Source organism: Nocardioides immobilis (assembly GCF_003515065.1).
Classification (GTDB): Bacteria; Actinomycetota; Actinomycetes; order Propionibacteriales; family Nocardioidaceae; genus Nocardioides; species Nocardioides immobilis.
This window is the reverse complement of record NZ_QXGH01000040.1, coordinates 1-56,737: the sequence shown is the minus strand read 5'-3', so window position 1 is coordinate 56,737 and position 56,737 is coordinate 1. Positions and strand designations below refer to the sequence as shown.

Here is a 56,737-nt window from a genome sequence, read left to right as displayed (position 1 = left end):
CATCTTCGTCGCCAACAAGGCCGGGCCGGCCATCCTGGCCGGCAACTGCATCGTCTTGAAGGCGCCCGATGTGGCACCGCTCTCGACGTACAGGGTCGTCGAGCTAGCCCTCGAGGCTGGCATCCCGCCGGGCGTGATCAGCGTCGTGACCGGCCGGGGCCAGGTCGTGGGCCCCATGCTCACCGAGCATCCCGGCATCGGCATGGTGGCGTTCACCGGTGGTCTAGAGGCCGGACGAGCCGTCCTCAGGCAGTCAGCGCGCAACATCATCCCGGTGACTCTCGAGCTCGGCGGAAAGAGCCCCGCCATCCTGCTCGAGGACGCCGACCTCGACCTTGCGCTTCCATCAGTGCTGCACTCCAACTTTGTCAAGAGCGGACAGAGCTGCGTGGCCGGCTCGCGGATCTTCGTCCACTCGTCGAAGTACCAGCAGGTGTGCGACGAGCTCGCCGCTCGCGCTGCCCGAGTCAAGGTCGGCCTGCCTACGGACCCGACGTCTCAGATGGGCACCCTGGTCAGCCAGCACCACCGCGAGCACGTCGACAGGTTGGTCCGGTCGTCCGTGGCCCAAGGAGCAGCGCTCCTGACAGGCGGTGGTCCCCTGACGACCGGCGATCTTGCCGGGGGGGCCTTCTACTCCCCGACGGTCCTGGCCGACGTGACCGACGACAACCCGGCCGCAACGACCGAGGCTTTCGGGCCGATGGCGAGCGTGCTCTCCTACTCCGACGTCGAGGAGGTCCTGCACCGATCGAACACGTCGCCGTTCGGCCTGTCTGCTCAGGTCTGGGGTGACAGCGCGCACAAGATCCAATACCTCGTGCAGCACCTCGCCGTGGGCACGGTCTGGGTCAACGCGTATCGCAGCATCCATCCCACGGTGCCCTTCGGCGGCGTCAAGGAAAGCGGGTTCGGACGGGAGAACGGGTTCGACGCCGTGCGCTCCTACACGCGACCCAAGGCCGTCGTATGGGACCTCACCACGGCACGGGCGGTCCCCTACAACGAAGTCGAAGGGGACCTCCGACGAAGTCATGGATAATATGTGATACTTGCTTCCCGACTTCGATCCGACTAACGTGACTCACACAACACTCGACCGGGGCTCCACGTCGGCCGGTCGGCAATCACCAACGCGCGGTCCCGTCCGTGCATACTGGGAAAGGTTTCGCCATGGGCAAGATGTCGGGCAAGGTCGTACTCATCACGGGCGGCGCCCGCGGCCAGGGGCGTTCGCACGCCGTCCGGATGGCCGAGGAGGGCGCCGACGTCATCCTCACCGACATCTGTGAGGACTTCGAGCTCGTCGACTACGACGGAGCTACGCCGGAAGACATGGCCGAGACGGTGAAGCTCGTCGAGAAGACCGGTCAGCGGTGCCTGAGCTATCAGGCGGACGCCCGCGACGTCAACGAGATGCGGCGGGTGGTCGACGAGGCGGTCGCTGAGCTCGGACGCCTCGACACCGTCATCATCAACCACGGCATCTCCAGCCGGCACAGCGTCGAGTCCGAGGGGGCCGATGAGATCTGGGACCTGATCGTCGACGTCAACCTGTCGTCGGTGTTCAAGGTCGTCCGCGCCGTCGTTCCTCACATGAAGGAGAACGGCGGCTCGATTCTCGTGACCGCCTCGGCGGCCGCGCTCGTACCGCTGTACGGCAACACGGCGTACGCCGCCGCGAAGCACGGCCTCATCGGCCTGGTGAAGACACTGGCGGCCGAGCTGGCGGACTACTGGATCCGGGTCAACGCCGTCTGCCCCACTGCGGTGAACACGCCGCTGTTCATGAACGAGGCCCATATCCGTGCGTTCTGCGGCGACGACCCGTCGAAGACGTACGCCGACATGGAGTGGCCCTCCCAGACGCTCAACCTTCTGCCCGTTCCGTGGATCGAGCCCGACGCAGTGTCGTCCGCAATGCTCTATCTGGCTTCCGACGACGCCAGGTTCGTCACCGGTGTTGCGCTGCCGGTCGATGCCGGAATGACGTCTCAGCCGCCCGGTGTGACACCGTTTATCGGCAAGCGACTGTGGGAGCTGTCGCAGTGACAACCCGTCCCACCTGGGGTGTTTCGCGCGGACCGGCGGCGCCTGACCTCGTCGAAGACGTTCTCGAGCCTGACCTTCCCATCGTTGACGCTCACCACCACCTGTGGGATGCCGACGAAGCCATGATGCGCGAGGAGTACCTGCTGGACGATCTCGCAGCCGATCTGGCCAGCGGGCACAACATCGAGGCCACGATCTTCGTCGAGGCAGAGGCTCGGCACCGCACGGATGGCCCGCCCGAACTGGCAGCCGTCGGCGAGACGGAGTTCGTCCACGCAGTGGCGCTCGAGGCAAAGCAGCGCGGGATCCCGACCGAGGTCGCCGCGGGGATCGTCGCTCACGCGAGCCTGGATCTGGGTGCTGCGGTAGAGCCGGTGCTCGATGCGCACGACGAGGCTGCTCCCGGCCGCCTGCGCGGAATCCGGGATATGGCCGTTTTCGATCGCATGAATCCGGCATCGGACCCGCACCGCATGCTGCAGCCCGCCTTCCAGGAGGGACTCCGACGACTTGCGGCCCGCGACCTGACCTTCGACGTCTACGTCTGGCAGGTCCAGCTTCCCAGTGTCATCGAGATGGTGCGTGCCGTCCCGGAAACGACGTTCATCCTCAACCACCTGGGCGGCATCGTCGGCATCCATCCCTGGAAGGGGCAGCGTGAGGCGCTCTTCCCGCAATGGAAGCGAGATATGGCCACCTTGGCCCGCGAGCCCAACGTCTATCTCAAGCTCGGTGGGATGAACATGTTCATCCCGGCTTTCGACTGGCACAAGGGAGCACGGCGGCCCTCGTCCGAGACACTGGCCAACGCCACGGCCCAGTACTTCGACCACGGGATCGCGGTGTTCGGCCCCGATCGCTGCATGTTCGAGAGCAACTTCTCACCCGACAAGCTCTCCGGTTCGTACCGGACCCTGTGGAACTCTTTCAAGCTCCTCACCAAGGGGTACAGCGACGCGGAGCGGGCGGACATGTTCGCCGGCACTGCCCGCCGCGCCTACCGCATCTAGCCCGCTCCATCTCCCGCGGGGAATCCGTCCCGGGAAACGCCATCGAGAGGTACGGCCATGGAGAACGAGTCGCCCACGACTGAACCCACGGTCGTGCATTCCCTGGCGGACTTTGGCTATGGGACGACCTTGTCGACCATGCCAGAGTCGGTCGTCGGGGAGGCCAAGCGAGTCCTGTTGGACTCCATCGGCTGCGCTCTGGCGGGTCGCGACGAGCTCAAGGGAAAGGCTGGGCGTGATCTTGCTGCTCTGAGCCGTGCTGCCGGAGCCGGCGCGACGGTCATCGGCGAGGCGGAGCAGAGTTCGGTGATGGGCGCCGCGTTCGCCAATGCGGAACTGGTGAGTGCCCTGGACTTCGACGCAATCCTCGCGCCTGGTCACGTGGCGCCTGTCGTCATCCCGGTCGCCCTGGCGATGGGCGAGGTGGCGGGCTCGAGCGGGCGCGACGTCCTCACGGCGATTGCAGTCGGGCACGAGGTCTCCTGTCGCGTCGCCTTCGCGATGGACGGTCTGCGGGATGTGGTCGATGGCACCGTGGCACGGCGCCCGGTCGTCGGGTACAGCGCCATCGTGTTCGGCGCCACTGCGGCCAGCGCCAAGCTCATGGCGATGGACTCTGCAGATACGGCGGACTCGATCGCTATCGCCGCGTCCATAGCACCTGTGCACTCCCAGGGTCCGTGGGCCGCGCACGTGCCGGTACAGACCATCAAGTACATGGTCGCAGGCACGTACGCTCAGACCGCTCTTACGGCCGCATACCTGTCCCGCTCGGGGCATCGCGGCGACCTGCAGATCCTCGAGGACGCCGATGTCGGCTATCCCCGCTTCGTGGGATCGTCGCGCTGGGAGAAGGATGTCATCACTGCCGACCTCGGCGACTCGTGGCGGTTCCCGGACTTCCAGACGTACAAGCCATATCCCCATTGCCGCGTGCTTCACGGGCAGCTCGACATCCTGCTGGCCCTGATCAACGAGCACGACCTCAAGCCTGACGAGATCGCGGAGATTCGATCCTGGGGCGAGGAATGGCATCGACAGCCGATCTGGCTCAACACCAGGATCAACCACGTTATCGATGCCCAGAACAGCATGGCCCACGGCCTGGCCCTGGCGGCCCACCGCATCAAGCCCAGCAAGCAATGGCAGAGCCCCGACATCGTCTTCAGCGAGTCAGTTATGGGTCTGATGTCGCGCGTTGTCACGGCGGCGCATCCGGCGTACACCGGGCAGCTCGACTGCTACCCCAACGACCGACCAGCGCGCGTCGAGATCGACGCTCGTGGCACGACGTTTGTCGGGGAGGGCCGATACCCCAAGGGCACCCCGTCTCCTGATCCGTCGACCAAGATGACGACGGAGGAGTTGGTGGCCAAGTTCAGGACGAACGCCGACGGCATCCTGCCCGCGGTCGCGATCGACACAGTGATCGACACGGTGCTCGGTCTCGAGAGCGTCGACGACATCCGAGAGCTCACGCGGTTGTTGCGGCCGTAGGCGGCCCACGTGGGGGCCCGGTAAGCCGAAGTGAGTGGCCCGCGAGCGGACGCGGTCGGCGCGTCGACCCCGACGTGCCGCGGCCAGGCGCAGCTTCAGGCGATCTGGAGCTGGCCCTTCGACGGCTTTCCGAGTGGGACGCCAGCGACGGCGTAGACGTCGACAGGTCCGTCGAGAATGCCGTCGAAGAGATGGTGGAGACGCTTCAACGGCGACCCCGTCGCATGTGCGTCGAGATCAGCCTTTGAGCTCCACTGCTCGACCATGACGACGACCTCGTCGTTGACGTGGGCCGCATAGAGTTCGCACCCGGGCTCCTCATGCACCAAGGGACTGACCTCCTCGAACGCGTCGATCACGCGCTGCGTGAGACCGGCCCGGGGACGAATGACCGCCACGACCACAACAGACATGGTTCCTGCTTCCTCGATGTCGGCGGCACCGAAGGCGCCGGCATGGTCGTGTCGGTCGCTCCGCCCGAGCGACCGACACGAACCGCTGTCCTATGTCCGCCGTCTCCGCACTGCAGTCGAGAGGGAGACCGCGCCGATGAGGACCCCACCGTTGATCACATTGGTCCATGTCGAGGGCAGACCGCCCACGATCAAACCAATTCCGACCCACACCACGAAGACGCCGCCGATGATCGTGCCGCCCACCGTGAACCGGCCGTCGGAGAAGACGACGGTCGAGAGGAAGGCCGCCGCGAACGCGGGCAGAAGGAACGCCGATGCGACGTCAGGAGAGGCGGAACCCTGGCTCGCCGCGATGCTGATCCCCGCCAACGCGGCCAGGAACCCGCCGAGGACGAACGACTTCACGACCTGCCGCCGCACTCTGACGCCTGCCAGGGCTGCCGCAGATCGGTTCGAACCGATCGCCTGCAGCTGCCGACCGAAGGTCGTGTACTGCAAGAGAACCGCCATGGTCAACGCGACGAGCAACAGCATCAGCAGCATCCAGGAGACCTGCGCGACCCACGTCGACAGCAGGGTGACGAACTGGAGCACCAGAATGACACTCACAAACATGGCGCTCTTGGCCACGAGCCAACGCGTCTTGCTCCAGGCCGCCGGCCGGAACCGATCCACGACGAAGAAGGCTCCGACGACTGCCAGCACGATCATCACCCAGACGATCGCGACCGGAGGCTTGTTCACGAACGTGCCGAAGTTGCGAAACCACGTCGGCATGTCAGGGGTGCCAGGTGTTGCGCCGAGATAGGCGCCGTTCGAGTAGACCGCCGCGAGCCCTGTGCAGATCGCCCCCGTACCGAGTGTCGCGATGAAGGCATTCACATTCAGGTACTCAACGAGCACGCCGTTGATCAGGCCGACTCCGAGTCCAACGGCGACGGCGGCGCCCACTGCCACCGGGAAGGGAAGCTCGTTCTTGACCGTGAGGCCGACGACGGCAAACGTGGTCAGCGTCGCAACTCCCGAGACGGACAGATCGAACTTGCCCGGGATGAGTGTGACGATCACGGCAAGACCCAGCATCAGGACGGGCACGCTCTGGTGGACGTCGAGCATGCGTGCGCTCACGTTGAGGAACGTGTCCTGCAGCCACAGGCCGAAGCCGAGGAAGATGAGGAGGAAGACCAGGACGGTGATCGACTCTTCGAACATCTTGCGTCGGGCGATCGGGGACCGAAGCCTTTCAGCGATTCTGGCATCGTCGATGCCGCTGGGAGACCCGTCAGTCCCGGCGACAGCAGTCAGCCCGGCAGTCTTCGGGGGTTCCGTTGAGGTAGTTCTCGACATCAGACCATCAGCTCCAGCTCAGATGTGGACAGTTCAGATACGGGGCGCAGTTGTTGGAGACGACCGTCCGCCACCAGCGCCACTCGATCGCAGACGGAGAACAAGTCCTCCGCGTCGGAACTCGCGACGAGGACGGCGGCGCCGCCCCGGGCCAGCTCGCGGATGAGGCGGTAGATCTCCGAGCGCGTTCCGACGTCGACGCCGCGGGTGGGTTCGCAGAGCACGAACACATCCGGGTTCAGCAGCAGCGCGCGACCGAAGATGACCTTCTGCTTGTTGCCGCCCGACAAGATGTCGAAGGTCGTGTCGATCGATGCGGGTTTGATCGACAGCTCGGATGCGACTCGTGCGCAGTCCAGTTCTTCGCGACGCGGCTTGAGGACACGTGAGAGTCGACGCCACCGACCCAGCGCTGAGAGCGCCATGTTCTCTCGGATGCTCAGCTCGCCGAACCCGCCCTGACTCTCCCGATGCGGCGGCACCAGCGCTCTCGTGAGGCGCGGGCGTGACTCGACTACCTCACCCTTGTGGGGCTTGAGCGTGCCATTGACGAGGAGGGCGATGTCGTGGAGTCCCGATCCCGGGAGTCCGCTGATGCCGATGACCTCGCCGGCGTTCAAGGTGAGGTCGATAGGTCCGAGGTCCTCGAAGTGCACGCCGCGGAGCTCGAGGACCGGATCTCTGGTCTGATGGCTGGCGTCATCGAGGTTGTGCGGGTCGCTCTCGTGCTGCATCAGCATCTCGACCAATGCAGCACGATCGAGTCCGTGGGTCGGCGCATCGCGGACCATCTCGCCGTCCAGGATCACGAGGACTCGGCTCGTTGCTTCGAGGATCTCGGAGAGCTTGTGGGTCACCATGACGACGGTCGCTCCGGCGGCAGCCGCCGCCGCCAGGGAGAGGATGACCCCCTGCGCGTCCCTGGGCGGCAGGGTCGAGGTGGCTTCGTCGACGATGAGGATGCGCGCGCCTCGGTCCATTGCCCGGGCAACGGCGACCAGTGTCTTCTGGCCCGGAGTGAGGTCTGACAGAAGCGTGTCGACACTGAGGTCCAAGCCCACCAGGCCGAGGGCGCGAGCCGCCGAGGTCCGCTCGGCTCGCTTGTTCAGGATCGGTCCGAAGAGGCGTTGCGGCGGATTGCCCAGGGCGAAGTTCTCGGCGATCGTCAGCGCGTCGACCAGCCCTAGATCCTGATGGATGAAGGCGACGTCTTCAGTGTCGCCCAAGGACGTCAGCGTGCGGCCGCCGAGCCGGATCTGCCCGCTGGATGCCTGGTAGACCCCTGCAAGGATCTTGATCAGTGTCGACTTGCCTGCCCCGTTCGGACCCATCAGCCCGATGAACTCGCCGCTGCGGATGGTGAGGTTGATGCCTTTGAGCACCTCGTTGGAGCCAAAGGACTTTCTCAGTCCGTCGACCTCGAGGGTGTGTGAACCTGGGTCCTGCATCGTTTCCTCCACGTCCGACTCAAGGGGCCTCAGGGTGGGGAGTGCCGGCCAGTGCGTCGGCGCTCCCCACCTCAGGTACTACTGCTGCCAGAGCTCCGTGAGGTTCTCCCGATAGTTCGGAGGACCGGGGAAGTGGTCCGGCTCCTGGTCGAGGTACTGCTGCACGTTGGTGCTGTCGATGAGGGTGGACTGCATGTTGTCGTAGTCCTCCCACAGCGGGGCTCCGGCCTTGATCCGTCCGAGCAGGTCGACTGCTGCCCAGGCGTGGTAGTTGTAGGCCTCGGCGACAATGAAGTCCATCGGGGGATTGTTGCTCGCGAGCTCCTCGAGGCCGTTGGTGTAGCCGTCGTAGCCGCCGATCTTGATGTCCGTGCGGCCGGCGTTCTTCTCCGTCTTCGCCGCGGCGACTGCGAAACCGTCGTAATGACCCACCACGTAGTCGAGCGTGCCTTGGGGGTTTGAGGCGAGCAGCGCGCTGAACTGCGGCGGGCCCGGCTTGGCGATCTCAGGAGCCGAGAAGTCCTCCATCTCGATCTCGCAGTCGGGGCACTCCTGCTCGATGGTCTCCACAAGTCCCACCTGCCGGGTGGTCGCCGAGAGGAACGCCAAGTCCCTGAACCCATGGACCTTCGCGTCATCACCTGCTTCTGAAATCACCTTCCACGCGGCGGCGACGCCCTGGTCGTAGAAGTTCACCGTGACGTCGTAGACCTTGCCGGCCCACTCCGGGCCGGAGGCACACGTAGCACACAGGACGGCAATATCCGCGTCGAGAGCGCGGTTCACGGCGGCCTTGAGGGGGTTCACGTCGCTGCCGATGATGATGATGCCGTCGACACCGTCTGCCACCGCGCGGTCGATAGCGGCCGAGCCCACCTGGGGGCTGAACTGCTGGTCAACTGCGGGACCGGTCTCCCAGCCCATCGCCTCGAGTGCTGCGACTGCCTCGTCGCCTCCTTCCTTGCAGATGGGAGCGCCGCTGCCACACTGGATCACCACAGCCTTGCCCAGGACGACGTCGAAGGGCTCTGTGGGCCCGGGGTAGGTCGCCGGTCCCTGACGCAGCTCCTCGACTCTCTCCTGAGCGGTCTCCTGGAGTTCCGACACCTCCCCGGAGGATCCGCCTTCGCTGTCGTCGCCTGCAGTGCCCAGGCCGCAGCCGGCCAGGACCGCCGACAGCGCGGCGAACGAAGCCGCGGCTGCGGCAATCCTTCTATTTGTCATGATCGCGTCTCTCAGAGTAGGGCTAGGAGCGGATTCGCTCGCGAGCGAGTACATCATATATTCAGTATGAGATGTCCGTCACCCGTTGGCAAGGGTGCAACAGATGGAATTCGCCAGGAAGAGTTGAAGAATGAGTCCCGCCAGGCGGAGGGAGAAGCGCCGTGAACGGCTAGTCGATGTACTCCGGAGCGTGGGGCCACGCGTCCCAATGGGCTTGCTCGTGCTGGATCCAGACCTTCGCGTCCCATGCCTTGCTGATCATGCGGAGACGCCTGACCGATGCCGTGGCGGCGGCGGGGCTGTCGAACGCGGTCTGGATCACGCCCATCTCTAGCTCCAGGGGGAAATGGCAGACATCGCCCGACAGGATGATGTTCTGGCTGGGCAGCCGCACGAACAGCGCAAGTGATCCGGGGGTGTGCCCGGGGCAGGAAAGCAAAACCACGCTGCCGTCTCCGAACAGGTCGAAGTCGTGCGCGGTCTCGATCCAGTCATAGTGGCGAGTAGGAAGGATGTCCTCGACCCGGAAGAACCCGTGGGCAGGCTTGTCGTGAGCCTGCAGGGCGAACGCCATCTCCCCTGCACCCATGAGAAAGGTTGAGTCCTTGAACAAGTACATGCCGCCGGCATGGTCGAAGTGCAGGTGCGACTGGACCACGTACGTGACGTCACTCGGTGTGTAGCCGAGCCCTTCGAGCTGTCGATCGATGCCCAGCTCCCGGCTGCCCTCCATCGGAAGCACTTTGCCGATGTCCGAGTAGAACCCGCTCATGTCATCGAGGCTGCGAGGGTCGAAGCCGGTGTCGAAAAGCACCAGACCCCGATCGTGCTCGATCAAGAACGACGGGCACGGCTGGGTCACCGTCAGCTCCGTCGTCGCACCGATGAGGCCGAGATCGGTGTTGCCCTGGTGCTTGGGCTGCTGCGTGAAGGCAGCGCCCGGAAGTGCGGCCATTCGCTTGGCTGTGGCTCGGGGACTGAAGAGCACGACGCGCCTCAGCTTTCCAGCTCAGCAAGGCGCTGCCCGATAAAGGGAGAGATCCCGGGCGGCATCGTGGTCATCCCGGCGTCGACGGGGAGTGCGATCCCGGTGATGTACTTCGCCTCGTCGCTCGCGAGGAACAGCATCACGTTCGAGACAGCCTCGGGCTCGATCCACGGGACGGGGAGGAGGTTGAGGGACGTGGCCGTCCAACGCATGTCCTCTCGCGTGCCGTCGTCCTTGCCCGTGAAGGCCTTGATGATTCCGGGATTCAGGTACAGCGGAGTGTCGACGCCTGTCGGGCACACGGCATTGACGCGGATCCAATGCGGCGCGAGCTCAGCGGCCAAGGTCTTGGCCAGGCCCACCACGCCGTGCTTTGAGACGACGTAAGCGGCACGTCCGAACAGCGCGACAAGACCAGCCGCGGACGACGTGAGCGAGATGGATCCGCCGTTCTCAGTCATGTGAGGTACGACGGCGCGGACCGTCCGCCACACGGCGTTGATGTTGGTGTCCATCACGAGATCCCAGACGTCATCGTCCTGCTCTGGCCCAGTGGTCATGTGAGGAACGGAGATTCCGTGGTTCACGATGACTGCGTCCAGGTGCCCGAGCTCCGCCACGGCCTCGTTGACGGTCGTTCGCATCGCCTTGCCGTCCCGTGCGTCGACTTCGAACGACAGGCAGCGTCGACCCAGCTCCTCCACCTGCCGCTTGGTCTCCGCCAGCTCCTCAGGCGTGCCCATCGGATAGTCGACCAATGAGAGTTGCTGACAGATGTCGGTGATGATGACGTCGGCACCCTCTGCGGCAAAACGAAGCGCGTGGGAGCGGCCCTGCCCACGAGCGCCACCGGTGATGAGGACGACCTTGTTGTCCATCTTTCCCATGTCTGGCTCCTTGAGTGGCTTGTCGGCTACTGGGCGGTGTGCCCGGCGTCGATCGTGATTGAGGTCCCACTGACGTAGCGGGACTCGTCCGAGGCCAGCCACAGCACGGCGTTCGAGACGTCCACCGGGTCGATCCAACCGATGTCGAGCACGTGGGGCGCTTTGAAGCGCGGCATGAGGTTGTCGAGGGTGCGATCCTCGGGCGGCAGGTCGGGCGCGAAGCGGGCGAAGACCGACTCGTTCATGAGCATCGCGGTCTCGACGTTCGTCGGGTTGACCGTGTTGACGCGGATCATGTCGGCGCCGAGCTCGACCGCCAGAGTCTTTGCCAGGCCCACGACGCCATGCTTGGCGGCCACGTAGTGGCCGATGCCAGGCATGCCGAGCGTGGCGCAGGTCGAGCTGGTCAGCACGATTGAACCGCCGCCGGCAGCCCGGAGGTGGGGTATTGCTGCCTTCGCGGTGTGCCAGACGCCCTTCAGGTTGACGTCCATCAGGTCGTCCCACTGGACGTCCTCGAGCTCCTCGAGCAGGCCGAAGTTCAGGATGCCCGCATTGGCCGAGACGACATCCAGCCGACCCAGCCGGTCGACGCCCTCAGCAGTGGCTCGAGCGATGTCGTCGTAGTCACGGACGTCGGCTCGGAGACCGACCGCGCGCCGACCGAGAGCCTCCACGGCCTTGACGGTCTCTCCGAGCCCCTCCGCCGTGCCCTGTTCGTACGGGACCGACTCGATGTGCTCGCAGATGTCGATGGCGATGATGTCCGCGCCCTCTTCGGCGAGCCGGATGGCGTGGCTGCGCCCTTGCCCCTGAGCCGCTCCGGTGACGAGCGCCACCTTTCCAGCAACACGGCCGACCATGTCTCCTCCTGACGCAAGTGGGCACCTCAATGAGGTGAGTGTCATCACACATTATGCATGATGCATCTCATGGTCAAGGATTGACTAGCCGCGCATTTTAGGCAGGGACCCGGCGAGACTCTCCGAGATACCGATCGACTTGTACTCGACGTACCCGTCCAGGCCCTCCGTCGCGAACTCGCGCCCGATTCCGCTGTTCTTGAAGCCGCCCATGGGTGCCTCGTAGCCGGCCGCTGCGCCGTTGAGCTCGACAGTGCCGGTGCGGATCCGCTTGGCCAGGTCGAGGCCGTGCTCTTCGTCGCTCGTGAAGATGGACCCACTCAGGCCGTACACCGAGTTGTTCGCGATGGCGACCGCCTCGTCCTCGTCCTCGTAGGTCAGTACAGAAAGAACCGGTCCGAAGATCTCCTCCTGAGCGATACGCATGTCGGGATGAACGTCTGCGAAGACAGTCGGTTGCACGAACCATCCTCGGTCGAGGGCAGGCCGCCCTCCCCCGACGACAAGAGTCGCGCCCTGGGCAACCCCGGAGGCGATGTAACCCTCCACGATGTCGCGCTGTCGGGACGTGACGAGGGGGCCGATGTCCGTGCCTTCATCGAAGGGATCGCCGACAGTGAGACCGCCGACGACTGCGACCAGTCGTTCCAGCAGCTCGCTCTTACGTCGCGTGGACACCACGAGCCGTGTCTTGGCACTACACGCCTGCCCTGCGTTACGCAGAGAGGCGCCCTCGACAGCTCCGACGGCCAGGTCCATGTCCGCGTCGTCGAGGATGATGGAGGCCGACTTGCCGCCGAGCTCGAGCGTCACCCGACGCAGGTCTTGTCCGCACCGGGATGCGATCATCTGCCCGGCGGCCGTGGAGCCGGTGAACGTCACTTTGTCCACGCCGGCGTGGGAGACAAGGTACTCGCTGACGTCGCGGTCTGCTGGCACGATATTGAGGACGCCCTCGGGCAGGCCGGCCTCCTCCAGGATCTCGGCCATGAGGTAGGCGTCGAGCGGCGTCTCTGGTGACGGCTTCAGCACCATCGTGCATCCCGCGACCAACGCAGGGGCGAGCTTGAGCATCGTGAGCACCTGCGGCGCATTCCACGGTACGACGGCGGCCACCACACCGACGGGCTCCCGACGGACCAAGGCATTACCGGTGCTGGTCTGCCGCAGCTCGCTGAACGGATACGTCCCGGCAAGATCCGCATAGGTGTCGATGATCCGTTGCGGGTTGGTCGCTTGGAGCATGCGCGAGAGCCCGATCGGGCAACCCATCTCGTGGGTGATGAGATTCGCCATCACCTCCCGCCTGGCCTCGTAGCCGGCACTGAACCGGCGCAGCAAGGCGATCCGCTCCTCGACAGACGTTCGCGCCCACGGACCCTCCATTGCCGTCCGGGCCGCGTCGACCGCTTGGTCGACGTCGGCCCGGCCACCGCTGACCACCTCGGCGAACGCCTCTTCCGTCGAGGGCGAAACGACGTCGATGCGTCCCGACGACGAGGGCTCGACCCATCTTCCGCCGATGAAGAGGCGGTCAAACTTCCCAGTCCACACCATGGGGAGACTCCTGTGTCTAGTGGATGTTAGGGCAGCACTGAAGGGGTCTGGTCCGGCATCGCCAGCGCCCAGATCGAGCCGCTCGCCTTGCGTTGGTCCATGCCGACAGCGCTCTCGGTCGACAGCCGGAAGACCACCCTTCCCACTGATAGCCAGATTCGGTCGTGGTCGTCCGAGCCCTCCAGTCCCGGCTTCGGATAGCGGTGATGCATCTTCAAGCTCAGGACATTGCCCGGGTCGTCGATCTCTTGGACCACCCCGTTGACGAGGACGTACCCATGGATCGCCTCGTGGTCGAAGATCGAAACCGATGCGCGACCGTCTCGGCGGAGCCGGTGCGTGAGGCTTCGGTGGGGCGTGGTCGAGAAGTAGAGGTAGTTGCCGTCGTAGTAGTAGCCGAGCGGGATGACGAACGGTGACCCGTCCTTGCGGAGCGTCGCTACGGCGGCGAACCGACCGTCGGCGCGCAGGTACGCGTCGACTTCGTCCGACGTCATGGTCGTCTCACCCAGATCGGTCACGTGCGGTCTACCTAAAGCAGCCGGCCGGCGTCGATGACCATGGTCGTCCCGGTCACGTATCGTCCATCATCGGAGGCTAGGTAGAGCAGCGCACTCGTGACGTCTTCCGGCTCGACCCACGGCACGGGTATCACATGCATCTGACGGGCCGCGGATCCTTCGGCTTCGGCGTCCGCCTGCGTCGGGTTCTCGACGTCGGGAAAGAACAGCCTCCACGTCGAGTCGTTCTGGAACATCGGAGTTGCGACGTTCGTCGGACACAGCGCGTTGACCCGCACGCGCTGGTCCCCCAGCTCCAGCGCCAGGGACTTGGTCAGCCCCACGACGCCGAACTTGCTGGCGTTGTAGTGAGCGATCCCCGGCACAGCCCCCAGCCCACACGTCGATGCAGTGAAGATCACCGACCCTCCGCGCCCCTGCTCGAGGATGTGAGGAACCGTGGCCTTTGCCGTGTTGAAGACACCGGTCAGGTTGACGTCGATGAGCTCCGCCCACTGCTGGCCGGTGAGGTCCAGGACGTTGCCGTAGCTGCAAACTCCGGCGCCGGCCGAAACGATGTCCAACCCGCCGAGCTCCGAAACCGCGTCGCCCACGACCTGCGTCAGGTGCTCGAGGTCGCGGACATCGACCTTTGCGGACACGACGCGGCGACCCCTTCCCTCGACGCCACGGGCCGTCTCGAGGAGATCCGCCTCGCTCGACAGTGAGTAGGGAACTGTCGGCAGGTCCTCGCAGATGTCGAGCGCGATCACGTCCGCGCCCTCCTCGGCCAAACGCCACGCGTGGTTGCGGCCCTGGCCCCGCGCAGCACCCGTGACCAGTGCGATCTTGCCTTCAACCCGGCCCATACCCGTCCTCCAAGCTTGTCTACAGATAGTTCGAGCTCGCGTAGTCAGACGCTCGGACGGAGGCGAGCCATCAGGACGCTCACGTCGTCGATCTGTTCGAGGTTCATCACCCGATCGGCAACCCACCGGGCGTCCTCCGGGCTGATCACACCGGACGCGTTGTGGAAGAACTTCGCGCGGATCTCCTCGTCGGTCGTGTAGGTCGAGGGATCGGGCGAACGGCTGCCCTTCGGGTAGGCACGCTCACCGACGAAAGTCTCCCCCCGAGCAACGATCTCGACGCGGGTCGGACGAGCCACAGGATCGGCAGAGACCGCGGTCGCCCAGTCCGGATGCGACTTCCAGATGACCTTTCGCATCACGTCCAGGACGGAAGCGTCGAAGACTACGTCGGGGTCCTGCCAGTCCTTGCCGGGCGGCACGCGGTGAGCCGCGAGCGAAAGTCCGTGGGGGAAGCTGAACTGCGCATCGTAGGGACGGCGGATGTCGGTATTCATGAAGGTAGGGACGCCAGCCGCCCACTGCTCGCCGTACGCCGTCAACGACTCGATCTCGTCGGGCTTGATGTCGTTGGTCTCCACCAGGTCGAAGATGACGTCGAGGACCGCGTGCGTCACCCGACAGTGCGGGTAGGGCTTGAAGTACGACTCGGCCGGAAAGCGCCACTCCGAGCCCAGGGCGTCGGTGAGCCGGGAGGGCTCCCAGCGCCGCGTGCCGATGTATCGCGGATAGCCGTACTCCACGTCATCGAGAATCTGGTTGTCGCCGCGGTGACCCAGCTCGGCGAGGTACGCCGCAGTCAGCGAGTTGAAGACCAGCCCACCCGGCTGGAGGTTGTACTTGATAGTCGGGTTGGGCGAGTGCATCAGCCAGGCGCGGTGTGCGTTGACCGGCGACGTGCAGCCAGCGATGCCCAAGGCGTTCGCCACGACTTCCTTGCCGAGGCCCTTCATGATCGCCGCCGCGGCGGTGACCCCGAAGACGGTGCTTGCGTAACCGAGGACCGGGGACGTGTCCGCCTTGCCGTCCTTGATGTCCCGATTCTTGTCCATCGTCTTCGCGAACCTGAATGACATCTCGTGGCAGACCGCGATCGCGGTCATGACGTCGGTGCCTGGTCGGTTCAGCTTCTCCCCCAAGGCCAGCACCACAGGCACTACGTACGGCGCAACGTGGCCGGGCGCAGCGATCGGGTGCATGTCCAGCGTGGCCGACATCTCAGCGTTGGCGAACGCGGCGCCATGCACCGACGTTCTGTTCGCCTGCCCCATGATGGTCGCCTCGTCACTCGAACCACCCAGGAGTCGTCCGTACTCAATACCCATCCTCCCGGTGGGTATGTCGACGGCCGCCAGGACGCAGCCGATGGTGTCGAGGAGGATGCGCTTCGTCTCCTCAGACACCTCGGCGGGCAGCGGGGTCCGGGTGCTCGTGGCGGCGAAGGCGGCGAACTTCTCGATGTGAGTGGCGGACACAGGTCAAGCTCCTGCCGTGCTGGCACCAAGGCGCTCAGCACTAGTTGCGAGTTATATATGATACACGACATAGGCCGTACGGGGGCTATCCAAGCGATCCGAATATGGACAGACTTACGCGAGGCTGAACTCAGTGACTCTGCTCAGCGCCTCAACGGCACGATCGGGATCGGTGTAGGTCGGCACGCCGGCGTCGAGGAGGGCGGCCCGGGGCCGCCCACTGCCGCCGGTCCAAGCGACGATGAACGGCTTGTCGGTCGCCTGATATGCCTTGGCGAGCGTCGCGACGATCTCTCCCGAACCACGATCGGCGTTGCCCAACAGGACCAGCACCGAGTCCGTGTCGTCGTTCGCACTCACGTTGGCGAGCGTGCGCTCGAGGAGGGACAGGTCGTTGATCATGGCGCCCGTCATGTCGATGGGGTTCTTGGTTGAGCCGAAGTACGGCAATCCGCTGGCGAGAACCGCTCTGTCCGCCTCGCTCGACCACGTCTCGACGCGGAGCCCGAGGTCTGCGGCACGGTCCGCGGCCAGTGCTCCACCTCCGCCACTGAGCGTCACGATCGTGACCCGTCGTCCCGAAGCGCGCCGCCCGTCCATGAAGGCCAACGCCGCATCGGACCAAGCCTCCATGCTTGGCACGCGGACGGCTCCATGGGCTTCGAGCACCTCGTTGAACGCGGCGTCGTCGCCGGCGACACTGCCGGTGTGGGCAGCCACCGCCCGCGCTCCGGGCCCCGATCGACCCGACTTCAACAGCAGGAGAGGCTTGTCGTGCTCGCGCGCGGCAGCGGCCAGCGCAGCCAGAGCCTCCAGATCCTTGCACCCCTCGATGTGACCCATGAGGACATTGACATCGGGCGCGTCGACGAGGGCCGCGAGCACCTCGGTGACAGTGACGTCCACCTCGTTCCCTGTGTTGGCGAAGTACGTCACACCAAGTCCGAGGGAGTTCATGGTGCTGTAGGTGAACGTGCCCACCGCGCCGCTCTGGGAGACGAGGGCGATCGGCGACACGGGCCGGTGGGCGTCCTCGTCGAATGCCGTCGAGAACGTGGCGAAGGCCCTCTCGTTGACGGCGAACGTGCCGAGGCAGTTCGGGCCGACGACTCTCATGCCACTGCCACGAGCGATCTCAGCTATCTCGCGCTGCTGCGGAGCGCCGTCCTCACCGATCTCGCTGAAGCCCGACGCGAAGATGATGGCCGCACCGACCCCCGCCTCTGCGCACCCGCGGATCGCCTCGACGACCGCCGATGCCGGAACCACGACGATCGCCAGATCGACCGGTCCGGGAACCTCAGCCGCGGTGGCGTAGGCGGCTACGCCTTGGACCTCGCTGCGTCGTGGATTGACGGCGTGGATACACCCCTCGTAGCCGAACCGCTTCAAATAGTCGAGCGGACGTCCCGAGAGCTTTTCCGGGTCCGACGACGCCCCGTAGACGACGATGCTGCGGGGTCTGAACAAAAGGTCTGCGGCCGTACGAGTCACGCGGTCCGCTCCGTGCGGAAGGCGGGTGCGCGCCGCTCGCGGTGCGAGGCGACGCCTTCGACGACGTCCGGGCCTCCGAAGCCCAGGAACTCCATGCTCAAACCCGCCTCGAAGATTGCGCCCTGCTGGCGGTACCACTCGTTCAACGTCTGCTTGGTCCAACTGATGGCCTCTTGGGCGCCGGCACTGAGCTGGCCCGCGATCTCACGTGCCGTGTGCAGGAGGTCGTCCTTCTCCACCGACAACGAGACAAGGCCAGCCTTCTCGGCGTCCTCGCCAGAGATCTCCCTGCAGGTGAGCAAGAGGTACTTCGCCTTGGCCATGCCGCACAGCAAGGGCCACACCGCGGCGGCGTGGTCACCAGCGGCGACCCCTAGCCGCGTGTGCCCGTCGATGATGCGCGCGTCGTTGGCGGCGATCGAGATGTCAGCCATCAGCGCCACAACAAGTCCGGCACCGACAGCCGGGCCGTGGATCGCCGAGATGATGGGCTTGGAGCAATTGATGATGTTGTAAAACAGGTCGCGCGACTCCCGCATGACGCGCATGCGGACGTCGTAGTCCTCGATCTGCGCGTCGATCAGGGCGAAGTCGCCGCCCGCAGAGAACGCCTTGCCCGCTCCGCGGACGATGACCGATCGCACGTCCGGGTCACGGTCGACGACCGGCCACACCGCTGGGATCTCGGAGTGCATCTCCTCATCGACCGCGTTGAGGTTCGGGCCGTCGAAGACGATCTCGAGGACCCCCGGCTGGTTGCGCTCGAACCTCAGGCTCTTGAACTGCTGGTACGGATCGGTCATGAGAAGTCCTTTCGGTGGGTGAGGGTGGCTGCGGCGCCGTCGGGTGCTCGCCACGTTGCGAATACATCGCCGACCGAGGTCTGCTCGCGTGAGGGCACGCTGACCTCCCGGCCCGGGGTGCGGCTGAACCGTGGGGCCGCAGCCGGGTGGAGGACGCCCTCCAGCTCTTGGAACAGGCCACGTTCCTGGTTGTGCGGGTGAGAGGCGGCCTCCTCGAAGTCGAGGACGGGAGTCACACAGGCGTCAGTGCCTTCGTAGACGAGTGCCCACTCGTCGCGGCTCCGCGCCATGATCGCGGTCTGGATCAGCTCACGCAGGCGCGGCCAGTCGGACTGGTCGTTCTGGGCCGGCCAGTCAGATGTGTCGACGCCCAGAAGCTTGACGAACTCCTGGTAGAAGTCTGGCTCCAGGGCGCCGACCGCGAGGTGCTTGCCGTCCGAGCAGGTGTACGTGTCGTAGAAGGGTGCTCCGCCATCCAGGTAGTTGGTTCCAGGTTCGCCGTTGTAGACGCCAGCCGCGCGCAGTCCGTGCAACCGCGCAGACAGGGTGGCGACACCGTCGAGCATGGCGACATCCACGACTTGACCGTGTCCGGTGGTACGCGCCGACAGCAAAGCAGAGACGATCCCGAAGGCGGCGAACGTGCCGCCGCCGGCGTAGTCACCCAACAGGTTGATCGGGGGATGCGGCGACTCGCCCCGGCGACGCAACGCGTGAAGGACACCGGATTGCGCGACGTAATTGATGTCGTGACCGGCTTCGAGGGCTAGCGGCCCCGTCTGGCCATAGCCCGTAAGCCGCGCGTAGACGATCGCAGGATTCCGCTGAAGCAGCGGTTCGGGCCCCAGTCCGAGCCGTTCGGTGACCCCAGGGCGAAATCCCTCGATGAATGCGTCGGCCAGATCGACGAGTTCGAGGACCGTGGCACGGCCGTCGACGCTCTTCAGGTCGAGCGCGATCGTTTCTACGGAGCGGTTGACGATGTCATGCTCGGGACGCATCGCCTCGACCTGGCTCAAGGCCCGCGCGGGGCGGTTGGACGTACGCGTAACCCGCACGACGTGCGCGCCCATGTCGGCCAGCAGCATCGAGGCGAACGGAGTGGGACCCATGCCGGCGAGCACCAGCACCCGGACGCCGGCGAGTGGGCCTGTTGCGTGGCTCATGGCGTCCGCTCGAAGACGGCCGTCAGGCCCTGTCCGCCACCGATGCACATCGTTTCCAGCGCAAGACGTCCCTCTCGTCGGTCGAGCTCGCGCAGCATCGTGGTGAGAATCCGGACCCCGGTCGCACCCACGGGATGGCCAAGGGAGATCCCCGACCCGTTGACGTTTACCCGGTCGAAGTCCGACTCGCCCAGCCCCCAGACCGTCGTACAGGCCAGCGCTTGGGCGGCAAATGCTTCGTTCAGCTCGATGAGGTCCATGTCGGCAAGCGTCAGTCCCGCGCGGGCGAGCGCTGCCTCGGTGGAGGGCACCGGTCCGATGCCCATTCGGTGCGGCTCGACGCCGGCGGCCGCCCAGGTCACCAGACGGGCGAGGGGACGCAGGCCGAGCTGTTCTGCCCTCTCCGGCGTGGTGACCAGGCAGGCGGCGGCACCGTCATTCTGGCCGCTGGCGTTACCGGCGGTAACGGTCGACTCGGGGTCGATCCTGAGCCGGACCGGCCGAAGGGCCGCCAAGGACTCCAACGAGACGTCGTCGCGGGGATGCTCGTCGGTGTCCACGACGACGTCACCGCGACGTGAGGGCACCGTGACGGGCACGATCTCCTCCTTGAACCGGCCGTCGCGCTGGGCGGTCACCGCGCGCTGGTGAGACGAGAACGCGAGCTGGTCCTGTGCCTCCCGACTGATCGAGAACTCGCGGCGGAGGTTCTCCGCCGTCTCGAGCATTCCCCCCTCGACCGGGTAGTTCTTGCCGCCGGAGGTGATCCGGCCACGCGCGATCCGGTCCCACATCGGAGCGGAGTCCCCGCGATAGCCGAAGCGTCCGCCGACGGTGTAGTGCTCCGCCTGACTCATACTCTCGGCGCCACCGGCAACCACCACCTCACATGCGCCCGTCTGCACCCGCATGGCACCATCGAGCACCGCCTGCAGCGCCGACCCGCATCGGCGATCGAGCTGCTGGCCCGGCACGCTGATCGGGAAGCCGGCGTCCAAAGCGGCGACCCGACCGATGGCCGGCGCCTCTCCGTTCGGGTAGCACTGACCGAAGATGACGTCGTCGACCGAACCCGGGTCGATGCCGGTTCGCTCCACGAGGCCCCGCAACACGGTCGCCGCCAGCTCGGCGGCCGGGACGTCCTTGAACACACCGCCGTACTTGCCGACCGCGGTCCGCACGGGCTCGCAGATCACTGCCTCACGCATGTCTGTCATGTCTCTCTCATGGGTGCTGGTCAGATTCCCCGGCCGCCGGTGACCTCGAGCACCGCGCCGTTGACGTATGACGCCAAGGGCGATGCGAGGAACAACACCGCGCTGGCGACTTCGTCCGGCTCGCCGGCACGGCCCATCGGGACCTCCGCCTCCTTCGCGGCAAAGATCTCGGGCTTCATCGAGAGGGTCATCTCGGTCCGCACCAAGCCGGGTTGCACGGCGTTGACCCGGACGCCGGACGGTCCGAGCTCCTTGGCGGAGGCCTTGGTCAGCCCGATGAGCCCCGCTTTGGCGGCGCTGTAGTTGGTCTGACCGGGGTTGCCGATCTTGCCCGAGAGCGAGGACATGTTGACGATCGCGCCGCTCTTCTGCTCCCGAAACAGAGTGGAGACCGCCCGCGTCCCCAACCAGGCGCCCTTCAGGCTGACGTCCAACACGGACTCGAAGTCGTCCACGCTCATCTTGGCCATGTACCGGTCCCGCGTGATCCCGGCGTTGTTCACTAGGACGTCGATCCGCCCGAAGGCCTCCAGGGCGGCTGCGACGAGCGCGTACATGTCCTCCTCGCTGGTGACGTCGCACCGCTGACCCGCGACGGGCAGGCCAGCATCGGTCCGCTCCTTGACGACCGCGTCGACCTTCGCCTCATCCACGTCCACCACCATCACGCTGGCGCCGTGAGCAAGGAACGTGTCCGCGATGGCCAGGCCGATCCCCTGCGCGGCACCGGTCACGACCGCGACCTGTCCGTCCAGGAGACCCTGCCCAGGGTCGAACGCGCTGCCCTGCTCGCTGAGCTGCTCCATCAGTACGACTTCGGGAGGCCGAGGATCTTGTCGCTCACATAGTTGAGCACCATGCCCTGGGAGATCGGCGCGATCTTGAGCAGACGCGACTCACGCCACAGGCGCTCGACGTGATACTCCTTCGCGTAGGAATAGCCGCCCAGTGTCTGCATCGCCCGGTCGCACGCGTCGAACCCTGCCTCGGCGCCGAGGAACTTCGCCGCGTTGGCCTCCGGGCCGCAGGGCTCGTGGTTGTCGAAGAGTTCGGCGGCCTTCATCGCGATCTGCTCCGCGGCCTGCAGGCGGATCCATGAGTCGGCCAGGGGGTGGGCAACGGCCTGGTTCTTGCCAATAGGGCGGTCGAAGATAACCCGGTCCTTCGCGTACTGGACGGCGATGTCCAGCGCCGCCCGGCCGAGACCGATCTGCTCCATCGAGACACAGATGCGCTCGGGGTTGAGACCGTCCAGCAAGTAGTAGAAGCCCTTGCCGACCTCGCCGACGACGTCCTCGTCACCGATCTCCAGGTTGTCGATGAAGAGCTCGTTGGAGTCGATGCAGGAGCGGCCGAGCTTCTCGATCTCCCGCACGGTGATCTTGGTGCGGTCGAGGTCGGTGAAGAACAGGGTCATCCCGGCGAAGGGCTTCTCCGGGTCGCGTGGGGAGGTGCGGGTCAGCAGCAGGATCCGGTGGGCGTTCTGCGCGTTGGTGATCCACACCTTGTTGCCGTTGACGACCCACTTGTCGCCAACCCGCTCAGCCTTGGTGGTGATGCGGGAGGTGTCGACACCGGCGTCCGCCTCAGTGACACCGAAGGCCATGAGCAGCTCGCCGGCGGCGATCTTCGGGAGGTACTTCTTCTTCATCTCCTCCGAGCCGTGTCGGATCACGGGGCCGGGCGGGAAGATGTAGAAGTGGATGGCCGAGGCGCCACCGGTGCCACCGGCGTAGCCGATCTCGTGGAGCATCACCGCGGACTCGGTCAGGCCCAGGCCCAGGCCGCCGTACTCCTCAGGAATCATCGCGCCGAGCCAGCCCCCGTCGGCAAAAGCCTTGACGAACTCCCAGGGATACTCGTGGTCCTTGTCCTTCTGCCGCCAGTAGTCCAGGTCGAACTTGCGGGCGAGATCACGGGTGGTCTTGCGGATGAGCTCGAGGTCGGCTGCGTCGGTGGTCATCGGTCTCCTACTTCCTGGATGGTGGGGATGTCTTCGAGCGGGGTTGTCGGCTCGAGAGCTGACATGTCCCCGGCGGGCTGACCGAGGTGCCTGGCCCGGATGGCGCGGCGCATGATCTTTCCGTTCTTGGTTTTGGGCAGGCTGCGCACCAGGTGCAGGCTCGGTGCGAAGGATTTGCCGACGTTGTGCAGCGCCTGGGCCCGCACGTCGTCGATCTCGGCGTCTTCGCGGACGACCGCGAAGGCAACCACGCGCTGTCCGCGCATCTCGTCCGGTACGCCGATCACGGCTGCCTCTAGGACGCGGGAGTCACGCAGGAGACCTGCCTCGATCTCCGCCGGTCCGACCCGGCGGCCCGACACCTTGATGGTGTCGTCCGAGCGACCATGGAGATGCCAGGTGCCGTCTGCCTCGACGCTGGCCAGGTCACCATGCACCCAGGTGCTGTCGAACTGGCGCCAGTAGGTCTCGAGGTAGCGCTCGGTGTCCTGCCAGAAGGCGTGTGTCATGCCGGGCCACGTGTTGAGCACCGCGAGCTCGCCCACCTGACCGACCACGGGCTCGCCAGCCTGGTCGAGGACCGCGACGTCCATGCCGGGCAGGGGGCCGTTGAATCCGCCGGCGGCCATCGGGAGGAACGGGTAGCTGACGAGGATCCCGCCTCCGGTCTCCGTGCCACCGCTGTAGTTGACGATCGGTCGAGTCCGGCCGCCCACCTCGGAGAAGAGCCAGTGCCAGGTCGGCGTGTCCCAGGCTTCGCCGGTGGAAGCGAAAGAGCGCACGGACGAGATGTCGTGCTGAGAAGCTCCGCCACCCTCGTTCATCAGCAGCCGCGCCGCCGTCGGCGCGAGCCCCTGGAAGGTGACACGGTGCCGCTCGACGATCTTCCAGAGCCGCTGCGGATCGGGGTGGTGTGGCAGCCCCTCGACGAGGACGATCGTGGCGCCCAGTTGGAGCCCACCCATGATGAGCAGTGGGCCGAGCATCCAGCCCATGTCCGCGATCCAGGCGATGACGTCGTCCTCGTCAATATCGAAGCCGTAGGCGAAGTCGACCGCCGCCTTGACCGAGAACCCGGCGTGCGAATGCACGATGCCCTTGGGCGCTCCGGTGGTCCCTGAGGTGTAGATGATGGTGAGCGGGTCGTTGCTTCCCATCGCCACGGTCTGCACCGGTGTGGGTTCGGGATCGAGGTCGTGCCAATAGACATCCCGTTCGGGGTGCATCGGCACGTCGTCGCCTGAATGCGCGACCACGACGCAGACGCGCATCGATGCCCCGACCATGGCCTCGTCCGCCACCCCCTTGAGGTTGACCCGCTTGCCACGACGCGTGGTGCCGTCCGCGGTGACGAGGATCGTGGCTTCCGACTCACGGAGCCGGGTCGCCAGCGCCTCCGGGCCGTAGCCGGTAAAAGCCGGCACCGAGATCGCGCCGACGGCAGCGCAGGCCAGGAAGGCCACGACCGCCTCCGGCACGACCGGGAGAAAGAGCACCACTCGGTCGCCCTGCCGAACCCCCAGCGCGACGAGGTTCGCGGCGAATCGTCGTACCTCATGGTCCAGGTCGCGGTAGGTCAACCACCGCTGCTGGCCTTCGTCGCCCTCGAAGACCACGGCCTGCTTGTCCGCCAGCGGCCCGTCCGCGTGGCGGTGGCAGCACAGGTCGGCGGCGTTCAGCCGCCCACCCGTGAACCACTGCGGCAGCGGCTTGCCGGCGCTCTCGTCCCGCACCTTGTCGAAGGGCTCGCGGAAGTCGACTCCCAAGTCCTCCACGACCGCACGCCAGAACCACTCGGGCTCGTCGACTGAGGCCGCGTGCAGTGACTCGACGCTGTCGTGCCCCCACCGCTCCATCGCGGCGAGGAGTCGGCTGCGTCGGCGTTCCGTCTCGCCCGGCGCCCACGCAGGGGCGTCGGGTGCGGCGAACAGGCCAGGGCCTTGCATCAGGGGTTCCCTTCGGGCGCGCGGCGGACGAGTCGTCAGACGCTGGCGGGCTCGTCCACCGTCGAGCGCTTGAGCATCAGCCCAGCGCGGGCGGCGTCGCACACGATCTCGTCGCGCTGGTTGATGCCGTAGTGGCGGAAGTAGACGATCCCGGAGTCGTCGCGGCTCTGGGACTCGCGCTTCGAGACGATCTCGGTGCGCACCCGGATGGTGTCGCCGTGGAAGACGGGTTTGGGGAACTTGACCTCCTGGAAGCCAAGGTTGCCCAATGTCGTGCCCTGCGTGGTGTCGGGCACGGTGATGCCGGTGACCAGACCGAGGATGTAGAGGCTGTTGACCAGGCGCTCGCCGTAGATGCTGTCCTTGGAGTACTCGGCGTCCAGGTGCAGCGGGGCCAGGTTGAGGGTCATCGAGCAGAAAAGGATGTTGTCCGTCTCGGTGACCGTGCGCCGCGTGGCGTGGTCGATCACGAGACCGGGCTCGAGCTCCTCGAAGTACAGGCCGGGCATGATTGGTGTCCTCTCGTTCAGTTCTTGTCGAAGTTCGCGGCGTAGGCGAGTACGTCGCGTGCGGTCTTGATGTGGGCGTAGTCGACGTGCATTCCCTCGTAGACGACCGCCGCCGCGCCCCCTGCCACCGCCTCGTCAAAAGCGGTGATCATCCCGGAGTAGAAGTCGATCTCGAACTCCGACGGGCTGAACACCTCGTTCGCCACGTCGACGTGCGACGGGTGGATCAGCACCTGTCCACGGAAGCCGAGCGCGCGGTTCTGCTCGGAGAAGCGCCTGGCGCCGTCCGGATCGGCGAGGTCCTGCCAGACACCGACGAGGGGGAACTCGAGTCCGGCGGCCCGCGCGGCGAGAACTGCGCGGCTGCGGAGATAGAGCGTCTCCTCCCCGCCGGGTGAGAACTGGAAGCCGATGGAGCGCGACACGTCGGCGTCGCGGGCCGTGCCGGCGAAGAGCGTCGCGACCCGCGGCGAGGCCACGGCAATCTGCTCGCACGTCGCATAGGCCTCGGCGGTCTCGAGGTTGCAGATGAACTCGATGGAACCCGGCTCCACGCCGTTCTTGAGCTCGAAGTGGGTCACCAGCGCGTCGTAGCGGATGATGTCCTCGGGCCCGAAGGTCTTGGGAAGGCTGAGTCCGTCGAGGCCGGGGACCACTACCGCCTCGATGTCATCGCCGGTCAGACCCGTGTCGAGAGCGTTGACGCGGACATAGATACCGGCCTCCGTGCGACTCTCGGAAAGACGGGCCAAGGAGCGGGCCACCTCGGCTCGCGCGTCGGACTTCAGGTCCTCGGGGACGGAGTCCTCCAAGTCCATGATCAGGCCGTCAACCCCCGTGGCAATGGCCTTCTCGACCCACGCGCCGCGGTGGCCGGGAACGAACAGAACAGAACGAAGTGGTTTCACCATCGCCTCCTTGAAGCGCAACCATACACGATATATTAAACAGAGCAATGGCTTTGTCGCAGGCGCGCGCCGCGGCGGCGCAGCCCTAGCCACTACCTACATATATTGTGTACGATAGGTGAGGAGCTGTAGAACGCCGCCACCCACCAAGCGCTGAACGAGGTCTCACAGATGCAGTACAAGCCCCTCCAGGACATCAGGATCCTTGAGATCGGCGGGTACATCTCCGCGCCGTACGGTGCTTCCTTGCTGTCCGGTCTCGGCGCCGAGGTGGTCAAGGTGGAGAAGCCTCACGGCGGGGACGACTTCCGCCGAGGCCAAGACACCGCGAGCAAGTACTGGGTGCAATACAACGTCGGGAAGCGGAGCCTGGCGGTCGACTTGAAGCACCCCGATGGCGTCAGACTGATCAAGGACCTCGTGCCCCGCTTCGATGTCGTGATGGAGAACATGAGGCCCGGCAAGATGGCCGCACTCGGGCTGGGCCGCGATGACCTCGCCGCGCTCAACCCCACGCTCGTGTACTCGTCCGTCACCGGCTTCGGAAACGGCGGCCCCCTGGCTGACCGGCCTGCCTACGACACGATCGGACAGGCCGTCGGTGGGTTGTACTCAGTACTCGGAAACGCCGATCACGCCCAGCTGGCAGGCACCTGCATCGCCGACCTGATCACCGGTCTGACCAACGCAGCAGGCGTGCTCGCCGCCCTGGTCGGTCGTGGCCGGACGGGTTCGGGGCAGCTGGTGGAGACCTCGCTCATGGAGGCCGTCAGCACCCTCACCATCGACGCCTTGAGCCAGTACTACGACGACGGCAAGAAGAACCCGAGCCGCCAGAGCCGCCATCCGCAGGCACAGAACTTCTGCCTCAAGACCGCGACCGGAGAGGACATTGCCATCCACCTCTCGTCGTCGCAGAAGTTCTGGTGGGCATTCTGTGAGGCCATGGGCCGTACCGACCTCACCGAGGACTCACGATTCACGACGTACGACCTGCGCACCGACCACTACTTCGAGCTCGTCGAGATCGTCGAGCGCGAGTTCATCTCCAAGCCCGCTGCCTTGTGGGAGCAGCTGCTCACCGAGAACGACATCCCGTTCGCACCCGTGCTGACCATGGGAGGCTTCGTCAACCATCCGCAGACCGAGTGGCTGCACCTGGTTGAGCCGGAGCACGACGGGCTGGGCGTCCTCCGCCCGCCGTGGCGGTTCAATGGTGCCCGGCCCGAACGATCTGGTCCGGCGCCCAGGGTCGGGCAGGACTCGCGTTCGTTGGCCGAAGAGGTCTACGACGCCGCACGCGTCGCGGCCTTGGTCGCCGACGGCGTCATCGTCACCGACGACTGAGCCGAGCGCACTCCACACGGCACCACTCTACGAAAGGCAAACCTTGTGGCTCGTCTCGCCAGCACCGACGGCCTGACCGAGGACCAGACCGAGATCCTCAAGGCCGTCCGGGTGTTCGTCGACGAGCAGATCATCCCGGTTGCCCAGGAGCTCGAGCACGCCGACGAGTACCCCACCGACATCGTCGAGGGCCTCAAGGAGCTCGGCGTCTTCGGCCTGATGATCCCTGAGGAGTACGGCGGCCTCGGCGAGTCGCTCCTCACCTACGCCCTGTGCGTCGAGGAGATCGCCCGCGGCTGGATGAGCGTGTCGGGCGTCATCAACACCCACTTCATCGTGGCCTACATGGTGATGCAGCACGGCACCGAGGAGCAGAAGCAGAAGTACCTGCCCCAGATGGCCAGCGGCGAGATGCGCGGCGCGTTCTCGATGTCCGAGCCGGGCCTCGGCTCCGACGTCTCCGCGGTCTCCACCAAGGCGGTCCAGCAGGACGACGGCAGCTACAAGATCACCGGCTCGAAGATGTGGCTGACCAACGGCGCCCAGTCGCGCCTGGTCGCGACGCTGTGCAAGACCGACGACGGCAACGACTCGGTCTACAAGAACATGACGACCTTCCTCATCGAGAAGGAAGCCGGCTTCGGCGAGACCGCCCCCGGCCTGACCATCCCCGGCAAGATCGACAAGATGGGCTACAAGGGCGTCGAGACGACCGAGATGGTCCTCGACGGTCACGTGGTCCGCGCCGACCAGGTCCTGGGCGGGGAGACCGGCAAGGGCTTCTACCAGATGATGGACGGCGTCGAGGTCGGCCGCGTCAACGTCGCCGCCCGCGCCTGCGGCCTGGCCTGGCGGGGCTTCGAGCTCGGCGTCGCCTACGCCCAGCAGCGCCACACCTTCGGCAAGCCGATCGCCGCCCACCAGGCCATCCTCTTCCGCATCGCGGAGATGGCCACCAAGGTCGAGGTCGCCCACACCATGATGGTGAAGGCCGCCCGGATGAAGGACAGCGGCGAGCGGATGGACGTCGAGGCCGGCATGGCCAAGATGGTCGCCTCGGAGTACGCCCACGAGGTCGTCGAGGACTCCTTCCGGATCCACGGCGGCTACGGCTACTCCAAGGAGTACGAGATCGAGCGGCTCTACCGCGAGGTCGCCTTCATGCTCATCGGCGAGGGCACCACCGACATCCAGAAGATGATCATCGGCCGCGCGATGCTCGAGGACTACAAGCTCAAGAGCTGACCCGGCTGGGGCGGTCCTCCTACGTTCGACAAGCGAAGCCACCGGAAGAAGGAACACGACGTGACTAGTGACATCACCATCGAGCGCCTGTTCGACGTCGCCGGGAAGACTGTGCTGGTCACCGGCGGCAGTCGGGGCATCGGCCGCTCGATCGCCGAGGGCTTCGTCAAAGCCGGTGCCCGGGTCTACATCTGCGCCCGCAACGCCGAGGTTGCCGACAAGGCCGCGCACGACCTGGCCGCGTACGGCGAGTGCCACGCCATGACCGCCAACCTCGCCACGGTCGAGGGTTGCCGAACATTCGCGGCCGAGTTCGCCGTGCGCGTCGACCGGCTCGACGTGCTGATCAACAACGCGGGGGCCATCTGGGCAGAGACACTGACCGAGTATCCGGAATCCGGATGGGACAAGGTGTTTGACATCAACACCAAGGGACCCTTCTTCCTGATCCAAGCCCTCCTTCCCCTCATCGAGGAAGCCGCAAGTCACCACGATCCTGCGCGCATCATCAACGTCGGATCGATCAACGCGATCCGCGTGCCCGACCACGAGACGTACGCCTACAGCGCGTCCAAGGCCGCCGTCCACCAGCTCAGCCGACATCTCGCCAAGCAGCTGGCGGCGAAGTCGGTGACGGTCAATGTCATTGCGCCCGGCATGTTCGAGAGCAAGATGCTCACGGCCACGCTGGAGGAGAAGGGCGCCGACGTCGTGCTCGGTCCGGTGCCGCTCAAGCGTTTCGCCGGCCCCTCGGACATGGCGGGCGCCGCCATCTTCCTGGCATCGCCCGCTGGGTCATACGTCACCGGTGCCATCTTGCCCGTCGACGGCGGCACCGCGACCACCCTGTGACCTCGCCGGCTCGGCCCCGGTAGCGGCCACGTTCAGATGATGGTTGCCAGCTCGCGCCACTCCTCGAGCGGCACCTGGCCCGAGCGTGGTCGCAGTGCGTAGAGCGCAACGTGGTCGGCTCCAGAAGCGATGTGCTCCTCCACGCGCTGAGCGACGTCGGAGATCGATCCCCAGGCGAAGAGCCGGTCGATCAATGCGTCGCTACCGCCGTCAGCGAGGTCGGCCTCGGTGAAGCCCTGGTTCAGCAGGCTCCTGCGGTAGTTGGGATAGCCCAGTCGGGACTTGATCTCGCCGCGCAGGACTGTGCGAGCTGCTTCGGCATCCGTCTCCAGCAGCACACCCAGCTCGGGCGCCAGGATGCGACCCGGTCCGAGGACGTCCCGAGCAGCCTTGGTCTGTTCGGGCGTCACCAGGAACGGGTGAGCACCTTGCGCGTGGTCCCGAGCCAGGTCGAGCATGGCAGGCCCGAGCGCGGCGAGCACGCGCGGCGGCGGTGCCGGGGGGTGTGGGAGGACGCCCGCGGGCTGGATGTCCATGCTCCGCAGGTAGTGGCCCATTGCAGTGAGGGGCTTGGTGTCGAAGTCGTGGCCGCGAGCCGTGATCTGACCCTCGTGGCTGACCCCGAGTCCGAGGAGGAATCGGTAGGGGAACGACTCGCACAACATTCGCTGCGCGGAGGCGAGTCCTGCCGCGTCCCGGGCCCAGATCGATGCCACACCGGTTGCGGCGACAATGCGGTCGGTCCAGCTCAGCGTCAGCGCAGCGTTGGTCAGCGCCTCTCGCCCCGTAGCGCTCTCGCCTTGCCACAAGGCGCCGTATCCCAGCCCCTCGATCTCCTGGAGCGTGTCCCTGAGCTCGGCCGCCTTCAACCCGTTGAGCTGATTCGTCCAGATGCCGATTCGTCCGAGGTCCATCTCCATCGCCATCTCCTTCGTTTCTCTCGGGCTGTCTGCTGTCGTTGCGATCCAGCTCACGTGTTGCGCACCAGTTCTTTGCCGATCCGCTCGATCCGCTCGACGACGGTGGACACGCCGTTGTAGGCGGCCGAGCCGACGTCAAGGATCAGGCGATCGATACCAGCCGCCTCGAAGCCCTCGGCCTCATCAGGCGTGATGTCGTACGGAGCGCGTGTCGTGAACTCGAAGGGGTGATCCATGCGGTCGTACCTCTCCCGCTCCTCCTGGATCGTCCGCACGATCGGAACGACCTCGGCCAGGGACAGGTCGTGGCCGTACCATCCGTCGCCGTGACGGGCAGCGCGCCGGTATGCGAACCTCGACATCCCAGCGACAAAGATCGGCAGGCTCTTCTGGATCGGTTTGGGGGCGAAGGTGACCGGAGGGAGCTGGAAGTGCTTGCCCTCGAACTGCGGGTGAGGATCGTTCCACAGCGTTCGGAGTACGGCGATGGCCTCGTCTGTCCTCCCCCCGCGGGTCTTCCAGTCGACACCCAAGATGTCGAACTCTTCCTTCAGCCAGCCCACACCGACGGCCATCATGATTCGGCCGTTGCTGACGATGTCCGCAGTCGCGAGCACCCGCGCCAACTGGTAGGGGACGTGCAGGGCGATCAGATTGACACCCATGCAGAAGCGGATGTTCTCCGTCTTGGCCGCGAGATACGCCGCAAGTGTGTTCGGGTCGAGCATCGCGAAGCGTTCCATGCCCGGGGGAAGTGCCCGCGCGTAGTACGGATCGATCGAGCGGATCGTGCGAGGACTCAACACGTGCTCGCCTCGCCACATCGACTCCAACCCGGCGCTATCAGCGGCCTGGGCGATCGTGAGGATGTCATCCATCCCGACGTCCGAGTAGCGGATTCCGAACTTCATCTCGTCCTCCTCCTCATCCGGCCGACCAGCCGCCGTCCGCGACGATCTCGGTACCCGTGATGTAGCTGGCATCGTCCGACGCGAGGAACAACGACGCGTGCGCGATCTCGCGCGGATCCGCAGACCTCCCGAGGGGGACCACCGACGAGATCGCGCCTGCGTCCGGTGTTGCCGAGCCCGCGAAGAGAGTGTCGATCGCGCCGGGATTGACTGCGTTGACCCGCACACCGCGACCGACGTACTCCAAAGCCGTCGACCGGGTCATGATCAGCACCCCACCTTTCGACGCGTGGTAAGCGACCGCATCGGGAGTCGCCAGATGCGCATAGACAGAGCAGATGTTGACGATCGATGAGTTGCCGAACTCGACCAAGGCAGGCAACGCCGCTCTCATGCCGAGCCACTGCCCCTCGAGGTTGACGCTCAACACATGGCGAAACGTCTCCTGAGTCACGTCCTGCGTGCCGTCCGCGCTGAAGATCGCCGCGTTGTTGACCAAGGTCGTCAGTCGGCCGTGCAGGTTGACCGCGAGGTCGACCGCTGCGGCCCAGTCATCGGCCTGCGTGACGTCGAGCTTGAGGAACTGGACGTGGAGTCCACGTTCACCGAGCCGATCCGCGAGTGCCGCACCCTCGTCAACGAGGACGTCACCGAAGACGACAGCGCCACCTTCCTCGGCAAACAGCTCGACGTGCGCAGCGCCGAGCCCCCGCGCCCCGCCCGAGATCAGTGCGACCTTGCCCTCGAGCCTGCCCACGTGGGTCAGTCCTGCTCGGTCGGGAGGATCAGCATGTCGGCAATCGTGGTCCGGTGTGAGCGTGTCACCATGTAGGCGATGCCGTCGGCGATGTCCTCGGCCTCGAGCTTCTCGACCCGGGCATCGAAGGCGTCAGTCATCTCCTTGCGGACCTCGGCCGAGTTGTGCGAGACGAGCTCGGTCGCCACGGCGCCTGGCTCGAGCAGGCCGACCCGGACATGTCGCCGCGTCACCTCTTGGCGCAGCGCCTCGCTGAACGCGTGCACACCGAACTTGGTGGTGTTGTAGGCCGCGTACCCCCTCCAAGCCAGACGACCAGCGATCGAGCCGACGTTCACGATGTCGGCTACCTCGCGGAGGCCATCCTCCGCCGCAGCGAGCAAGTGGGGCAGCGCCGCGTGCGTGGCGTACATCAGGCCCTGCACGTTGATGGCCAACATGCGGTCCCACTCATCGGTGTCGGCCCCGACGACCGGACCCAGCAGCATGAGACCCGCGTTGTTGACCAGGATGTCGAGACGGCCGTAGTGGTCGACCGCCTCTTGGATGGCACGCGAGGCGTGCTCTCGAACCGCCAGGTCCGCCTCGATGGCCAACGCGGCACCGCCGGCTTCGCCGATCTGGGCGACCAGTGCATCCAGCCGCTCGCGACGCCGGGCGACCAAGACGACCGCGGCGCCGTGCTCCGACAGCCGTCGAGCGGTGGCAGCACCGATGCCGCTGCTCGCGCCTGTGACGACAGCGACGGTGCCGGCCAGCTTGTTGTCCATCACGAGCGCCTCTTCCCTAGAGAGGTGGCCTGGCGACTCACCCGTTGTCAAACATAATGCATGATGCGTGAGATGGCCAGAGTGAGGACAGCCGGGCCCCACAGGCGTCAGTGGGCGACGAACCCGCCGTCCACGGGCAACGCCACCCCTAGGACGAAGCTCGCCGCCGAGCTCGACAGCCACAGGACGGATCCAGCGACCTCCTCAGGCGTGCCCAACCGGCCGATGGGCTGCTCGCGCATGGTCTCCTCGATCAGCTCGGGGTGATGCTGGGCGATGTCGACGTTCATCGGGGTAGCGACCACGCCCGGGCACACGGCGTTGACCCGGATGCCCCGCCCCGCATAGTCCAGCGCGGCGCTCTTGGTCAGCCCGACGACGCCGTGCTTGGCGGCGACGTAGGACCCGCGCTGGGCCGCCCCCACGAGCCCGGCCAGCGATGAGATGTTGACGATCGACCCGCTGCCTTGCTCCGCCATCTGCAGCAGCTCGTGCTTCATGCAGGTCCACACGCCTCGTAGGTTGATCGCAGTCGTGAGGTCGAAGCTCTCCCCCGACTCGGCCGCAACGTCACCGGTGAAACCGAGGATCCCTGCGTTGTTGACGGCCATGTCGAGTCGGCCATAGGTCGAGACCGTCTGCTCGACCATGGCCGCCGCCTGCACCTCGTCCGAGACGTCACAGAGCAGCGCCGTCACCTCGCGCCCAGCGGCCTTCATGTCCCCCGAGGCCGCAGCAAGAGCCTCCTCGTTGATGTCGGCCAGCACCACGGCGGCGCCGGCGTCGGCGAATCCGCGTGCCGTCGCCAGGCCGATGCCAGAGCTGGCGCCGGTTACTAGCGCCACCTGGTTCGCGAAGTCATAGGTCGCTGTCATCGTTCCACTCCTGGATCTTCGTGCTGGCGGTCGGACAGGTGCGAGATCCGGGCGATGTCGACGACGCTCCGGACCTCAGTCATGCATCGAGCTCGTGGTAGCGATCCGTCCGTGGTCAACGAGCCATCGCACGGCCTCCTTGACCGCCTCCTCCGGTGCGTACGCCGGCCGATAGCCGAGCAGCCGCTCTGCCTTCGCGATCGAGACGTGGTGGCTCCGGATCAGGTGGTCCCAGCTCGCCTCGGCGAATTCCGCGGTTGTAGCTGCACCGAACTCTTCCCAGCTCACCGACCGGAGCTCTACCGCCTGGCCGAACCACCCGGCTGCGAGCTCGGCAAGGCCGCGCACCGTCAGCGCGGAAGCTGCTGCGACGTGGAACGACTCGCCAGCCGCCGCATCGCGATGCTCAACCGCGAGGGAGAACGCCTGCGCCACGTCGTCGGCGTGGACGTGGGCCATCATCTCGGCACCGAGTCCCGGAATATCAAGGACCTGGCCGGCTGCGAGTCGCTCCCAAACTGTGTGATCCGTGTTGCCGACAGCGTTGATGACTGCCCAGCCGGGTCCGCTGATGTGGCCAGGATGCAACGATGTCGTCACCATCCCTCCGCTTGCCGTCTCGTGGCTGAGCATCGAGGCGATCCTCGCCTTCTCGATTCCGTACTGGCCGAACGGGGCCGACTCGTTCGACTCGAGGATCGGCGCGCGCAGGCTGGGGCCGTGGATCCATACCGATCCGCAGTGAACCAAGTGATCAATATGACCTCGGAGGCCCTCGACCAGGGCAACAGCGGAGTCGAGCGTGAAGCACAGCAGGTCGATGACGACCTCGGGCTCGAGATCCTTCACCAACCCTGCAAAGGTGCCCTCCGCATCACGGTCCTCGCGATCGACCGTGACCTGCTCCACGACCTCCCAAGCCGGGTCCTCGACATATGGACGGCGAGAGCCACGACTCAGGCTGACGACGTCGTGCCCGCGCCGCACGAGGCGTGGAACCAAGTAGCTCCCGATGTGGCCCGTCCCGCCGATCAGAACGACACGCATGGGCGACCTCCGCTATTTGGCGTGCGAGCATCTCGCATCGACCTAAACATAATGTACGATACGTCAGAACACGACCTTTCGAGATTGCCAGACTCGCCAAGGCCCGGCCCGCTGGGAGGGCAACCCGCATGCGAAGCGAAAACTTTCTAGTCGTGGGTGCGCACGGGAACGTGGGCTCCGAGGTGGTGGCAGCACTGCTGGCTCGCGGCCACCACGTGGTCGCCCCCGTTCGTCGACCAGGGAGGAGCCTCCCACCCGGGGCGACGAGCATCGTCGCTGATATCGCGGACCCGACGACGCTGGGCATTGACCTGGCTGCGATCCAGGGGATGTTCGTGATGGCTGGCCATCGCGGGCTCACGCGTCTCTTGCGGCTGGCACGGGAGCACAACGTCCGGCATGCCGTGCTCCTCTCGGCGGCAGCAGCGGAACATCGCACGCACGACAACGCCCTCACGTCCTATCACCTGCGCGCGGAAGAAGCTGTCGCGGAGTCAGGATTGAACTGGACGTTTCTCAGGCCGCAGAGCTTCTGCAGCAATGCGCTGCGCTGGGTTCCAGAGATCAACTCGGGCGGGGACGTGCGGCTGCCGTTCCCAGACCTGGCAGTGGCATGTGTCGATCCGCGCGACCTCGGTGAGATCGCTGCACTGGCCCTGACGGAGCCAGGACATGCCGGCAACGCCTATCGAGTGACTGGTCCGGAAGCCCTTCTGCCTGCAGAGCAGCTCGCCACGGTGTCCACCCAGACCGGTATTCCACTCCGCGGGGTCCCGCTCAACGACCAGGACACTCGCGCACACCTGCTCCGCGACAATCCTGAGCCGATCGTGAACGCATTCTTCGCTCTTTACCGCCGCGGCGGGCTCGATGAGTCTATGCTCACCCGCACGGTCTCCGACCTCCTGGGCCGAGCACCGGGGTCGTTCGCCGATTGGGTCACCCGGCATCGTGAGCGCTTCACGCACGGGTGACGACCTCGGTGTCCGTCCTCAGTCCAACAGACGAGCGAAGCTGTCGAGGTCAGCCCTTGCGGCATCGGTCGATTCCTGGCTCAGGGTCAGCACGACCCGGTCCACGCCACCGGCGCGGAGCTCGTCCAGCGCGGCGAGGGACGGCTCCGGCCCGTAGATCGTCACGGGCAGATGCCCACGCCCTGCCTCCTCGCACATCCGTCGGAACTCCGCGATCTGCTCGATCAGTTGAGGTCGAGCTGCGGGGTCGTTCCCGACCGGGAACCATCCCTCGCCGGCCTCGATGACACGCCTGAGCGTGTTGGCCGTGTTGCCACCGATGAACAGTGGGAAGGGTCTCTGCAGCGGCTTCGGCCAGGACCAGATCGGATCAAAGTCGACGAAGTCGCCGTGGTACTCGGCTTCGTCCTCGGTCCAGATCTCGCGCATCGCCAGAACGCGTTCCCTCAACACCTTGAAGCGGCTCGATGGGATCGTGCCGTGATTGGCGATCTCCTCCGGAATCCAGCCGGCGCCCACCCCGCACATGAGCCGGCCGCCCGAGATGCGATCAAGGCTCGCAAGCGCCTTCGCGGTGGCGATGGGCTCGCGCTGAACGATCAACAGGATGCCGAATCCGAGACGAATCCGTGAGGTTGCCATAGCGGCCGCGGTCAGCCCGACGAAAGGGTCGAGCGTGCGGGCATAGAACTCTGCGAGGTCGCCACCGGCCGGCGAATTCGGAGCACGGTGGACGGGAATGTGAGTGTGCTCGGTCAGCCACAGAGACTCGAACCCACGCCGTTCGATCTCGCGAGCGAGATCCACGACACCGATGGTCTGATCGGTCGGGAACACAGAGATCCCTATATCCATCGAGCTCCCCATCCTGTGATTGAGATCGACCAACGGAGGATGCCCACGCCATCGGCCTGATCGTAGTTGATCTATCATATATTGCATGTCCTCCGCGCGGTGCTCTTCCGACGCAACATCCACTCCGACAACGCAGGGGAGCACCCGACAAGTTCAGCTGGTGCTTCTGCTCGGCTCGATGATCGCCATCGGGCCGTTGACCGTGGACACCTATCTCCCGGCCCTGCCACAGATCGGTGACGACCTGGCTGCTAGTGACTCCGCAGTCCAGCTGACGCTGACGGGCATGCTCCTCGGCCTCGGCATCGGCCAGCTCGTGGTTGGCCCCTTGTCCGACTCTTTCGGGCGCCGTCGACCGTTGATCGCGGGACTGTGTGCACACGCGGGTGCCTCGATATTGTGCGCTCTTGCACCCACCATCGCGGTTCTGGCGGTGGTGCGCGTAATGCAGGGACTTTCCTGTGCAGCTGTGGCAGTCGTTGCCGTGGCGATCGTGCGCGATCTCCTCGAGGGCGTCGCCGTGGCGCGCATGATGTCTCGATTGATGCTGGTGATGGGTCTGGCGCCGATTCTGGCGCCGTCTCTCGGAAGCCTCGTCCTGACCTTCACGTCCTGGCGCGGAATCTTCATCGTGCTTGCCGGGATCGGAGTCCTGCTGATCGCACTGGCCACCGTCGGCATCCGCGAGACCCTACCCGTCGAGCGTCGACAGCCGGCGACGATCAGCTCGACCCTGTCGACGTATCGGACCCTGGCGAACGATCGGATGTTCGTCGCCTTGACCCTGATCGGCGGCTTGATGATGGCGGGGATGTTCGCGTACGTCGCCGGTGCGTCATTCGTACTGCAAGAGGGGTACGGACTGGACTCGACGATGTTTGGACTCGTGTTCGGCATGAATGCGGTAGTCCTGGTCCTGACCTGCCAGCTCAACCCACTCATGCTGCGGGTGTTCTCGGTGCGGCAGGTCCTGAGCGGCGCGCTCGTGGCAGAGATGGCTGCAGCTGGCGCCTTGCTGGTGGCGGCGCTCACCGGATGGGGTGGCCTGGCTGCTGTGATCATCTGCATGGCGCTGGTGGTGTCAACAGCGGCTCTGGCGTTTCCCAACACGCCTGCCCTGGCGCTTTCCGATCACGGTGACACTGCCGGGACGGCAGCCGCGGTGTTGGGCTGTGTGCAGTACGGCCTCGGCGGTCTGGTCGCGCCGCTCGTCGGGGCGTTCGGGAGCGCGACTGCCGCGCCGATGGCTGCGGTCATGCTGTGCGCGACGGGGCTCGCCGTCATCCTCATGTTCGGTGTCGTGCATCGCGAGGCACGGCCAGCGCAGACCGTTTCCCACCTACCTCTCTGACCAGCGCCTCTCTGACCAGCGACCAGGTGACGGGCTAGGCACCCACTTTGGGAGGTACCGGTGATCGTGTGACGGTCCCCACACTCATCGGCATGAGCACTCCCACGAGCAACACCTCCATGGCTCGCGTCGCCGCTGCCTCCTTGGCAGGCACCACCATCGAGTTCTATGACTTCCTGATCTACGGCCTCGCCGCAGGGCTGGTCTTCAATGCCGTCTTCTTCCCCGAGTACGGCGGGGCCGAGGGCACCTGGGCCTCGATCGCAACCTTCGGCGTCGCGTTCGTCTTCCGTCCGCTCGGCGCGATCGTCTTCGGCCACTTCGGTGACCGGATCGGGCGCAAGGTGACCCTGGTGACCACGCTCCTGATCATGGGCCTGTCGACCTTTGCGATCGGCCTGCTGCCCAGCGCCACCTCGATCGGCGTCGTCGCGGTCGCCCTGCTGGTTACCCTCCGTGCCCTCCAAGGCTTCGCGCTCGGTGGCGAGTGGGCTGGTGCCGCACTGCTCACGACGGAGCACGCCGGGGCGAAGAAGCGCGGCGCCTACGCGACGTTCCCCCAGCTCGGGCCGAGCGTCGGCCTGATCCTCGCCGCCAGCGTCATGCTGCTCTTCCTCAACACCCTCGGCCAGGACGCCTTCGTCTCGTGGGCCTGGCGGCTGCCCTTCCTGGTGAGCCTGGTCCTTGTCGCCGTCGGCATGTGGGTGCGGCTCAAGATCGCCGAGACTCCGTCGTTCGCGAAGATCAAGGAGCAGAAGGCCGAGGTGCGCCTGCCCTTCGGTGACTGCATCCGCGACCAGTGGCGCCAGATCCTGCTTGGCGCTGGCATCATGTCGACGGTCTTCGCCGCCTTCTACACCGGTGTGGCGTTCCTCCCCGGCTACGGCATCCAGGTCGTGGGCCTGACCTTCAACCAGATCCTCTTCGCCCTGATCATCGCCGGCGCGGTCATGTCGGTCGCGGTCATCGGCTCCGCGATCCTCTCAGACGTGATCGGCCGCAAGGCCGTGCTGATGACCGGCATGGTGGTCGCCCTGGCAGCTGGCCCAATCGCCTTCGCGACGATGGAGCCGGGCTCTTACGGCCGCTACGTGCTCGCGATGTGCCTGCTGCTGGTCGTGCTCGGCGTCAGCTACGGCCCGATGGCGGCGTACCTCCCCGAGCAGTTCCAGGCCCGCTACCGCTACACCGGCGCCGGCCTGGCCTACAACCTCGCCGGCGTGCTCGGCGGCGCACTGCCGCTCGTCATCGGAGACGACCTCATCGCGAAGTGGGGTCCCGAGGGCATCGGCTACTTCCTCACCGTCAACGCCGTCATCAGCGCCGTGTGCCTGCTCATGATGAAGGAGACCAAGGACCGCGCGCTCGACGTCACGAACGAGTCGCCCGTCCCGCTGACGACGGACCCGGCAAACGCGTGAGTCTGGTCGAAGCACCCCAGACGGAGAGAGGACTGATCATGGAGTCGTACGACGCCGGCGAGGTCGGCACTCCCCTGCTCGAGGAGACGATCGGCGCCAACTTCGAGCGCACCGTCGCACGGTTCGGGGACCGGGAGGCGCTGGTCGAGGTCGCCACGGGTCGGCGCTGGACCTACGCCGAGCTCGACCGCGAGGTGGACTCGCTTGCGGTCGGCCTCCGCTCGGCTGGCATCACCAAGGGCGACCGAGTCGGGATCTGGGCGCCGAACTGCGCCGAGTGGACGATGGTGCAGTACGCCGCCGCCAAGATCGGCGCCATCCTCGTCAATGTCAACCCGGCCTACCGCACCCACGAGCTGAAGTACGCGCTCACCCAGTCTGGGGTGCGGCTGCTGATCTCCGCAACGGACTTCAAGACCAGCGACTACCAGGCGATGATCGCCGAGGTCCGCGACGACTGCCCCACCCTGGAACAGATCGTCTTCCTCGGCCAGCCGGAGTGGGACACGCTGCTCGTGAGCGGACGCGGCGAGCGGCTCGCCGACCACTTGGACTACGAACTCAGCCCCAGCGACCCGATCAACATCCAGTACACGAGCGGGACGACCGGCTTCCCCAAGGGCGCCACCCTGAGCCATCGCAACATCCTCAACAACGGCTACTTCACCACCGAGACGATCCATCTCACCGAACAGGACCGGCTCTGTATCCCGGTGCCCTTCTACCACTGCTTCGGGATGGTGATGGGCAACATCGGCTGCACCAGCCACGGGGCCGCGATGGTGATCCCCGGTCCCGGGTTCGATCCCGGCGTGACGCTGCAGACCGTCCAGGACGAGAAGTGCAGCGCCGTGTACGGCGTGCCCACGATGTTCATCGCGATGCAGAACCACCCCGAGTTCGCGTCGTACGACCTCTCGTCGCTGCGCACCGGGATCATGGCCGGCTCGGTCTGCCCGGTCGAGGTCATGAAACGCTGCGTCAACGAGATGCACATGTCCGAGGTGTCCATCGCCTACGGCATGACCGAGACCTCGCCGGTGTCGTGCCAGACACGATCGGACGACGACCTCGAGCGACGCACCAGCAGCATCGGTCGGGTGCACCCCCACGTGGAGATCAAGATCGTCGACCCCGGCACCGGCGAGAACGTCCCTCGCGGCACCCCGGGCGAGTTCTGCACCCGTGGCTACAGCGTGATGCTGGGCTACTGGGAAGACGCGGAGAAGACCGCTGAGGCCATCGACGCCGACGGCTGGATGCACACCGGCGACCTAGCAGTAATGCGGGAGGACGGCTACTGCAACATCGTCGGTCGGATCAAGGACATGGTGATCCGCGGCGGCGAGAACATCTATCCGCGCGAGATCGAGGAGTTCCTCTACACCCACCCCGACGTCGAGGACGTCCAGGTGATCGGCGTACCTGACGAAAAGTACGGCGAGGAGCTGTGCGCCTGGGTCAAGCTGCGGGCCGGCGCTGGGCCGATCGACGCCGAAGCCGTGCGCGCGTTCGCCACCGGGAAGCTGGCCCACTACAAGATCCCGCGCTACGTGAAGGTCGTCGAGGAGTTCCCCATGACCGTGACCGGAAAGATCCGCAAGGTTCAGATGCGCGAGCAGACGACGAAGGAACTGGGGCTGTCATGACCGGATTCGCGCTGTCGCCCGAGCACGAGGACTTCCGGAAGGTCGTCCATGACTTCGCCGAGAAGGAGATTGGCCCGCACGTGGCCGAGTGGGACAAGGCGCACCACTTCCCCGTCGACGTGGTGCAGTCGATGGGCGAGCTCGGGCTGATGGGCCTCACCACCCCCGAGGAGTACGGCGGCGCCGGGGCCGACTTCACCTCGCTGTGCGTGGCGATCGAGGAGATCGGTCGGGTCGACCAGTCGCTCGGCATCACCCTGGAGGCGGCCGTCGGCCTGGGCATCAACCCGATCCTGACCTTCGGCACCGACGAGCAGAAGCAGCAGTGGTTGCCCGACCTCGTGAGCGGCCAGCGGCTGGCGGGCTTCGGCCTCACCGAGCCGGGCGCCGGCTCCGACGCCGGCGCGACGAGGACCAAGGCCGTGCGCGACGGCGACGAGTGGGTCGTGGACGGCAGCAAGCAGTTCATCACCAACTCGGGCTCCGAGATGACCTCGCTGGTCACCGTGACCGCCCGCACCGGCACGCGGGAGGACGGCTCGGCCGAGATCTCCGCGATCATCGTGCCCAACGGCACGCCCGGGTTCATCGTCGAGCCGGCCTACGACAAGCTCGGCTGGCACATCTCCGACACCCACCCGCTGACCTTCACCGGCTGCCGGGTCCCGGCCGAGAACCTCCTCGGCGAGCGGGGCCGCGGCTTCGCGCAGTTCCTGGCCATCCTCGACGACGGGCGGGTCGCGATCGCCGCGCTCGCGGTCGGCCTGATCCAGGCCTGCCTGGACGAGTGCGTCCGCTACGCCAACGAGCGCCAGACGATGGGCGGCCCGATCGGACGCAAGCAGGGCGTCGCCTTCAAGATCGCCGACCTCGAGGTGATGCTGCAGGCCTCCCGCCTGCTCACCTACAAGGCCGCCGCCATGAAGGACAACGGCGCCCCGATGAAGGAGTTCAAGCAGGCCGCCGCCGTCGCGAAGCTCTACGCCACCGAGTCCGCGGTCACCGCCACCCGCATCGCGACCCAGGTCTTCGGAGGCTACGGCTTCATGGAGGAGTACCCCGTGGCCCGGTTCTACCGCGACGCCAAGATCCTCGAGATCGGCGAGGGCACCAGCGAGGTGCAGCGCATGCTGATCGCCCGCGGCCTCGGCCTCCCGGTGGAGTGACCATGACCGAAGAGCGCAAGCGGATCACCCAGCGCGGCCTGTGGTTCGAGGAGTTCGAGGTCGGCACGGTCTACGAGCACCGGCCCGGCCGCACGGTCACCGAGGCCGACAACGTGCTGTTCACGACGCTGACGATGAACACCCAGCCGCTCCACCTGGACCAGGCCGCCAGTGAGCAGCTGCCGCCGTTCCACGACCGGCTGGTCAACTCGATGTTCACCCTGTCGACCCTGGTCGGGCAGTCGGTCTCGCAGCTCACGCTGGGCACGATCGTGGCGAACCTGGGCTTCACCGAGATCTCCTTCCCGGCCCCGGTGCGCCATGGCGACACGCTCTACGGCGAGACCCTGGTCCTGGACAAGCGCGAGTCGAAGAGCCGCCCCGGCGAGGGCGTGGTGACGCTGCAGCACACTGCCCGCAACCAGAAGGGCGAGGTGGTCGCCGTCGCGACCCGGAAGACCCTGGTCCGGATGGCTCCCGATGAGTGACTGGACGCCCGGCCCGGCCTGGCTCTTCTGCCCTGCTGACCGCCCTGAGCGCTACGCCAAGGCCCTGGCCGCCGCCGACGTGGTGATCCTCGACCTCGAGGACGCGGTGGCGCCGGCGAACAAGCCGGCGGCCCGGGACGCCCTCCAGGCCATCGTCGCCGGTGGCACCTTCGACGCGGCCCGCACCGTGGTGCGCATCAACGCCACTTCCAGTTCCGAGCATGAGGCGGACGTGCGCCTGGCCTCCTCCCTGGGTCTGCCCCGCCTCATGCTCGCCAAGTCCGAGGACCCCGCCCTCCTCGCCGCACTCCCGCACGAGGTCGTCGTGCTCGTCGAGACCCCGCTCGGCATCGAGCGGGCCGTCGAGCTGGCCGCGGCCGCGAACGTCGTCGCCCTCATGTGGGGGGCCGACGACCTCGTCGCGGGCCTCGGCGGCACCGGGAGCCGCAAGCCGGACGGCACCTACCGCGACGTCGCCCGCTGCGCCCGCTCCCGCGCGCTCGTCGCGGCGAAGGCGAACGGTCGGCTCGCCCTGGACGCCGTGCACATGGACATCGACGACATCGACGGACTGGCCGCCGAGTGCGAGGACGCGGTCGCGGTCGGCTTCGACGCGACGGTCGCGATCCACCCCAGGCAGGTCGACGTCATCCGGGCGTCGTACTCCCCCGCCGCGGAGCGGGTCGACTGGGCCGAGCGGCTGCTCGCGTACGTCGGCGACGACCGGGGCGTGACCACTTTCGAGGGCCGGATGGTCGACGGCCCGATCTTCCAGCAGGCCGAGCGGATCCTCCGCCTGGCCGCGGCGACAGGAGCCCAGTGATGGAGCACCTCTCCGACCTCGTCCAGGACCTCCGCGACCGGCTCGCCCGGGTGCGCCTCGGTGGCTCCGAGATGGCCCGCCAGAAGCACCACGAGCGCGGCAAGCTCACCGCCCGCGAGCGGGTCGACCGGCTGCTCGACCCAGGCAGCCCCTTCCTCGAGCTGAGCGCGCTGGCCGCCAACGGGATGTACGACGACGCCGTCCCGAGCGCCGGCATCGTCACGGGCATCGGCCGGGTTCACGGCCGCGAGGTGATGGTGATCGCCAACGACGCCACGGTGAAGGGCGGCACCTACTACCCGATGACGGTCAAGAAGCACCTGCGCGCGCAGGCGATCGCCGCCGAGAACCGGCTGCCCTGCATCGCGCTGGTCGACAGCGGCGGCGCGTTCCTGCCGATGCAGGACGAGGTCTTCCCCGACCGCGAGCACTTCGGCCGGATCTTCTTCAACCAGGCCAACCTGTCGGCCCGCGGGGTGCCGCAGGTCGCCGCGGTGATGGGGTCGTGCACGGCCGGCGGCGCCTACGTGCCGGCGATGTCGGACGAGACCGTGATCGTCAAGGAGCAGGGCACGATCTTCCTCGGCGGCCCGCCGCTGGTGAAGGCCGCGACCGGCGAGGTTGTCACCGCCGAGGACCTCGGTGGCGGTGACGTGCACGCCCGCAGGTCCGGCGTCGTGGACCACCTGGCCGAGGACGACGCGCACGCGCTCGAGATCGTCCGGTCGATCGTGGACACCTTCCCGCCCGTCGAGCCCTCCCTCGTCCCGGACGAGGACGTCGAGGAGCCGCTCGAGGCGCCGCTCGAGGCGCCGGCCACGATCTACGACGTCGTACCGACCGACACCCGGACGCCGTACGACGTGCGCGAGGTGATCACCCGCATCGTCGACGGCTCGCGCTGCCACGAGTTCAAGAAGCTCTACGGCGAGACGCTGGTCTGCGGGTTCGCGAAGATCCACGGCTATCCCGTCGGCATCGTCGCCAACAACGGCATCCTCTTCAGCGAGTCCGCGCTCAAGGGCGCGCACTTCATCGAGCTGTGCAACCAGCGCAGGATCCCGCTGGTCTTCCTGCAGAACATCACCGGCTTCATGGTCGGCCGCGACTACGAGAACCGCGGCATCGCCAGGGACGGCGCCAAGCTCGTCACCGCCGTCGCCTGCTCGGTGGTGCCGAAGTTCACCGTCGTCATCGGCGGCTCGTACGGCGCCGGCAACTACGGCATGTGCGGCCGGGCCTACGACCCGCGGTTCCTCTGGATGTGGCCGAACGCGCGGATCTCGGTGATGGGCGGCGAACAGGCCGCGTCGGTCCTGGCGACCGTGCGGACCGACCTGCACAGCGACGAGGAGGTCGAGGCGTTCAAGGCCCCGATCCGCGAGAAGTTCGAGGCCCAGGGCTCGCCGTACTACGCCACGGCACGGCTGTGGGACGACGGCGTCATCGACCCGGCGGAGACGCGGCGGGTGCTGGGCATGGGCCTGGCCGCCGCGGCCAACGTCCCGATCGAGGCGCCGTCCTACGGCGTCTTCCGAATGTGAGGCTCTCGTGAGATCAGTCCTGGTCGCGAACCGCGGCGAGATCGCGCTGCGGGTCTTCCGCACCGCGAAGGCGATGGGCCTGCGCACCATCGCCCTGTACACCGACCTCGACGCCCGCGCCCCGCACGTGCGCGCCGCCGACGTCGCGGTCCGGGTGCCGTCCTACCTCGACGTGGACGCGGTCGTCGCGGCAGCCGTCGAGACCGGCACCGACATCGTGCACCCCGGCTACGGCTTCCTCTCCGAGCGGGCCGCCTTCGCGACCGCCCTGGAGGACAAGGGCATCACGCTGGCCGGGCCGAGCGCCGCGGTGATGGAGCAGATGGGCCGCAAGGACGCCGCCCGCGAGGTCGCGGTGGCCGCAGGGGTCCCGGTGGTGCCGTCGTACTCGCTGGACGACGACCCCTCCACGTTCAGCTACCCGGTGCTGGTGAAGGCTGCCGCCGGTGGCGGCGGCAAGGGCATGCGGGTGTGCCGCTCGGCCGCCGAGTTCCCCGAGGCCGTCGCGGCAGCCCGCCGCGAGGCGGCGAGCGCGTTCGGCGACGACACGATGCTGATCGAGAAGTACGTCGAGTCCGGCCGCCACCTCGAGGTGCAGGTGATGGGCGACGCGCACGGCACCGTGCTGCACCTGTGGGAGCGCGACTGCTCCACGCAGCGGCGGCACCAGAAGGTGCTCGAGGAGGCGCCCGCCCCGACCATCTCCCCCGAGACCCGCGCTGAGCTCACCGCCTCGGCCGTGGCGCTCGCCCAGCAGGTCGGGTACGTCGGCGCCGGGACCGTGGAGTACCTCCTCGACGCCGAGACCGGGGAGTTCTACTTCCTGGAGATGAACACCCGCCTGCAGGTGGAGCACCCGGTCACCGAGGCGATCACCGGGCTGGACCTCGTCGAGCTGCAGCTGCGGGTGGCCGCCGGCGAGCCGGTGGGCATCTCGCAGGAGCAGGTCCGCTCCGAGGGGCATGCGATCGAGGCACGCGTCTACGCCGAGGACGCCTTCGGCGGGTTCCTGCCGCAGGCCGGCAGGGCGACCCAGGTGCACTGGCCGAGCGGTCCAGGCATCCGCGTGGACCACGCGCTGGAGAGCGGGCAGGTCGTCAGCACGTCGTATGACCCGATGCTCGGCAAGGTGATCGTGCACGGGCCCGATCGCGAGTCCGCCCGGCTCGGGCTGGTCGCGGCTCTGGACGGCACCGCGATCCTGGGCCTCACCACGAACACGGGCTTCCTGCGTGCGCTAGCCGCGAGCGCCGAGTTCCGTGACGCCACCATCGACACCGCCTGGCTCGACCGGCACGAGGTGCCGGCACCTTCGCCGGAGCCGGCCCGCCTGGCTGCCGCCTGGGCGTGGTTCGACGCCCACCACACCGCCGCCGGCCCGTACGCCTCGGACGGCTTCCGCCTAGGCTCCCCGCCGAGCCCACCGGTCATCACCTTCGACGAGGATGTCGTGCTGGACAAGCCCCCGGCCGCGGATGCCATCACGGTGGTCCGGGGCGACCGGGTCGAGGTGGTACACCAGGCTCAACGGTTCGTCTTCACCCGGCCCGACCGGGTCAACGACCAGGGACCCGGTGCCGCCGGCGGCAGCGTCGTGGCGCCGATGCCCGGCACCGTCCTGGAGGTGCGCGTCACCGCCGGGCAGGTGATCGCCGAGGGCGACGTCCTGGGCGTCGTGGAGGCGATGAAGATGGAGGTCGCCCTCCGCGCGCCGTACGCGGGGACCGTGGTGTCCGTCGGCGCGGCTACCGGCGACCAGGTGTCCCTGGGCGCTCGGCTCTTCGAGGTCGAGCCTAGCGACGGAGAGGGCTGAGATGGACAAGGTATTCGGATCTGCCGCGGAGGCGGTCGCCGACGTCGGTAGCGGCCGCACCCTCGCCGTGGGCGGCTTCGGCCTCTGCGGGATCCCGTCAACCTTGATCGAGGCACTTCTCGAGGCTGGCGTGGACGACCTCGAGCTGGTCTCCAACAACGCCGGCGTCGATGACTGGGGTCTGGGACGCCTTCTCGCGGCCGGACGGCTGCGTCGGATCATCGCGTCGTACGTCGGGGAGAACAAGGAGTTCGCGCGGCAGTACCTCGCTGGCGAGCTCGAGGTGGAGTTGACGCCGCAGGGCACGCTCGCCGAGCGGATGCGCGCGGGCGGCTCCGGGATCCCGGCGTTCTTCACCGCCACCGGCATGGGCACCCAGGTCGCCTCCGGCGGTCTTCCTTGGCGGTACGACAGATCCGGCAACGTGGTGGTCGCGTCCCCGCCGAAGCAGACTCAAGAGTTCGACGGCACCGAGTACTTGCTGGAGCGGGCGATCACCGCGGACTTCGGGCTGGTCCGCGCCTGGAAGGGCGACCGCCATGGCAACCTCGTCTACCGCGACTCCGCGCGCAACTTCAACCCGTTGGCCGCGATGAGCGGTCGGGTCACGATCGCGGAGGTGGAGCATCTGGTGGAGCCGGGCGAGATCGACCCGAACCAGGTCCACACGCCGGGGGTGTTCGTGCAGCGGGTGGTGCTGCTGACCCCGGAGCAGGCAGCGACCAAGCGGATCGAGAAGAGGACGGTGCGGGCGTGAGCTGGAGCCGGGAGCAGATGGCGGCGCGGGCGGCGAGCGAGCTGGCCGACGGCATGTACGTGAACCTCGGCATCGGGCTGCCGACCCTGGTGCCGAACTACGTGCCCGACGACGTGGAGCTGGTGCTACAGAGCGAGAACGGGATCCTCGGTGTCGGCGCCTACCCCCTTGCCGGAGACGAGCACCCGGACCTGATCAACGCCGGCAAGGAGACCGTGACGGTGCGGCCGGGTGCGAGCTTCTTCGACTCCGCCACCAGCTTCGGGATGATCCGGGGCGGCAAGATCGACGCCGCGATCCTCGGCGCGATGCAGGTCTCCCGCCATGGCGACATCGCCAACTGGATGATCCCCGGGAAGATGGTCAAGGGCATGGGCGGCGCGATGGACCTCGTGCACGGCGCCCGCAAGGTCGTGGTTCTCATGGAGCACGTCGCCCGCGACGGCTCCGCCAAGATCGTCGAGGAGTGCAGCCTGCCGCTGACCGGCCTCCGCGTGGTGCAGCGGATCATCACCGATTTGTGCGTCCTCGACCTGGTCGACGGCGAGGTGGTGCTGGTCGAATTGGCGCCCGAAGTGACCCTCGAGGAAGTCAGGGCCAGGACGGAACCGCCGCTGAAGGTGCATCTCGCCGTCAGCGGATGACGCCCGCCTCGCGGGCGGCGACGATCGCCTGCACCCTGTTGTTGACGTCGAGCTTGCGCATCGCCGACTTGAGGTAGGACTTCACGGTGTTCGGCAGCAGGCCGAGCCGCTCTGCGGCGTCCGCGTTGCTGCAGCCCGCAGCGACCTGCTCCAGCACCGCGGTCTCCCGCGGGGTCAGGAAAACCGTCGGCTGACGATGCTGCGGGACCGCGTGGTCCGGCGCCACCCGCTGATGCAGTGCCTGCAGACGGGCCCTAAGGCCATCGTCGAAGACCTCCCCCGCCAGCGCGGCCAACTCATTCGCGATCTCCCGGAGCTCGCCCTCGCTGAGTGCCGGTGGCTCGTTCGGCGTGGGAGCCGCGAGCTGGCGCAGCCGCCGGTTGAGCTCCTCCTGGACGGCCAGCTCGCGTTCGAGTTCGCCGAGCCGTGGCGCCAGCGCGTCGAGCCAGCGGTCCCCGAGCTCGAGCGGCCTGCGGTTGCCGAGGTAGACCACGTACTTCGGAGCGTTGCCGACACGGACCGGCAGTGCCGCCACTGTGCGGAGGCGCTCCTGCTCGACCGCGTGGTCGTAGACGTGAGTGATGCCCTGGGCGGCGAGGTAGTCGCGCACCAGGGCGGGCCGGCCCAGCAATAGTGTCTTGCCCCCGAGGCCGGCGCCGCTGGTGATGATCAGCCCGGACAGGGAGCGGGTCAGTCCGCCGCTGATCTGGAGGATCGTCATCGCCCGGCCGTCAGGATTCACCTTCGCCCCGAAAGCCATGTCGATCCCGGCCCGGGCGCGCAGCGTGGCGAGCGAGCGAGCGATTGCGTTCTCGGCGCCGGCCTCGGCCTGCCCTGCCTCCATGTCCTTCACCTGCCTAGCGTGATGTCCGTCACAGTACTCGCGCGATCGGGCGCCACTACCTCCTTCCGAGGTTAGGGACGCGCGCTGATGTGAGTCGCTGAGACCCGAGGCTGATCAGCCGTCAGGACAGCGGCTCGAGGAGCATGACCGGGATCTTTCGGGTTGTCGCCGCCGCATACTCGGCGTAGTCGGGGAACGCGTCGACGGCACGCGCCCACCACGTCTCCCGCTCCGCTCCGTCGAGCTCGCGTGCGGTGTAGTCCTGGCGCACCGCGCCGTCTTGCAGCTCCACCAGCGGCGACGCCAACATGTTGTGGTACCAACCGGGGTGGGTGGGGGCGCCACCCACCGAGGCCACGGCGGCGTACCGCCCCTCATGCTCGACGCGCATGAGGGGCGTCTTGCGCAGCTTGCCGCTGCGCTTGCCGCTCGTGGTGATGATGACGACCGGCAGGCCGAGCAAGGTATTTCCCTCGGCGCCCTGCGTCTTCTCGAACAGCTCGACCTGGTCGCGGGCATCAGGCCACGCACTGGGTTCATAGTCGCCGGTCAACGGCATGGGGGTTTCCTTTCGGGGAGTTGCTCACAGCTAGCGACGCCGGAGGCGCCGCCAACAGGGGGTACGAGGCTCCGGCCTGGTTAGCGAGCCAACGTGCAGTCGCTGCGCCGATCCCGCTGCTCGCACCGGTGACCACGGCGACCGAGTCGGTGGCTCTCGATGACATGTCAGTGCACTTCCCTCGGCTGTTGACTGCATGGATCAGGCGTCGCGGGCGAGGGTCGCCGACAGCTCGCGGTAGGCATCCGCCTGGGCGAGGAGGAGCTCCGCCTTGGCCTCGACTGCCTCGACCGCGTCCGAGCCGGCGACGAACCGCAGCGGCGGCTCATCCTGATCTGCAAGCTGGACCAAAGCGGCAGCGAGCTTGGCAGGGTCGCCGGCCTGTTGTCCATCCATGCCCTTCCAGGCTTCCACCGTCGCGGTCGTGCGCTCTGCATAGTCCGCGATCGAGGGGGCGGCGTACTGCGTGGACAGCGGGGACAGCAGCTCGGTTCGGAAGAAGCCAGGCTCGACGAGCATCGTGCAGATTCCGAACGGGGCTACCTCGGAAGTCAGGCTCTCCATGAATCCCTCCACGCCGAACTTCGAGGCGGCGTAGGCGGTCATGAAGTCACCTGCCGCGCTGATGCCGGCGGTCGAGGAGATCGTGACGATCGTGCCGGAGCGTTGGGACCGCATCACCGGCAGGACGGACCGGGTCACGTTGACCGGGCCGAACAGGGTGGTCTCGATCTGCGCCCGGAAGTCCCCGGGGGTGATCTCCTCGAAGAACCCGGCCTTGAAGCTGCCGGCGTTATTGACCAGCACGTCGATGCGCCCGAATCGGTCGACGCTCGCCTCCACGGCCGCATCCGCGGCGGCGGGATCGGTGACGTCGAGCTCAACCGCAAGCAGATCGTCGTGCGCGCCGAGCGCGGCCGTGACGCTGTCGGTCTTCCGGGCGGTGGCCACCACCACGTGTCCGGCCGCGAGGGCGGCCTTGGCGATGTCGACGCCCAGTCCGCGTGCGGCGCCGGTGACGAACCAAACCTTCTTCTCGCTCATGCGAGTGATCTCCTCGTCTGGGTGGATCTTGGGATGTCCACTGCGTGGTCGCGGTGACTTCCTCTACGGAACCAGGCGGACCGGAGCTGGAGGAGTCCCTGTTGAGGGGGTCACTGATAGTGACCCCCTAGACGCGGCACTCCGTCCGGAGATGGACCCGACTGCTGCGTCCTGGGATCTGTCAGTGCGACCACGACGGAGTGCTGTTGAAGCCCGGCAGCACCAGGTGTCCGTCATCCACGGGCATGCCGACACCGGTGACGCGCCGGGCGTCGTCCGAGGCCAGGAACACCACGGTCCCGCTGATCTCGCCAGGCTCGATCAGTCCATCGATGACGTGCCAATGATGAGAGTTCTTCTCGTGCTCTTCGCGCGTTCCACCCTGGTGGCCGGACGTCTGGTCGTAGGTCCCCTGCCAGTCGGTCATCGGCGTGTCCACGAAGCCAGGCATGATCGCGTTGATCCGCACACGATGGGGGCCGAGCTCCACCGCTGCGGTCCTCACCAGTCCCAGGACCCCGTGCTTGGCCGCGGTGTAGTGGGCGGAACCGGGGTTCGCTTCGACGCTGTTGACCGACGCGGTGACCACGATCGAACCTGATCGTTGCTCGATCATGACCGGGCAGACGGCCTTGAGGACGCGCCACACCGAGGTCAGGTTGACATCGATCATGTCCTGCCACACATCGTCCGACAGCGTCCAGAAGTCTCCGCGCGAGTAGATGCCGTGGTTGACGACAGCGATGTCGATCGCGCCGAACTCGGCCGTTACGTCCTCCACGGCGGACGCGATCTGGTCTGGGTCGCGCATGTCAGCCTTGCGACTCCAGACCTTGGAGCCGTGCTCCTCGAGCTCCATGTGGGTGCGCGCGAGGTCATCCTCGGTCGCCATGCCGTACGGAACGGTCGCGATCTGCTCACAGATGTCGACCAGAGCCACGTGCGCTCCCTCGGCAGCAAGCGCATGTGCGTGGCTCCGCCCCTGGCCCCGGGCCGCGCCCGTCACCAGAGCGACTCGTCCGTCCAGCTTGCCCATCGCGTTCTCCTAGATGTGTGCCAGGACGCGGAGGACGGCGATGCGGTCCGGGTCATCGCCAAGCACCTGGAAGGCCACGTGATCGGCGCCGGCAGCGCGATGCTCCTTGACCCGCGCTGCGATCGCATCGACGTCGCCCAGAGCAAAGAGCGCGTCGATGAGACGGTCGCTGCCGCCGTGGCTGAAGTCGTCCGCGGTGAATCCTGACCGCAGCCAGTTGTTGGTGTAGTTGGGCAGCTGTAGGTAGTACTCGATCGAGGAACGCCCTATCGCGCGTGCGGCATCCAGGTCCGGCTCGAGGATCGCGCCGAGCTCGGGGGCCAGGAAGGCGTCGCCGAGCAGCTCGCGCGCCTGGGCAGTGCTGCGCGTCGACACGCGGTAGGGGTGGGCGCCCATCGTCCGCTCCGCTGCGAGCTCGAGCATCTTCGGCCCCAGGGCTCCGATCAGTCGCCGCGAAGGCGGAAGGGGATCCGCCTGGGCGTCAAGCTCGTCGAGGAACAGTTTGGTCTTGGCCAACGGCTTGCTGTACTCGACGTTCATCAGCTGCTCGACCAGCGGCGCGTGACTGATCCCAAGCCCGACATAGAGACGACCCGGGTGACGTTCCTCGAGGTGGTGCCAGGCCCGCGTCACGGTCTCCGGCGTCTCTGCCCAGAGGTTGACGATGCCCGTCGCCACCGTGATCCGCTCTGTGGCATCCAGGACCTTCTCGATCACGTCGAAGACGCCGGGCTCAACTCCGCCCGCTATCCAGACCGTGCCGTACCCCAGGTCCTCGCTTTGACGGGAGACGTTAATCAGCACGTCGCTCGGCAGATGTCGCAACAGCCACACGCCGAGGTCCCCGAAGATACCTGACGGTGTGTCGTTGCCACTCGGTGTCACAGAAATATAATACGTAACCGTTCGGAACTTACAAGTGAACATCGTGCATAATGCTGAATCACACTGGTTCAACGGAGCACTCGACGCCTCAACAAGGAGCAAGCCATGAGCGACGTCATCGTTGCCGGGGTAGACGGAAGCCCGACCGCCGCGGACGCAGCACTGACCGCGGCCCGGATCGCGCGGGCGCTGGACGGCGAGTTGCACGTCGTCTGCGCCTACGAGAAGTTCGAGATGGACGCCGTTGAGTCCGACGGTCGGGAGTACGTGTTCTCGACCGAGGAAGCGGCGCAAGGCCTGGCGGAGGAGACGCTCCGCACGCTCAGGAATCGGTATCCCGATCTGCGCGGTCTCGCCACCGCATCGCGCGGAAAGCCTGCCGAGTCGCTCCTGCGCTCGGCCGAGGATGCGACGGCCACGATGATCGTCGTGGGCAACAAGCGAGTCCAGGGGGTCGGCCGCATCCTCGGCAGCATCGCGAACGAGGTCGCCCAGAAGGCACACTGCGACGTGTACATCGCCTACACCCATAGCCGGGACTGATGGCTGGCGACGGACCCGCGTCGCCCGGACGTTCCTCGGGTCGTCAGGCGGCGAAGGAGGCGAGCAGTTCGTGGTACTCCTTGGCGGCCATGGACAGGTCCTCCTCGGAGAGGCCGAAGGCGGTGCCGTACAGCGTGATCATCGGCTGGATGTCGAACTGGCATAGCCGCAGCGTCGCGCCCCAGTTGCTCAGGAGGGCCTCGAGGGTCGTCCCGTTCTGCCCTTCGGGGGTGTAGTACTCCGCCGGGACGCCGGCGGTGACGGCGACGATGGCCTTCTTGCCGGCCAGCTGCGAGGGTGAGCCGTCCATGGTGAAGGCCCAGCCGAGGGTGAAGACCTGGTCCTGCCACTGCTTCAACAATGGGGTGGTGTTGTACCAGTACACCGGGTGCTGGAAGACGATCACGTCGTGCTCGGCGAGCAGAGCCTTCTCGGCGGCGACGTCGATCTTGAAGTCCGGGTAGGTGGCGTAGAGGTCATGCACGGTGACGTTGGCCAGATCGCGGACGGCGTCCACGAGTGCGGAGTTGGCCGTCGACTGGGACAGATCGGGGTGACCGACAACAAGAAGAACCTTGGACATGATGAGAAGACCTTTCGGTGATGAGGGGTTGGGATCTGCGAGGTACTGCTCAGGTGCGGGCGTCGTCGTACGCCAGGCTGTCGCCGAGCTCGCGTGAGGCCTCGGCCTGGGCGAGGAGCTCCTTCGCCTTGGCTTCGACCGCCCCGATGGCGTCCGCTCCGGCGATGAAGCGTCGCGGTGGCTTGTCCTGGTGGGCGATGGTGAGCACAGCGCGGGCGAGCTTGGTGGGGTCGCCGGGCTGCTGGCCGTTCATGCTCTTCATGCCCTCGATCCTCGGCGCGGTCCGGGGCGCGTAGTCGTCGATGGCTAGTTCCGGCCAGTTCGTGGAGCCGTCCCCAAGGAACTCCGTGCGGAAGTAGCCGGGCTCCACCGCGGTGGTGTGGATGTTGTACGGCGCGACGTCGTGGTGCAGCGACTCCATCCAGCCTTCCTCCGCGAACTTGGAAGCGGCATAGGCGGAGGTGAACTCCGTGCCGACTAGTCCGGCAGTCGAGGTGATGGTGATGATGTGCCCGGCGCGCTGCTTCCGCAGGACGGGGAGGACAGCGCGGGTGACGTTCATCGGGCCGAAGAGGTTGGTCTCGAACTGCTGGCGCATCTGCGCGGGTGAGATCTCCTCGAAGTAGCCGGTGAAGAGGTTTCCTGCGTTGTTGATCAGGACGTCGATGTGGCCGAAGCGGTCGATGGCGGCCCTTACGGCGGCCTCGCCGTCCTCCGGGCGCGTTACGTCAAGCTTCGTGACCAGCAGGTTGTCCTGGGATCCGCCAAGGATCGTCTCGACCTGTTCGGGGCGGCGACCAGTGGCCACCACCTGGTGACCGGCGGCGAGGGCCTCAAGGGCGATGTCCTTGCCCAGACCGCGTCCGGCGCCAGTGACGAGAATGACCTTGCTCATGGGCTTTCCTTTCAGGCGCCGTATCCGACACCCGGTGTGTACGTGGTGGCGCACCTCAAGAGAACCCGCTGTCGCGGGAGCGTGGGAGTCCCGGATGAGGGGGTCACTCACAGGGACCCCCAATCCGGCAGAAGCGCTCGTAGTGTGGGACGTATGGCAGACAACGACCCTCACGGCAGTCAGCGCGACATCCGCGAGGACTTCCGCGCGGAGATCCGGGAATTCCTCGGAACGCGGCGGGCCAGGGTCACCCCCGAACAGGCCGGACTGCCGCTCTACGGCGGAGAGCGCCGGCGGGTTGCCGGTCTGCGTCGTGAGGAGGTCGCGCTCCTCGCGGGCATCTCCAGCGAGTACTACACCCGGCTCGAGCGCGGCAACGCCACCGGCGTATCCGAGAGCGTGATCGAAGGGATCGCGCGCGCACTACAGCTCGACGCGGCGGAGCGGACCCACCTGCTCGACCTCCTGCGCGGCGCCGCCACGACCCGTCCCCCGCGCCGCCGACCGGCCGGGCAGCACGTACGCCCCCCGGTGCAGCGCGTCCTCGAGTCGATGACCGGCACGCCCGCTTTCGTCCTCAGTGGACGAGGGGACATCCTGGCCGCCAACCACCTCGGGCGCGCGCTGTACTCGCCGGTCTACTCCGACTCGGTGCGGCCTCCCAACAACATCCGGTTCGTCTTTCTCGACCCGCAGGCAACCGACTTCTTCCGCGAATGGGACCAGGTCGCCAACGACTGCGTCGCCATGCTGCGCGCCGAGGCCGGCCGCGATCTCTACGACAGGCGCCTGACCGACCTTGTCGGGGAGCTCTCCACTCGCAGCGACGATTTCCGTCGCCGATGGGCCGCTCACAACGTCCGGCTGCACACCACCGGTGTCAAGCTCCTCCGCCACCCCGTCGTCGGCGACCTCGACCTGCCATTCGAGACCTTCCCGCAGGGCGCGGACCCCAGCCAGGTAATGCTCATCTACACCGCCGAGCCCGACTCGCCGTCGCAGGACGCGCTGAACCTGCTGGCGAGCTGGGCTGCTGCCAATGACGACATCGAGCGGTCCGCGCTGGCCAGCGACCCCCTGCCGGCCGACCCTGCCGAGATGCCCGACTGATCGACGAGCCGAGCGCACCGATCCGCGGACAGTTCCGGTGAAGAAGCACAATCCGGTATCGAAGCAACGACGTCAGCTGCCCCAAGTTGAGGCACTTCAAGCGCGACAGCGGCATCGACACCGACAACTCCGGAACAGCCCGGCTACCAGCCGACCGCTCGAATGGAGCCACATCCCATGAGCGCACCTCCAACAAGCGCAAGGCGCTTCAAGGTCCGGTCCCGACGTCCTGCGTCGCGGGTGTCGGAGCCGCATTGCAGGCCGCGTCGCGCGATGACGAATGAAGGCCCTCTTCGCCGGCGTTCGTCATGGTGCGCCCACGGTTCGCACGCCGCAGTGATCGCCTGGTCGAGCTCGGCCAGTGACTGCTCGACGCGGTCGAGCCGGTCCAGGATCGATCTGGCCAACTGCGGGTGGTTGGCGTCGAAGTGGCCCTCCAGTGGTTGGGCGAGGTCGGGGATCTTCTTCCGCATCCGGCCCTTAGCCATCTCGGCCAGCACCCGGGCGTCGGTCTCGCCGTCGATCATCGCCGCCACTATCGCCCGCGCCGAGGCCGTCTTCAGTGACGAGGCGACCGTGGACAGCTTGATCGAGGCGTCCTCCAGCATCAGCTTCAGCCGGACCATCTCCCGGGTCCGATCGCCCATCAGCTGCACCCGGTACCGGGTCAGCATCCGCAGGTGTCGGATCTGCGGTGGCGGCACGAACGAGGGCGTCAGCAGCCCGTGCTCGAGCAGCTGGGCGATCCACTCCGCGTCCCCCACGTCTTCTCCGAACTAGAAAATGATCTGGGAAGGCTGCTTGCCGGCGGGGGTCACTGATGGTTCCGGAGGTGGTGCGGGTCGGAGCTGGTGCGGCCGGCGGTGTCGGCGAAGCTGGGGGTGCCGAGG

Annotated in this window: 55 protein-coding genes (1 of these 55 cut by a window edge); 20 read left to right on the top strand and 35 right to left on the bottom strand. The window is 66.8% G+C overall.

Annotation, left to right across the window (positions count from 1 at the left end):
• The 4 genes from D0Z08_RS28005 to D0Z08_RS27990 all read left to right on the top strand — a co-directional run.
• A protein-coding gene (locus D0Z08_RS28005; RefSeq protein ID WP_118928588.1) for an aldehyde dehydrogenase family protein crosses the window boundary here: on the top strand, positions 1-1,042 show its 3' portion. 476 nt of this gene lie to the left of the window's left edge; the window shows 1,042 of its 1,518 coding nt (coding positions 477-1,518); the start codon falls outside the window, past its left edge; its stop codon occupies positions 1,040-1,042.
• A 131-nt stretch (positions 1,043-1,173) separates the two neighbouring features.
• On the top strand, positions 1,174-2,052 hold the full coding sequence (locus tag D0Z08_RS28000; protein WP_118928587.1) for a mycofactocin-coupled SDR family oxidoreductase: 879 nt from the start codon (positions 1,174-1,176) through the stop codon (positions 2,050-2,052).
• Positions 2,049-3,062: an amidohydrolase family protein gene (locus D0Z08_RS27995; protein ID WP_220454410.1), complete on the top strand. Its 1,014-nt coding sequence runs from the start codon at positions 2,049-2,051 to the stop codon at positions 3,060-3,062. Before D0Z08_RS28000 ends, D0Z08_RS27995 begins: the two co-directional genes overlap by 4 nt.
• 57 nt (positions 3,063-3,119) lie before the next feature.
• Positions 3,120-4,559, top strand: coding sequence for an MmgE/PrpD family protein (locus D0Z08_RS27990; protein WP_118928585.1), 1,440 nt, complete (start codon positions 3,120-3,122; stop codon positions 4,557-4,559).
• 95 nt (positions 4,560-4,654) lie between these two features.
• Here D0Z08_RS27990 and D0Z08_RS27985 read toward each other — a convergent pair whose 3' ends face one another.
• The 20 genes from D0Z08_RS27985 to D0Z08_RS27890 form a co-directional block, all read right to left on the bottom strand.
• Positions 4,655-4,972 (bottom strand): putative quinol monooxygenase, encoded by a 318-nt coding sequence (locus D0Z08_RS27985; protein WP_118928584.1) that lies wholly within the window; start codon positions 4,970-4,972, stop codon positions 4,655-4,657.
• Positions 4,973-5,062: 90 nt separating this feature from the next.
• Positions 5,063-6,103: an ABC transporter permease gene (locus tag D0Z08_RS27980; RefSeq protein WP_182481522.1), complete on the bottom strand. Its 1,041-nt coding sequence runs from the start codon at positions 6,101-6,103 to the stop codon at positions 5,063-5,065.
• Positions 6,104-6,321: 218 nt separating this feature from the next.
• Complete coding sequence (locus tag D0Z08_RS27975) at positions 6,322-7,770, bottom strand: sugar ABC transporter ATP-binding protein (RefSeq protein WP_118928582.1); 1,449 nt, start codon at positions 7,768-7,770, stop codon at positions 6,322-6,324.
• Between the two features lie 78 nt (positions 7,771-7,848).
• Complete coding sequence (locus tag D0Z08_RS27970; RefSeq protein ID WP_182481521.1) at positions 7,849-8,994, bottom strand: sugar ABC transporter substrate-binding protein; 1,146 nt, start codon at positions 8,992-8,994, stop codon at positions 7,849-7,851.
• Between the two features lie 169 nt (positions 8,995-9,163).
• Positions 9,164-9,949: an N-acyl homoserine lactonase family protein gene (locus tag D0Z08_RS27965; RefSeq protein ID WP_118928580.1), complete on the bottom strand. Its 786-nt coding sequence runs from the start codon at positions 9,947-9,949 to the stop codon at positions 9,164-9,166.
• A gap of 41 nt (positions 9,950-9,990) precedes the next feature.
• A complete protein-coding gene (locus tag D0Z08_RS27960) occupies positions 9,991-10,971 on the bottom strand; it encodes a mycofactocin-coupled SDR family oxidoreductase (RefSeq protein ID WP_220454409.1) in 981 nt (326 codons plus the stop codon).
• Entirely contained in the window at positions 10,896-11,732 is an 837-nt protein-coding gene (locus D0Z08_RS27955; protein WP_118928578.1) for a mycofactocin-coupled SDR family oxidoreductase, read from the bottom strand. Before D0Z08_RS27955 ends, D0Z08_RS27960 begins: the two co-directional genes overlap by 76 nt.
• Positions 11,733-11,816: 84 nt before the next feature.
• Positions 11,817-13,289 (bottom strand): aldehyde dehydrogenase, encoded by a 1,473-nt coding sequence (locus D0Z08_RS27950; protein WP_118928577.1) that lies wholly within the window; start codon positions 13,287-13,289, stop codon positions 11,817-11,819.
• 26 nt (positions 13,290-13,315) lie between these two features.
• On the bottom strand, positions 13,316-13,786 hold the full coding sequence (locus D0Z08_RS27945) for a pyridoxamine 5'-phosphate oxidase family protein (RefSeq protein WP_147381557.1): 471 nt from the start codon (positions 13,784-13,786) through the stop codon (positions 13,316-13,318).
• A 35-nt stretch (positions 13,787-13,821) separates the two neighbouring features.
• The gene (locus D0Z08_RS27940; protein ID WP_118928575.1) at positions 13,822-14,658 is read right to left on the bottom strand and encodes a mycofactocin-coupled SDR family oxidoreductase; all 837 of its coding nucleotides are present in this window, start codon (positions 14,656-14,658) and stop codon (positions 13,822-13,824) included.
• Positions 14,659-14,702: 44 nt separating this feature from the next.
• Entirely contained in the window at positions 14,703-16,133 is a 1,431-nt protein-coding gene (locus D0Z08_RS27935; protein ID WP_118928574.1) for an MmgE/PrpD family protein, read from the bottom strand.
• A 114-nt stretch (positions 16,134-16,247) separates the two neighbouring features.
• Complete coding sequence (locus tag D0Z08_RS27930; protein ID WP_118928573.1) at positions 16,248-17,627, bottom strand: acetate--CoA ligase family protein; 1,380 nt, start codon at positions 17,625-17,627, stop codon at positions 16,248-16,250.
• The gene (locus D0Z08_RS27925; protein WP_118928572.1) at positions 17,624-18,430 is read right to left on the bottom strand and encodes an enoyl-CoA hydratase/isomerase family protein; all 807 of its coding nucleotides are present in this window, start codon (positions 18,428-18,430) and stop codon (positions 17,624-17,626) included. Before D0Z08_RS27925 ends, D0Z08_RS27930 begins: the two co-directional genes overlap by 4 nt.
• On the bottom strand, positions 18,427-19,596 hold the full coding sequence (locus tag D0Z08_RS27920; RefSeq protein ID WP_118928571.1) for a CaiB/BaiF CoA transferase family protein: 1,170 nt from the start codon (positions 19,594-19,596) through the stop codon (positions 18,427-18,429). The genes D0Z08_RS27925 and D0Z08_RS27920 overlap by 4 nt, the downstream gene beginning before the upstream one ends.
• Positions 19,593-20,813: an acetyl-CoA C-acetyltransferase gene (locus D0Z08_RS27915; RefSeq protein WP_220454408.1), complete on the bottom strand. Its 1,221-nt coding sequence runs from the start codon at positions 20,811-20,813 to the stop codon at positions 19,593-19,595. Before D0Z08_RS27915 ends, D0Z08_RS27920 begins: the two co-directional genes overlap by 4 nt.
• Before the next feature lie 20 nt (positions 20,814-20,833).
• Entirely contained in the window at positions 20,834-21,619 is a 786-nt protein-coding gene (fabG, locus tag D0Z08_RS27910) for a 3-oxoacyl-ACP reductase FabG (protein WP_118928570.1), read from the bottom strand.
• Entirely contained in the window at positions 21,619-22,776 is a 1,158-nt protein-coding gene (locus tag D0Z08_RS27905) for an acyl-CoA dehydrogenase family protein (protein WP_118928569.1), read from the bottom strand. The genes fabG and D0Z08_RS27905 overlap by 1 nt, the downstream gene beginning before the upstream one ends.
• Complete coding sequence (locus D0Z08_RS27900; protein ID WP_118928568.1) at positions 22,773-24,722, bottom strand: AMP-binding protein; 1,950 nt, start codon at positions 24,720-24,722, stop codon at positions 22,773-22,775. Before D0Z08_RS27900 ends, D0Z08_RS27905 begins: the two co-directional genes overlap by 4 nt.
• Positions 24,723-24,757: 35 nt before the next feature.
• The gene (locus D0Z08_RS27895) at positions 24,758-25,231 is read right to left on the bottom strand and encodes a MaoC family dehydratase (RefSeq protein ID WP_118928567.1); all 474 of its coding nucleotides are present in this window, start codon (positions 25,229-25,231) and stop codon (positions 24,758-24,760) included.
• A gap of 17 nt (positions 25,232-25,248) precedes the next feature.
• Entirely contained in the window at positions 25,249-26,160 is a 912-nt protein-coding gene (locus D0Z08_RS27890; RefSeq protein WP_220454407.1) for an HpcH/HpaI aldolase/citrate lyase family protein, read from the bottom strand.
• Positions 26,161-26,310: 150 nt separating this feature from the next.
• On the opposite strand from D0Z08_RS27890, the gene D0Z08_RS27885 reads away from it, so the two are divergent.
• The 3 genes from D0Z08_RS27885 to D0Z08_RS27875 are packed head-to-tail and all read left to right on the top strand — an operon-like array spanning position 26,311 to position 29,583.
• Positions 26,311-27,486: a CaiB/BaiF CoA transferase family protein gene (locus tag D0Z08_RS27885; RefSeq protein ID WP_118928566.1), complete on the top strand. Its 1,176-nt coding sequence runs from the start codon at positions 26,311-26,313 to the stop codon at positions 27,484-27,486.
• 45 nt (positions 27,487-27,531) lie between these two features.
• Positions 27,532-28,731 carry an acyl-CoA dehydrogenase family protein gene (locus D0Z08_RS27880; RefSeq protein ID WP_118928565.1) on the top strand — a complete coding sequence of 400 codons (1,200 nt, stop codon included), beginning with the start codon at positions 27,532-27,534 and terminating at the stop codon, positions 28,729-28,731.
• Positions 28,732-28,791: 60 nt separating this feature from the next.
• Positions 28,792-29,583 (top strand): SDR family oxidoreductase, encoded by a 792-nt coding sequence (locus tag D0Z08_RS27875; RefSeq protein ID WP_425454077.1) that lies wholly within the window; start codon positions 28,792-28,794, stop codon positions 29,581-29,583.
• Between the two features lie 32 nt (positions 29,584-29,615).
• Here D0Z08_RS27875 and D0Z08_RS27870 read toward each other — a convergent pair whose 3' ends face one another.
• The 6 genes from D0Z08_RS27870 to D0Z08_RS27845 all read right to left on the bottom strand — a co-directional run bounded on the left by D0Z08_RS27870 (position 29,616) and on the right by D0Z08_RS27845 (position 34,863).
• Positions 29,616-30,503, bottom strand: coding sequence for a TIGR03620 family F420-dependent LLM class oxidoreductase (locus D0Z08_RS27870; RefSeq protein WP_220454406.1), 888 nt, complete (start codon positions 30,501-30,503; stop codon positions 29,616-29,618).
• A 50-nt stretch (positions 30,504-30,553) separates the two neighbouring features.
• The gene (locus D0Z08_RS27865; RefSeq protein ID WP_182481520.1) at positions 30,554-31,414 is read right to left on the bottom strand and encodes a TIGR03619 family F420-dependent LLM class oxidoreductase; all 861 of its coding nucleotides are present in this window, start codon (positions 31,412-31,414) and stop codon (positions 30,554-30,556) included.
• Positions 31,415-31,427: 13 nt separating this feature from the next.
• Complete coding sequence (locus D0Z08_RS27860) at positions 31,428-32,171, bottom strand: SDR family NAD(P)-dependent oxidoreductase (protein ID WP_182481519.1); 744 nt, start codon at positions 32,169-32,171, stop codon at positions 31,428-31,430.
• Positions 32,172-32,176: 5 nt separating this feature from the next.
• Positions 32,177-32,941, bottom strand: a complete 765-nt coding sequence (locus D0Z08_RS27855) for an SDR family NAD(P)-dependent oxidoreductase (RefSeq protein WP_118928561.1) — start codon at positions 32,939-32,941, stop codon at positions 32,177-32,179.
• 107 nt (positions 32,942-33,048) lie between these two features.
• The gene (locus D0Z08_RS27850) at positions 33,049-33,816 is read right to left on the bottom strand and encodes an SDR family NAD(P)-dependent oxidoreductase (RefSeq protein WP_118928560.1); all 768 of its coding nucleotides are present in this window, start codon (positions 33,814-33,816) and stop codon (positions 33,049-33,051) included.
• 75 nt (positions 33,817-33,891) lie between these two features.
• Positions 33,892-34,863: an NAD-dependent epimerase/dehydratase family protein gene (locus D0Z08_RS27845; RefSeq protein ID WP_118928559.1), complete on the bottom strand. Its 972-nt coding sequence runs from the start codon at positions 34,861-34,863 to the stop codon at positions 33,892-33,894.
• Positions 34,864-34,991: 128 nt separating this feature from the next.
• Between D0Z08_RS27845 and D0Z08_RS27840 the strand changes: the two genes are divergently transcribed.
• Positions 34,992-35,837, top strand: a complete 846-nt coding sequence (locus tag D0Z08_RS27840) for an NAD(P)H-binding protein (RefSeq protein WP_118928558.1) — start codon at positions 34,992-34,994, stop codon at positions 35,835-35,837.
• An 18-nt stretch (positions 35,838-35,855) separates the two neighbouring features.
• Here D0Z08_RS27840 and D0Z08_RS27835 read toward each other — a convergent pair whose 3' ends face one another.
• The gene (locus D0Z08_RS27835; protein ID WP_220454405.1) at positions 35,856-36,674 is read right to left on the bottom strand and encodes an LLM class F420-dependent oxidoreductase; all 819 of its coding nucleotides are present in this window, start codon (positions 36,672-36,674) and stop codon (positions 35,856-35,858) included.
• A 178-nt stretch (positions 36,675-36,852) separates the two neighbouring features.
• Between D0Z08_RS27835 and D0Z08_RS27830 the strand changes: the two genes are divergently transcribed.
• The 10 genes from D0Z08_RS27830 to D0Z08_RS27785 all read left to right on the top strand — a co-directional run bounded on the left by D0Z08_RS27830 (position 36,853) and on the right by D0Z08_RS27785 (position 48,348).
• Complete coding sequence (locus D0Z08_RS27830) at positions 36,853-38,043, top strand: multidrug effflux MFS transporter (protein ID WP_245994583.1); 1,191 nt, start codon at positions 36,853-36,855, stop codon at positions 38,041-38,043.
• Between the two features lie 92 nt (positions 38,044-38,135).
• Positions 38,136-39,464, top strand: coding sequence for an MFS transporter (locus D0Z08_RS27825; RefSeq protein WP_220454404.1), 1,329 nt, complete (start codon positions 38,136-38,138; stop codon positions 39,462-39,464).
• A gap of 38 nt (positions 39,465-39,502) precedes the next feature.
• Positions 39,503-41,113: an AMP-binding protein gene (locus D0Z08_RS27820; RefSeq protein WP_118928554.1), complete on the top strand. Its 1,611-nt coding sequence runs from the start codon at positions 39,503-39,505 to the stop codon at positions 41,111-41,113.
• Complete coding sequence (locus D0Z08_RS27815) at positions 41,110-42,279, top strand: acyl-CoA dehydrogenase family protein (protein ID WP_118928553.1); 1,170 nt, start codon at positions 41,110-41,112, stop codon at positions 42,277-42,279. Before D0Z08_RS27820 ends, D0Z08_RS27815 begins: the two co-directional genes overlap by 4 nt.
• A gap of 2 nt (positions 42,280-42,281) precedes the next feature.
• Complete coding sequence (locus tag D0Z08_RS27810) at positions 42,282-42,767, top strand: MaoC family dehydratase (RefSeq protein ID WP_182481517.1); 486 nt, start codon at positions 42,282-42,284, stop codon at positions 42,765-42,767.
• Complete coding sequence (locus D0Z08_RS27805) at positions 42,760-43,590, top strand: HpcH/HpaI aldolase/citrate lyase family protein (protein ID WP_118928551.1); 831 nt, start codon at positions 42,760-42,762, stop codon at positions 43,588-43,590. The genes D0Z08_RS27810 and D0Z08_RS27805 overlap by 8 nt, the downstream gene beginning before the upstream one ends.
• Positions 43,590-45,134 carry a carboxyl transferase domain-containing protein gene (locus tag D0Z08_RS27800; protein WP_118928550.1) on the top strand — a complete coding sequence of 515 codons (1,545 nt, stop codon included), beginning with the start codon at positions 43,590-43,592 and terminating at the stop codon, positions 45,132-45,134. The genes D0Z08_RS27805 and D0Z08_RS27800 overlap by 1 nt, the downstream gene beginning before the upstream one ends.
• 7 nt (positions 45,135-45,141) lie before the next feature.
• Positions 45,142-46,947, top strand: a complete 1,806-nt coding sequence (locus D0Z08_RS27795) for an acetyl/propionyl/methylcrotonyl-CoA carboxylase subunit alpha (RefSeq protein WP_245994581.1) — start codon at positions 45,142-45,144, stop codon at positions 46,945-46,947.
• 1 nt (position 46,948) lies between these two features.
• Positions 46,949-47,704, top strand: coding sequence for a CoA transferase subunit A (locus D0Z08_RS27790; RefSeq protein WP_118928549.1), 756 nt, complete (start codon positions 46,949-46,951; stop codon positions 47,702-47,704).
• Positions 47,701-48,348, top strand: a complete 648-nt coding sequence (locus D0Z08_RS27785) for a CoA transferase subunit B (RefSeq protein WP_118928548.1) — start codon at positions 47,701-47,703, stop codon at positions 48,346-48,348. The genes D0Z08_RS27790 and D0Z08_RS27785 overlap by 4 nt, the downstream gene beginning before the upstream one ends.
• On the opposite strand, the gene D0Z08_RS27780 is transcribed toward D0Z08_RS27785, so the two are convergent.
• From D0Z08_RS27780 to D0Z08_RS27755, 5 genes are all read right to left on the bottom strand, one after another.
• Positions 48,338-49,192: a helix-turn-helix transcriptional regulator gene (locus D0Z08_RS27780; RefSeq protein WP_118928547.1), complete on the bottom strand. Its 855-nt coding sequence runs from the start codon at positions 49,190-49,192 to the stop codon at positions 48,338-48,340. The two genes, D0Z08_RS27785 and D0Z08_RS27780, sit on opposite strands and share 11 nt — an antisense overlap.
• A 121-nt stretch (positions 49,193-49,313) precedes the next feature.
• A complete protein-coding gene (locus D0Z08_RS27775) occupies positions 49,314-49,751 on the bottom strand; it encodes a nitroreductase family deazaflavin-dependent oxidoreductase (protein ID WP_118928546.1) in 438 nt (145 codons plus the stop codon).
• Between the two features lie 201 nt (positions 49,752-49,952).
• Complete coding sequence (locus D0Z08_RS27765) at positions 49,953-50,795, bottom strand: SDR family NAD(P)-dependent oxidoreductase (RefSeq protein ID WP_118928544.1); 843 nt, start codon at positions 50,793-50,795, stop codon at positions 49,953-49,955.
• Between the two features lie 181 nt (positions 50,796-50,976).
• On the bottom strand, positions 50,977-51,831 hold the full coding sequence (locus D0Z08_RS27760; RefSeq protein WP_118928543.1) for a mycofactocin-coupled SDR family oxidoreductase: 855 nt from the start codon (positions 51,829-51,831) through the stop codon (positions 50,977-50,979).
• Between the two features lie 9 nt (positions 51,832-51,840).
• Entirely contained in the window at positions 51,841-52,788 is a 948-nt protein-coding gene (locus D0Z08_RS27755; protein ID WP_220454402.1) for an LLM class F420-dependent oxidoreductase, read from the bottom strand.
• A 33-nt stretch (positions 52,789-52,821) separates the two neighbouring features.
• Between D0Z08_RS27755 and D0Z08_RS27750 the strand changes: the two genes are divergently transcribed.
• Positions 52,822-53,259 carry a universal stress protein gene (locus D0Z08_RS27750; protein ID WP_118928541.1) on the top strand — a complete coding sequence of 146 codons (438 nt, stop codon included), beginning with the start codon at positions 52,822-52,824 and terminating at the stop codon, positions 53,257-53,259.
• A gap of 43 nt (positions 53,260-53,302) precedes the next feature.
• Here D0Z08_RS27750 and D0Z08_RS27745 read toward each other — a convergent pair whose 3' ends face one another.
• Both D0Z08_RS27745 and D0Z08_RS27740 read right to left on the bottom strand, forming a co-directional pair.
• Positions 53,303-53,842, bottom strand: coding sequence for an NAD(P)H-dependent oxidoreductase (locus tag D0Z08_RS27745; protein WP_118928540.1), 540 nt, complete (start codon positions 53,840-53,842; stop codon positions 53,303-53,305).
• Between the two features lie 49 nt (positions 53,843-53,891).
• Entirely contained in the window at positions 53,892-54,737 is an 846-nt protein-coding gene (locus D0Z08_RS27740; protein WP_118928539.1) for an SDR family oxidoreductase, read from the bottom strand.
• 153 nt (positions 54,738-54,890) lie between these two features.
• Between D0Z08_RS27740 and D0Z08_RS27735 the strand changes: the two genes are divergently transcribed.
• The gene (locus tag D0Z08_RS27735) at positions 54,891-55,847 is read left to right on the top strand and encodes a helix-turn-helix domain-containing protein (protein WP_118928538.1); all 957 of its coding nucleotides are present in this window, start codon (positions 54,891-54,893) and stop codon (positions 55,845-55,847) included.
• Positions 55,848-55,990: 143 nt separating this feature from the next.
• On the opposite strand, the gene D0Z08_RS27730 is transcribed toward D0Z08_RS27735, so the two are convergent.
• Positions 55,991-56,611 carry an IS110 family transposase gene (locus tag D0Z08_RS27730; protein WP_245994579.1) on the bottom strand — a complete coding sequence of 207 codons (621 nt, stop codon included), beginning with the start codon at positions 56,609-56,611 and terminating at the stop codon, positions 55,991-55,993.
• Positions 56,612-56,737: the final 126 nt, after the last annotated feature.

Coding starts and splice junctions, on each gene's coding strand:
- D0Z08_RS28000 (WP_118928587.1), top strand. CDS start 1,174: ATGGGCAAGATGTCGGGCAAGGTCGTACTCATCACGGGCGGCGCCCGC.
- D0Z08_RS27990 (WP_118928585.1), top strand. CDS start 3,120: ATGGAGAACGAGTCGCCCACGACTGAACCCACGGTCGTGCATTCCCTG.
- D0Z08_RS27985 (WP_118928584.1), bottom strand. CDS start 4,972: ATGTCTGTTGTGGTCGTGGCGGTCATTCGTCCCCGGGCCGGTCTCACG.
- D0Z08_RS27975 (WP_118928582.1), bottom strand. CDS start 7,770: ATGCAGGACCCAGGTTCACACACCCTCGAGGTCGACGGACTGAGAAAG.
- D0Z08_RS27970 (WP_182481521.1), bottom strand. CDS start 8,994: ATGACAAATAGAAGGATTGCCGCAGCCGCGGCTTCGTTCGCCGCGCTG.
- D0Z08_RS27965 (WP_118928580.1), bottom strand. CDS start 9,949: ATGGCCGCACTTCCGGGCGCTGCCTTCACGCAGCAGCCCAAGCACCAG.
- D0Z08_RS27955 (WP_118928578.1), bottom strand. CDS start 11,732: ATGGTCGGCCGTGTTGCTGGAAAGGTGGCGCTCGTCACCGGAGCGGCT.
- D0Z08_RS27950 (WP_118928577.1), bottom strand. CDS start 13,289: ATGGTGTGGACTGGGAAGTTTGACCGCCTCTTCATCGGCGGAAGATGG.
- D0Z08_RS27945 (WP_147381557.1), bottom strand. CDS start 13,786: ATGACGTCGGACGAAGTCGACGCGTACCTGCGCGCCGACGGTCGGTTC.
- D0Z08_RS27940 (WP_118928575.1), bottom strand. CDS start 14,658: ATGGGCCGGGTTGAAGGCAAGATCGCACTGGTCACGGGTGCTGCGCGG.
- D0Z08_RS27925 (WP_118928572.1), bottom strand. CDS start 18,430: ATGACCGATCCGTACCAGCAGTTCAAGAGCCTGAGGTTCGAGCGCAAC.
- D0Z08_RS27920 (WP_118928571.1), bottom strand. CDS start 19,596: ATGAGCCACGCAACAGGCCCACTCGCCGGCGTCCGGGTGCTGGTGCTC.
- D0Z08_RS27915 (WP_220454408.1), bottom strand. CDS start 20,813: ATGACAGACATGCGTGAGGCAGTGATCTGCGAGCCCGTGCGGACCGCG.
- fabG (WP_118928570.1), bottom strand. CDS start 21,619: ATGGAGCAGCTCAGCGAGCAGGGCAGCGCGTTCGACCCTGGGCAGGGT.
- D0Z08_RS27905 (WP_118928569.1), bottom strand. CDS start 22,776: ATGACCACCGACGCAGCCGACCTCGAGCTCATCCGCAAGACCACCCGT.
- D0Z08_RS27900 (WP_118928568.1), bottom strand. CDS start 24,722: ATGCAAGGCCCTGGCCTGTTCGCCGCACCCGACGCCCCTGCGTGGGCG.
- D0Z08_RS27895 (WP_118928567.1), bottom strand. CDS start 25,231: ATGCCCGGCCTGTACTTCGAGGAGCTCGAGCCCGGTCTCGTGATCGAC.
- D0Z08_RS27885 (WP_118928566.1), top strand. CDS start 26,311: ATGCAGTACAAGCCCCTCCAGGACATCAGGATCCTTGAGATCGGCGGG.
- D0Z08_RS27870 (WP_220454406.1), bottom strand. CDS start 30,503: ATGGAGATGGACCTCGGACGAATCGGCATCTGGACGAATCAGCTCAAC.
- D0Z08_RS27865 (WP_182481520.1), bottom strand. CDS start 31,414: ATGAAGTTCGGAATCCGCTACTCGGACGTCGGGATGGATGACATCCTC.
- D0Z08_RS27855 (WP_118928561.1), bottom strand. CDS start 32,941: ATGGACAACAAGCTGGCCGGCACCGTCGCTGTCGTCACAGGCGCGAGC.
- D0Z08_RS27850 (WP_118928560.1), bottom strand. CDS start 33,816: ATGACAGCGACCTATGACTTCGCGAACCAGGTGGCGCTAGTAACCGGC.
- D0Z08_RS27845 (WP_118928559.1), bottom strand. CDS start 34,863: ATGCGTGTCGTTCTGATCGGCGGGACGGGCCACATCGGGAGCTACTTG.
- D0Z08_RS27840 (WP_118928558.1), top strand. CDS start 34,992: ATGCGAAGCGAAAACTTTCTAGTCGTGGGTGCGCACGGGAACGTGGGC.
- D0Z08_RS27825 (WP_220454404.1), top strand. CDS start 38,136: ATGAGCACTCCCACGAGCAACACCTCCATGGCTCGCGTCGCCGCTGCC.
- D0Z08_RS27820 (WP_118928554.1), top strand. CDS start 39,503: ATGGAGTCGTACGACGCCGGCGAGGTCGGCACTCCCCTGCTCGAGGAG.
- D0Z08_RS27815 (WP_118928553.1), top strand. CDS start 41,110: ATGACCGGATTCGCGCTGTCGCCCGAGCACGAGGACTTCCGGAAGGTC.
- D0Z08_RS27810 (WP_182481517.1), top strand. CDS start 42,282: ATGACCGAAGAGCGCAAGCGGATCACCCAGCGCGGCCTGTGGTTCGAG.
- D0Z08_RS27805 (WP_118928551.1), top strand. CDS start 42,760: ATGAGTGACTGGACGCCCGGCCCGGCCTGGCTCTTCTGCCCTGCTGAC.
- D0Z08_RS27800 (WP_118928550.1), top strand. CDS start 43,590: ATGGAGCACCTCTCCGACCTCGTCCAGGACCTCCGCGACCGGCTCGCC.
- D0Z08_RS27790 (WP_118928549.1), top strand. CDS start 46,949: ATGGACAAGGTATTCGGATCTGCCGCGGAGGCGGTCGCCGACGTCGGT.
- D0Z08_RS27780 (WP_118928547.1), bottom strand. CDS start 49,192: ATGGAGGCAGGGCAGGCCGAGGCCGGCGCCGAGAACGCAATCGCTCGC.
- D0Z08_RS27775 (WP_118928546.1), bottom strand. CDS start 49,751: ATGCCGTTGACCGGCGACTATGAACCCAGTGCGTGGCCTGATGCCCGC.
- D0Z08_RS27765 (WP_118928544.1), bottom strand. CDS start 50,795: ATGAGCGAGAAGAAGGTTTGGTTCGTCACCGGCGCCGCACGCGGACTG.
- D0Z08_RS27760 (WP_118928543.1), bottom strand. CDS start 51,831: ATGGGCAAGCTGGACGGACGAGTCGCTCTGGTGACGGGCGCGGCCCGG.
- D0Z08_RS27750 (WP_118928541.1), top strand. CDS start 52,822: ATGAGCGACGTCATCGTTGCCGGGGTAGACGGAAGCCCGACCGCCGCG.
- D0Z08_RS27745 (WP_118928540.1), bottom strand. CDS start 53,842: ATGTCCAAGGTTCTTCTTGTTGTCGGTCACCCCGATCTGTCCCAGTCG.
- D0Z08_RS27740 (WP_118928539.1), bottom strand. CDS start 54,737: ATGAGCAAGGTCATTCTCGTCACTGGCGCCGGACGCGGTCTGGGCAAG.
- D0Z08_RS27735 (WP_118928538.1), top strand. CDS start 54,891: ATGGCAGACAACGACCCTCACGGCAGTCAGCGCGACATCCGCGAGGAC.